Here is a 55,555-nt window from a genome sequence, read left to right as displayed (position 1 = left end):
ACAGAGCAGTTGGGAAGGCCTAGTCATCCCCACGAAAACGAGGGTCAGTTGCCTGGCGACAGTCTGTCTCTCGCGCCGCCGTGCATCGCCCGTGCCTGTGAGCGGGCCGATGGCTTCCTTCAAATCGAACATCCTTCGGCTCGGCGTCGATAGAACGAGCGTAGCGCTGTGCGTCTCGCCCTTCACACCGTGAATAGTCGAAAGGGCTATCTCAACTGAGCGATCGTCACTGACGTGGCGCACGATGTTCTGCCGTGAGCGGCCGACGACCGCGGCGGCAGCGCCGTCGGGCACCCAAGCGAGGAAGTCGGCGAACGCTTGAGGAGGCGGGGCAAGCATCAAGAGCCTGAGCGCGTTTTCAATCTCCTGGGCGGTCTGCGGCCAAGCGTCTGCATCGCCCGAATCCACGCTGAAACACAGGCGGTGAGCCACCAAGCGTAATGCCAATCCGGCAGCCGGATCGGCGGCGTCAAGCGCGGCCAAAAGGCCCCGCTTCGTCAGTCTTGGTGTCCCGTGGGCAATGTTGCCGCGATGAGCGAGTGCCAACAGGCCGTCCCAGATCGCATCGGCCGCCGGCGCACAATCACAGGCCTCGGTGAGCAACATCTGCGCGCGGCGCGCATAGTCCGCGAGGTTCGAGAAGCTGGCCTGCGAGCCGGCGTGCCCGGCGGCGAAGGGCGGCCAGTAGTCGCCAAGGTGGCGCGGCATGTTCTGGCCCGCCCCAGTCTTGCGACCGGCAACAGCCTTGGCGACAAAGCCTCGGGGAAACCCATCGGGGTATTCTTCGAACAGAAGGTCGCCAAATGCAGGGAGGACCTGGCCGATCGCGCCCTGCTCGAAGGCGAAGATGGTGTGACGCTTCTCGGGCTCGCGGACGGTTCCCTGGATTTCCTGTGGTGCGCGCACGGTGATGGTCGAAGCCGCTCGTGCAATGTGCGTCCCAAAGCGCCGGCTCTGCACCAAGTCGATATAGCCCGCTCGAGGGAACCCAGTGACGGCATCGGCATCGACAACATCGTGGAAGATGGCTTGGTTCTGGTCACCGAAGCGCTGGACGACCGTCTCATCTCCAAAGATCGATGTGACAAATGCATGCTGCAGGGTATCCGTGTCCTGCATCTCGTCGATGAAGACACAGGGGAACCGATTTCGCACGACGTCGATCAGTCCGGGCACATCGCGGATGGCCCGGCTGGCATAGGCGAACATATCTTGGAACCGGAAATATCCATCGTCGGCCATAGCGGACTTGAGCGCCCGGAACGCCCGCCCGGTCGGCGTGCCGGCCTGCGGAAGAGTGGCCTCACAGCCGACAGTCAGGTCAGGTCCTTCGAAACGGAGGGTCGTCAGCAGTGTGTCGGCTGTGGCCGGATGGTTCTGGAGGTAATTGTTGATGTGCCAAGCCTTCGGCCGAGCCCGGATCGCTGCTGCGAAGTGCCCGTCGTCGATAAAGCGGGGCTCACGACCGGAACCGCGTAGAAAAGGGAGGGCAAGGTACTGATGCGCGAACGCTTGGAATGTGCCGATGAAATGAGGGTGACCTAGCAGACGACGACCATGGGCGTCCTTGGCGAGCCGGGCTTCGACTTCCTGCCGCGCGACGTTGGTGTGAGATAGAACACACACACCTTGTGACCGCGAGGTCCACTTTCGCGCGAGGATCGCGAGCTTGGCCACGAGCAAGGTCGTCTTGCCGCTACCTGGAGCCGCCTGGATGTCCACGCTATCCTCGTGGCACAGGGCTCTGAGTTGGGCGTCGGACCCAAAATCGCAACCGAGAAGGCTTTCGACCTCAGCCACGTCGCTGCGCTCGATGGGAAACGGTAAGGGCATCAGATGACGTCCTCAATCCGCTCGATGGGCTCGGTGACGTACTCTATCGCCTCCACCAAGTATCTCGGCAGCCTCCGTGCTAGATTCTCCGGCTCCCAATCCTGCTTGGGAATCTCGGCGGCCAAGTAGTGTGCCGCCTCAACTTTCGACGCCCGTTTATCAAAGAGCGACCGATAGATGCGCGCGGCGATCTCGTCACTGGCTAGCTCCTGCGCCTGCCAGCCCGCAAACTCCGCATCCGCCGTCTGAATCTGGTGGGCGATTTCCTGATCAGTCAGGACATCGTTCTTGTCCTTGGCCCGCCTCGCCATGCGGATCGCACGGTGACTGAGCTGGCCAAGTCCGGCCGCCGCAATGTCATGCTCCAGTGTCCAGCGCGGCGACACAAACGTCCGCACGGAACCGCCGTCACGCGCCTTAAGGCCAGCGACCGCGGCTTCCAGTTCCTCCACAGTGAAATCGTTCTCGAACTTTCTTCGGGCGGCCTCCCCCGGCCCTGGGGGGGCGGGAGGCGGCACATAAGCCGCGCTAGCCGCAGTCGGGAAATCCCGGTCGGTCAAGCAGGCGACCCGGATCGGGGAGGTCGTTCCGTCGGTGCGCTGGAAGATGCGCGCGTACCGGAAAAGCCCTCGATGTCCGACGTTGACGATCGATACGCCGTACTTTGCGAGCGGCCGCCCCAAACCTTCGGCGAGCGCCGGAAGCAGGATGTTCTCAGCATCACCTTCGACGATGATGACAGACCTGGCGAAGAACAGGTTGGCCTTGGTGACGTCGAGAAAACGTCGCAGGAACGCATAGTCTGCCTTCTCAAGCGCCGTGCTTTTGTGGTCGAGGGGGAAGGCCTTGTGATCGGCGAGCAAAGTGATCGCCTCAATATCGGCCTTGGCCGCCAGGGCAGGGCTGTGGGTTGTCGCAATGACCTGAACCCGACCGGGGCCGGGCTTGGACCGCAGCTCCAGCAGCTCCATCAACCGCAACTGCATTTGTGGGTGGAGATGAGCCTCCGGCTCTTCGATCAAGAGCAGAGGCATGCCCTCGGCGGCTCCAAGCAATAGGAGCTCCGTCGCCATGAACAACACGTTGTTCAGGCCCAAGCCCCGCCGCGTCGGCAATTGCACCCCGGCCCTCGATCCCAACGCGAGCTCGAGCTTTTCGAGAACCTGTTGCAGATCCGTACGCCTCGCGACGGAAATGGCCGCCGCCAAGGGGTCCGCAGCCAGGGAGAGGCTAGCGAGGAACTCGCGATTGATCGTGTCGCGGACACTGGTGACGACCGGGTTAGCCTGAATCAACGCCTCGGCCTGAGCCATGATACCGACGAGCGTCGCTGGCGGGGGCCCCCCGTCTTGGTAGTCGCTGACGTGCTGGCCCGCGAACTCGGGATGTGACGCCAGGATTTGAGAAAGGCGTGATCCTCGGCCTGCCGTGAGCTCTGCCTCTGCGTCTCGTAGTGGCCGAAGATATGTCGTACGTAGAAACTCGCGTATGGTGCCTTCGATCGGCGGACCAGAGCCCAGGGCGCCGGCGCGGAAGCTGACGGCGATTCTCCCCTTCGCGGCCGTTCCGCCGTCTAACCTGCTCGCGGTCAGGGAGACCGACAGGTGCGGCGTCTCGCCGGGGCTGGTGGTCAGGTACTCAAGGAACGTTGCCTGCTCGGGCGTCGTCAGGCCACGTAGGATCGCCGAGATTGAGAGAGTTTCGGCGCGCTCGGCGCCCGACACGTGGAAGTCGTCGACCGTCAAACGATGGTAGTCCTGGCTCGTGGTCCAAAGTAGATGACGCAGGGCGTCCACGACCGTTGTTTTGCCGGCGTCATTCTCGCCAACCAGCAGATTGAAGCCGGGCGAGAAGACAAACTCGACCGCGTGCTCGTTTTCCCCGAACTGCCGGAAATTCTCGATCTTGAGGCTGGCCACGTACATCTGGCTGGCGACTCCTGAAACGGCCAATAGCTCAGCTTTAGCGTGTGTCGTGCGGGCACGCCATTGATGCGGTCACGCCCTGCCTGGGGTCGCGTGTTGACTACCCGCGCGCCGCGTTGATTTTGGCGATGGCGCCGGCCAACTCCGCCTCAAAGTCGTAAGCACGCTCCGACGGTGGCGCTAGGCCAGCGATAAAACGGGCCACCTCAAGAGCGGCGAAGTCGTGGAAGGGATTGAGCCCGATGACGTTGCCCAAGGTCAGGTCATCTGGCGTCGCCGCGGCAATGATCTTGGCGAAGCGGCCGAGCGCCGCGTTTTCGTCCCAGTGGGAAACAAAGAGCAGCGTCGCGGTAAAGGCCAATAGAGCCTCCGGCGTATCGCCGTAGATGCTTCCAAGTGACCGTCGCCTGGTCAGCGACAGGTTTCCATAGGCCGCCATAAGCCCGGCCAGCCTGGCGGTCATCTCGTACCTCGACCGCAGGGGCTCCATGGCGATAAGCCGCTGCCCTTGATTGGCCATCAGAATGCGTTTCGTCCGATCGCGCACCGCCGCGTCGAAACCGATGCGAGGGATCCGCTTTACGAAGTCACGGTAGTAAAAGGCGAGGTCGCGAAGCGCCGCCCGACGCGTGTCGAAGCCCGGGAAGATGAGATGGAAGGGCTGGAACTCCAGGGCTTCGTATATCTGCAGTCGGTTGATGGACCACAGCCAGTCGGCCACGGCCGGGGTACCCTTGACCTCGAATGCGTCAGCGTCGCGCTGGGCTAGAAACCACGACCGCATCTCGAAAATCGCCGGCTTGCTCAGCTCACCGATTGCAATGGCCTTGCAGACCAACTCCCGGATAACCTTGGTGTCCTTGTCGTTCGCGGAGAACTGAACGTCGACGCCTCTCTGAACACCGGGCACGTCATCCATTGCGAAGAAATCACAGCCCAGCTTGTGGGCCGTGTGGCCCGAGGCGTCGATAAACCGGAAGTGCGCCTGTCGCGTGTTACGCCCAGTACCGTTTGCATCGGACCGGACCAAGCTCGCCCCGCCGCATCGACACGACGGGCACAGCAAGTCGCTACGCATCCAGTCTCGCTCGGCTTGGCTCAGGCCGTAGTCTACCTGCTCCAAGGATGCGGTGACGCCCCGGCGCTTCAGCAATTGCTTGAAGTCCAGCTCCTGGGCAAAATGCTGCGAATAGGCTGTGTGCGACACTGGTCTTAGCCGCCGTGCGTGGCGCAGTACCCGCCACGATCCTTCGCGGCTTTCCACGGTCCGATCGCCATCTGGCCGCTGAGGCCTTTGACCCCCGCCTTGCAAGGCGCGCCCTTCATGGTCACGCCGCTGCAGCGAACAAAGCCCTCCGTTGAAAGCCACTCGACGAACTCTTCCCGCGTCAAGCCGACCCGAGCGGCCATCGCGCCGGTCGCGTCTTCCAAATAGGTTCGCGCCTGGTCTGGTTGCAGATCCACCCTCAGCCTGCCCCAACCGAGGCCTCGGTCGACCCAGTACGGTTCGCCATGGGCGATGTGCGAGCTGATCACATCGCGCTCCAGTTGGTCCGGAGCCGGCCATTCTGACATCGGCTCCGGTATATGCATGCCAGCGTCGGACCCGTGGCCTTTGGGCTGGTATGATTTCCGGCCTGCGCGAACCAGGAACCTCGACTGCGCCTTCTTGCCCGGAAGACCCGTCGCAGCCTCCGCCAGAGCAAGACTAAGGCCGTGGCCGAACTCGCGATACGCAAAGATCGCTGCCTGCCAGCGCTGATCCTCATCCTCGATCTCAATGAGCGCCAGAGCCGCCTGCCGCCGCTGATCCTGTGCAAGTTCAAGTGCGCGCTGTGCGTTTTCAAGAGCTGTGTTGGCGTTCACGAGACGCTGTAAGGCAGGGTGCATGGCTGGAACCGAATCTCTGGTGAGCATCCAGAATAATCCAATCCGGCGCCGAGACGGCGCTCGAATCAGGAAATATGACACCCACCTCGAACGCGTAGCGTCCCGCGCCGAGCTCGATCGATCTAGGCTGCTGCATTGGATCTCAGCGCAGGCGGCGCTCTCTTCCGCACGAGCGATGGAAGGCGGGCAAGGTCCGAAAGGCTCGTTCGCCGTGCTGGACGTAATTCAACTGCGTACGGTGGCGAGCCGCCTCGTTCGAGAGAAGGCATGCGGTTTTCCACAAGGGGAGAGATGGCGGACGCTCTCGGCATCGGTGGTCACCAAGTGGTCACCATACCGAAAACGGCAAAACCGCCTCTCGGCGGTGTCGCTATAAGTTATTGATTATTTTGAGAATATTGGAGCGGGCGAAGGGATTCGAACCCTCGACCCCAACCTTGGCAAGGTTGTGCTCTACCCCTGAGCTACACCCGCATCCTGCCCGGGCACGCCGGACGGCGCCTATATGGCCGAACGGGTCGGGCTTTGCAACAGCAATTTGAAGCCCCTTTCGCGGGGCTGTGGACGGCCCGCCGGGCGGTCCCGGGCGGGCCGGTTTGTGCGGGATCGCGCGGCCGCGGGAGGGGCGCGGGTCGCCACGGCGGCGCGGGTTCGCCGCAATGGGTCGGCGCGGATCGCCGCGACGGGCCCGGATCGGCGCGGCGGCGGGACCCGGTGCCCGATAAGGAGCGCCGCGGCGCCGATCACCGCGGCCCGGGCCCGGCGGCGCCGGCCCGGCGCCGGCATGGGAGCGAGGCCTGCGGGGGTGGAGCGGGCGTTGCGACATTAATGCCGCGGTGCGGCGGAACCGGCCGCGGCGCGGCAACCTTTGCCCCTCCTCGCCGGTTCTCGGGCTCGTCAAGCCTCGCCGCCCATGCTACCTCTCTGGTCATAGGGGACATCTCGGGGGCTGATCAAAACGCGGAACATCCGTTTCGCGGGGTTCAATGGTTTCGTGAGGGTAACCCATGAAGAAGCTTCTCCTCGCCGGCGCCGCCTCGCTGGCGCTCACGGGCGCCGCGGCTGCCGCCGATCTCACCTATGAGGCGCCTCCCGCCGTCGCGCCGGCTCCGGTGATCTCGTCGTCCGTCTTCAACTGGTCGGGCTTCTACGCCGGCGTGCACGGCGGCTGGGGCTGGACCACGGCCGATGTCGACAGCTTCGGCGACGTCGACGGCGACGGCTTCCTGGTCGGCGTGCAGGGCGGCTACAACTGGCAGATGGACCAGTTCGTGTTCGGTCTCGAGACCGACTTCTCCTATGCCGACATCAGCGGCAGCGAAGCCGGCTTCGACGGCGACCTGAACTGGCTCGGCACGACCACGGGCCGCATCGGCTACGCGATGGACAACGTGCTCGTCTATGCCAAGGGCGGTGTCGCCTATGGCGAGGGCGAGGCCGACAGCGGCGTCGCCGACGAGAGCAACTGGCATGTCGGCTGGACCGCCGGCGCCGGTCTCGAATACGGCTTCACGCAGAACGTCACCGGCCGGCTCGAATACAGCTATGTCGATCTCGGCAGCGAGAACTATCTCGGCACCGACGTCGACTTCACCACCCACATCGTCAAGGCCGGCCTGAACTTCAAGTTCTGAGCCGTCCCGCACGATCTCGAAAGGCCCGGCCTCGGCCGGGCCTTTCTCGTTCCGGGGGGGCTCTCCCGCCCGAAGGCCCTGCGCGAACGGGAGGCCCGCCCTCGACTTGCGCGCCGCCGCGCTTCGGTGCTTTCTGCCGGCGCCCGCCCGAGGAGACGCCATGGCATCGCCCCGCGAAACCCTTCTTTCGCTGCTCGCCGAACTCGGCATCGCGACCGTCACCGCCGAGCACGCTCCGCTCCACACCGTCGAGCAGTCGCGGGCGCTGCGCGGCACGATCGCCGGCGGCCATTCGAAGAACCTCTTTCTCAAGGACAAGAAGGGCCGGCTGTTTCTCGTCGTCTGCGACGAGGAGGCGGCGCTCGACCTCAAGCGGCTGCACGAGACGATCGGCGCCTCGGGCCGGCTCTCCTTCGGTTCGGCCGAGCTGCTCGAGGCGGTGCTCGGCGTGAAGCCCGGCTCGGTGACCCCCTTCGCCGCGGTGAACGACCGCGAGGGCCGGGTGACGGTGGTGCTCGATTCGGGTCTGCTCGAAAAGGGCCCGGTCAACTTCCACCCGCTCGAGAACACCGCGACGACGACGATCGCCGCCGGGGATCTCCTCGCCTTCCTGCGCTCGACCGGCCATACGCCGCTCGTCGTTCCGCTCTCCGGTGCGGCGGCGTTGTAACCGGCGCGCGGGCGCGCCATCTTCTGCGGCAACGCGCCGGGTTCCGTCCCCGGCCTTCCAATCGATGGGGAAAATCGAGATGAGCACTCCGGCCGAGTTCCTGTCCGCCGCGCCCGCGACACCGGGCGGCGAGGCCCTCGTGATCGACGTGACGACCGCCAGCTTCACCAGGGACGTGCTCGAGGAATCGCGCCGCCGGCCGGTGCTGGTCGATTTCTGGGCGACCTGGTGCGGCCCGTGCAAGCAACTCGGCCCGGTGATCGAGAAGGTGGTGAAGGAGAAGCGCGGCGCCGTGCTCCTCGCCAAGATGGACATCGACAAGCATCCGCAGGTCGCCGGCCAGCTCGGCATCCAGTCGATTCCCGCGGTGATCGCCTTCGTCGACGGACGTCCCGTCGACGGCTTCATGGGCGCGCTGCCCGAGAGCCAGGTGCGCGCCTTCATCGACCGGATCGGCGCTGCCGCCGGCCCGACCGACGAGGCGGCGGCGATCGAGGAGGCGCTCGCCGAGGGCGAGGCGCTGATCGCCGAGGGCGCCGCGGAGGACGCGGCCGAGCTCTATGGCGCGATCCTCGCCCGCGTGCCGGAAGAGATCCGTGCGATCGCCGGCCTCGCCCGTGCCCACCTCGTGCTCGGCCGGCTCGACGAGGCGCGCGAGACGCTCGCCCTCGTGCCGGCGGAGAAGGAGAACGACGCCGCGGTCGCCGCGGTGCGGGCGCAGCTCGCTCTCGCCGAGCAGACCGCCGGGCTCGGCGAGGAGGGCGAACTGCGCGCCCGCATCGCCCGCGACCCGAAGGACCATCAGGCCCGCTTCGATCTCGCCCTCCTCCTCAACGCGAACGGCGACCGCGAGGGCGCGACGGACGCGCTCCTTGACATCTTCGCGGCGGACCGCATGTGGGAGGATGAGAAGGCGCGCAAGCAGCTGCTGCAATTCTTCGAAGCGTGGGGCCCGATGGACGAGGCGACCCGCTCCGGCCGGCGGCGGCTTTCCTCCCTTCTGTTCGCCTGAGAACGGTCGACGCGGCAGAGGCATGAAGCGATGAGGGCGGGCAACCGCGACTATGGCGGCCCGGCGGACATTCCCGCCGTGGTGCCGGTGTTTCCGCTCCCCTCGGCGCTGCTCCTGCCGCGCGGACAATTGCCGCTCAACATCTTCGAGCCGCGTTATGTCGCGATGATCGACGCCGCCATGGCGGGCGAGCGGGTGATCGGCATGGTGCAGCCCCTGCCGGGACGCGGCCTTTCCGACGACCCCGCCGAGCCGGACCCGCCGCTCTGCCGCATCGGCTGCCTCGGGCGGATCACGAGCTATGCCGAGACCGGCGACGGCCGCTATATGATCACCCTCACCGGCGTCGCCCGCTTCGATGTCGTCGAGGAGCTCGCGCCCGAGCGCGGCTTCCGGCGCTGCCGCATTTCGGCGGCGCCCTTTGCCGCGGATTTCGTGCAGGCCGCCGGCGAACGGGCGGTCGACCGCAAGGCGCTGATCGCCTGTTTCCGCGCCTATCTGGAGGCGAATCACCTGGAAGCGGACTGGGAGAGCATCGGCCAGGCGTCGAACGAGACGCTCGTCAATGCGCTGTCGATGATGTGCCCGTTCGGCCCGGCGGAGAAGCAGGCCCTCCTCGAGGCGCCGGATCTCAAGACCCGCGCCGAGACGCTGATCGCCATCACCGAAGTGTCGCTGGTGCGCGGACCGCAGGGCGGCTCCGCGGCGCCGCTGCAATGAGGAGCGCCGCCATGGCCGAGATCGACCGCCCGGCGAGCCGGATCGACCCCAAACTGCTCGAGATGCTGGTCTGCCCGCTGACCAAGACGACGCTCGACTACGACCCCGAGCGGCAGGAACTGGTCAGCCGGGCGGCGCGGCTCGCCTATCCGATCCGCGACGGCATCCCGATCATGCTGCCGGAAGAGGCGCGGCCGATCGAGGAGCCCTGAGATCGGGGCGATCCGCGCCGGCGGGCGGCGCGCTCAGAGCGCCTCGCCGCGCAGCAGGCGCGGGCCGTCGGCGCCCTCGTGCGCGGCGCGGCCGATGAAGGCCCGCTTCAGCCGCGGCAGCCGGTCGACGAGGCCGAGGCCGACATCGCGGATCAGGCGCACGGGCGCGAGATCGTTCGAGAACAGCCGGTTCAGCCCGTCCGTCACCATCGCCATCTCGACCGTGTCGTAGCGGCGCCAGCGCTCGTAGCGGCGCAGCAGATCGACCGCGCCGATGTCGAGCCCCAGCCGATGCGCCTCGACCACCGTCTCGGCGAGCGCGGCGACGTCGCGGAAGCCGAGATTGAGCCCCTGGCCGGCGATCGGGTGGATGCCGTGCGCGGCGTCGCCGCAGAGGGCGAAGCGCGGCGCGACGAAGGCACGGGCGACGGTGAGGCCGAGCGGGAAGGCCCGCCGCGGCCCGACCGGCCGCACCGCACCGAGCCGGTGGCCGAAGCGGCGCTCGAGCTCGAGGGCGAAGGTGAAATCGTCGAGCGCGACGAGGCGCTCGGCATCGGCCGTCCGCTCGGTCCAGACGAGCGAGGAGCGGTTGCCCGGCAGCGGCAGGATGGCGAAGGGGCCGGCGGGGAGGAAGTGCTCCTCCGCCCGGCCGCCGTGCGGCCGCTCGTGCTCGACGGTCGTGACGATGCCGGATTGGCCGTAGGACCAGCCGACGGTGCGGATGCCGGCGAGATCGCGCAGCCGCGAGCGGGCGCCGTCGGCGGCGACGAGCAGCCGGGCGGCGACGCGGCCGCCGCCGGCGCGCCGCGCCGTCACCGATCCCGGCGCGACCGCGAAATCGGCGATCGCTTCGGGAACGAACACCACCCCGGCGGCCTCGGCCCGCCGGCGCAGCGCTCCGACCATCACACCGTTCGGCACCATGTGGGCGAAGGGCTCGCCGGGCACCGCGCGGTCGCCGAAGGTGAGGAAGACCGGCCGCACCGGATCGGCGAGCCGGCTGTCGGTCACCACCATTTCGAGGATCGGCTCGCTCGCCGCGGCGATCTCCTCCCACACGCCGAGCGCCGCGAGCATGCGGCGCGCCGCGGCGGCGATCGCCGAGGCGCGGGCATCGGCCGCGGCGACGGCGGCTGGCACCGGATCGGCGACCGCGACGGCGAGCGTCGGATCGGCACTGCGCAGCGCGAGCGCGAGCGACAGGCCGACATAGCCCCCGCCGGCGATCAGCACGTCGGTGCGCAGGGCGCCGGGCTCCTCGACAGGCGTCATGTCAGCATGCGTCATGGCGGGCCTCTTCGGGCGGAGCGACCGGCCGGATGAGGCCGATGCGGGACGGGCCGGCGCGGGAGCGCGACCGGCAGAGGGGAATCTCGGGCGGAAGCCGGTTGGAGGCAAGCCGCGTCCGCGTCGCAGCGGTCGCCGGTCCCGCCGAAATGCGATTCAACATGCCTATTTTCTGTTCATTGCCCGGCAGCGCGGCGCCTTGGAAAAAGGCAGCATACCGCTGCTGCCGGTTTGTTGGGCGGGGAATGTGTCCGCTCTGCGACGGCGGCCTTTGCGTGCAGCCGAAAGTGGCGCTGCGGCAGGCGACGCCAAATCGCACCTCGCCTGTCGGGGGGAGCGTACTTGGCACGGAGTTTGATTGGAGGGCGTCGGCCGGTCCCGATGCATGTCGGGAAGCCGGCGCAGAATTCGGCCGGTGCGCCCGGTCGCAGCGAGGAACGCCCCGGCCGGCCGGGCAGCGACAGAGACGGGACCGACGCATGAAAATCGTGATGGCCATCATCAAGCCCTTCAAGCTCGACGAGGTGCGCGACGCGCTGACGGCGATCGGGGTGCAGGGGCTGACCGTGACCGAGGTCAAGGGTTACGGGCGGCAGAAGGGACATACCGAGATCTATCGCGGCACCGAATACGCCGTCAGCTTCCTGCCCAAGCTGAAGATCGAGATCGCTGTGGCGAGCGAGGCGGTCGACCGGGTCGTCGAGGCGATCTCGGCCGCGGCGAAGACGGGGCAGATCGGCGACGGCAAGATCTTCGTCTACTCGATCGACCAGGCGGTGCGCATCCGCACGGGCGAGACCGATACCGACGCGCTCTGAGCGGGGCACGGACGAACGATGCGTGAGTGGTTTTTGAAAGGCGATGCAGCCGACAGCCGGGCGAGGGGGCATGTCGTCCCGGCCGGCGACCGGTCGAGCGGCCGGTCCGACAGGAGAGGTGAAATGAACCATCGAACTGCACGATATTCGCTGCTGGGGGCCGCGGGGGCCCTTCTGGCGCTGACCGGGGCGGTGCTCGCCCAGGACGCGGCGCCCGCCGCGGCTCCGGCGGCTCCGGCCTTCGTCGTCGACAAGGGCGACACGGCCTGGATGCTCACCTCGACCGTGCTCGTGCTCCTGATGACGGTGCCCGGCCTCGCCCTGTTCTATGGCGGCCTTGTGCGCGCCAAGAACATGCTGTCGGTGCTAATGCAGGTCTTCATGATCACCGCGGTGACCATGCTGATCTGGGTGTTCTACGGCTACAGCCTCGCCTTCACCTCGGGCAACGCCTTCATCGGCGGCCTCTCCAAGGCCTTCCTCGCCGGCGTCACCACCGATAGCATCGCCGATACGTTCAGCGCCGGCTTCAAGATTCCGGAATACGTCTTCATCTGCTTCCAGATGACGTTCGCCGCGATCACGCCCGCTCTGATCGTCGGCGCCTTCGCCGAGCGCATGAAGTTCTCGGCAGTGATGCTGTTCTCCATCCTCTGGGTGACCTTCGTCTACTACCCCATCGCGCACATGGTGTGGTTCTCCGAGGGGTACCTGTTCGCTATGGGCGCGCTCGACTTCGCCGGCGGCACGGTCGTCCATATCAATGCGGGTATCGCGGGCCTCGTGGGCGCTCTTCTGCTCGGCAAGCGTACCGGCCTCGGCAAGGATCTGATGCCGCCGCATTCGCTGACCAATACGATGATCGGCGCCTCGCTGCTGTGGGTCGGCTGGTTCGGCTTCAACGCCGGCTCCAATCTCGAGGCGAATGGCGGCACCGCGCTCGCCATGATCAACACCTTCACCGCCACGGCCGGCGCCATTGTCGGCTGGTCGCTGATCGAGTGGATCGCCAAGGGCAAGCCCTCGATGCTCGGCGCGGTTTCGGGCGCCGTCGCCGGGCTCGTCGCCGTCACCCCGGCGGCGGGTCTCGCCGGTCCGGTCGGCGCGATCGTGCTCGGCTTCGTCGCGGCGATCGTCTGCTTCTTCTTCGTCACCACGGTGAAGAACGCGCTCGGCTATGACGACAGCCTCGACGTCTTCGGCGTCCACGGCATCGGCGGCATCATCGGCGCCGTCGGCACCGGCATCGTCGTCAGCCCGGCGCTCGGCGGTGTCGGCCTCAGCGAATACGACATGGCCACCCAGGTCGTGACGCAGCTGAAGGCCGTCGCGGTGACCATCGTGTGGTGCGGCATCGGCTCGGTGATCCTCTACAAGATCGTCGATGTGATCGTCGGCCTGCGCGTCCGTCCCGAGGTCGAGGCCGAGGGTCTCGACATCGTCGAGCACGGCGAGCGCGCCTATCACAGCTGAGACCTCTCGCCGCGGCCCTTTCCCGGGCCGCGGCGCTTTCTTCCGTGAACGTCCTCCCGTGAGACTTCGAGCCCCGGTCCCCGACCGGGGCTCTTTTCGTCGCGCCGCCTTCCGCCCGCCCGGATCGCGATGGTTAAAGTCGGCTTAACCAGCCGCCTGCTAGCCTCGCTCCCGAACAGACTGAAGGACATTGCGCATGCCCGGGCCCACCCCCGTGCGGACCACCGTCTCGCCGTTCCAGCGGCTGAACGATCTCGTCGCCGGGATCGCGCCGGGCCGCCCGGCGATCGATCTCGGTCTCGGCGAGCCGCGCCACGCCGTGCCGCCCTTCGTCGGCCCGGCGATCGCCGCGGCGAGCGAGGGCTTCGGCCGCTATCCGGCGATCCGCGGCACCGACGCCTTCCGCCGCACGGTGGCGGCGTGGCTCGACCGCCGCTACGGCCTCGCCGTGCCGGTCGATCCGCAGACCATGGTCCTGCCCTTGAACGGCTCGCGCGAGGGGCTGTTCTTCGCCGCGCTCGGCGCGCGGGAGCGGACGCCGGCGAAGGAGCGGCCGGTCATCCTCCTGCCGAACCCGTTCTACCAGGCCTATGCCGCCGGCGCCGAGGCGGCCGGGGCCGAGCCCGTGCTCCTGCCCGCCGCGCCGGGCGGCGGCGCGATGCCCGATCTCGGCGCGGTGCCCGCCGCCGTGCTCGACCGGGCGATCGCGCTCTATATGGCCTCGCCGAGCAATCCGCAGGGCGAGGTGCTGTCGCTCGCCGACTGGACGGCGCTGATCGAGACGGCACGCCGGCACGATTTCATGATCTTCGCCGACGAGTGCTATTCCGAGATCTATCGCGCCGTGCCGCCGGCCGGCGTGCTCGAGGCGGCCGACCGGCTCGGCGCCGGCTTCGACCATGTCGTCACCTTTCATTCGCTGTCGAAGCGCTCCAACCTGCCGGGCCTGCGCTGCGGTTTCGCGGCGGGCGACCCGGCCTTCCTGCGGCTCTGGCTGCGGCTGCGCAATCAGGCGGCGCCGCAGGTACCGGAGCCGATCCAGGCGGTCGCCGTCGCCGCCTTCTCCGACGAGGCGCATGTCGAGGAGAACCGGGCGCTCTATAACGCTAAATACCGGCTCGCCGAGGAGATTCTCGGCGCGCGCTTCCCCGGCCTCACCCCGCCCGGCGGCTTTTTCCTGTGGCTCGAAATCGGCGACAGCGTCGCCTTCGCGCAGCGGCTGTGGCGCGAGGAGGGGGTGCGCAGCGTGCCCGGCGCCTTCCTCGCCGCGGCGGGGCCGGACGGGGTCAATCCCGGCGCGCCCTATCTGCGCCTCGCCATGGTGCAGGATCTCGATCTCACCCGCACGGCGCTCACCCGCCTCGCCGCCCTTCTGCCGCAACCCTGAGCCCTGAGCGAGCGACCCGACGATGCGTCAGACCCGATCGGTTCCGATGATGCCCGCGAGCGAGGGCGGCGAGGCGCTGAAGCGCCTGCTCCGCCGCCATCTCGGCCTCGTGGTCGGCCTCGCGCTCCTCGTGGTCTGCGCCGGTCTCGCCACCGCCCTCGCCACCTGGGCGGTCGATGACCCGAGCCTCTCCTATGCGGTCGACAAGGTGCCCTCCAATGCGCTCGGCCTGCCGGGTGCCATCGTCGCCGACCTGCTGATGCAGTTCTTCGGCCTCGCCTCGGCGGCGCTGATCGCCCCGGCGGCGATCTGGGCCTGGCGCGGCCTGTTCGCGAAGCCGAGCCGCTTCGGCCTGCTGCGCGCCGCGAGCTGGCTCGGCGCGACGGCCGCCGCGGCGCTCGCCCTCGCCGTCCTGCCGGTGACGGCGCACTGGCCGCTGCCGGCCGGTCTCGGCGGGGTGACCGGCGATCTCGCGCTCCGCCTGCCGGCGCTCCTCATCGGCGGCGAACCGGAAGGTCTCGTCGCGGGGCTGATCGCGGCGGTCGCGGCCCTCGTTTCGGTCGCCCTCCTCGCCCATGCCGGGGGCTTCTTCGGCCGCGTCGAGATCGAGCGCCGCGAGCCCGTGCTCGCCGACCGCAAGGCGGAGGCGGCGCCGAAGGTCGTCGCCCGCCGCACCGTCGCATCCGTCGAGGAGGAGGACGAGGACGACGAGGGCGAGGACGACGAGGCGCCCGGCCGGCTGACCCTCGCTCTCGGCTGGACGACGCATTTCCTCTATTCGATCGCTACCGCGCTGCGCCGGCTGTGGGCGGCGCACGAGCGGATCGCGACGCGGCTCGAACCCGCCGATCCGCTCGAGCCGATGGCCCGGCGCGCCCCCTCCGAAGGGCGGATCGAGCCGCGGCTGCGGCCGAAGGCCGCCGCGCCGATGCCGGCGGCGCCACCCGCGGCGGAGGACGACTTCGACGCGGAGGACGACGACTTCGCCGCGCGGGCCTTCGCCGACGACGATTTCGCCGAGGAGCCGCCGCCCGCGCCCGTCGCCGCGCCCCGCGTCGAGCCGCCGGCGCCGCGGCCGAAGCCGGGCAAGCGGGCGATCCGCGAGGCGCAGCCTTCGCTGCTCGGCCGCGACACGTTCGAACTGCCGCCGCTCGCCATGCTCGCCGAGCCGAAGGCGACCGACCCGCGCGCCCGCGTCAATCTCGAGGCGCTCGAGCAGAACGCCCGCGTGCTCGAGGGCGTGCTCGACGATTTCGGCGTGCGCGGCGAGATCGTCAATGTCAGGCCCGGCCCGGTGGTCACGCTCTACGAGCTCGAGCCGGCGCCCGGCATCAAGTCCTCCCGCGTGATCGGCCTCGCCGACGACATCGCGCGCTCGATGAGCGCGGTCGCCGCCCGCGTCGCGGTCATCCCCGGCAAGAACGCGATCGGCATCGAACTGCCGAACGCCAAGCGCGAAATGGTCTATCTGCGCGAGCTGCTCGCCTCGGAGGATTTCGAGAAGACGAAGACCCGCCTCGCCATGTGCCTCGGCAAGACGATCGGCGGCGAGCCGGTGATCGCCGATCTCGCGCGCATGCCGCATCTGCTGGTTGCCGGGACCACCGGCTCGGGCAAGTCGGTGGCGATCAACACGATGATCCTGTCGATCCTCTACCGGCTGAAGCCGGAGGAGTGCCGGCTGATCATGATCGATCCGAAGATGCTCGAACTCTCCGTCTATGACGGCATCCCGCATCTCCTCACCCCGGTCGTCACCGATCCGAAGAAGGCGGTCGTCGCGCTCAAATGGACGGTGCGCGAGATGGAGGACCGTTACCGCAAGATGTCGAAGGTCGGTGTGCGCAACATCGACGGCTTCAACACCCGTGTCACCCAGGCGGCGGAGCGCGGCGAGACCATCACCCGCACCATCCAGACCGGCTTCGACAAGGAGACCGGCGAGGCGATCTACGAGCAGGAGGATCTCGATCTCGAGCCGCTGCCCTATATCGTCGTCATCATCGACGAGATGGCCGATCTGATGATCGTCGCCGGCAAGGACATCGAAGGTGCGGTGCAGCGCCTCGCCCAGATGGCGCGCGCCGCCGGCATCCATGTCGTGATGGCGACGCAGCGCCCCTCGGTCGACGTCATCACCGGCACGATCAAGGCGAACTTCCCGACCCGCATCTCCTTCCAGGTGACCTCGAAGATCGACAGCCGCACCATTCTCGGCGAGCAGGGCGCCGAGCAGCTGCTCGGCCAGGGCGACATGCTCTATATGGCCGGCGGCGGCCGCATCCAGCGCGTGCACGGCCCCTTCGTCTCCGACGACGAGGTCGAGAAGGTGGTGGCGCATCTGAAGCTGCAGGGCCGGCCGAACTATCTCGATTCGGTGACCGAGGACGAGGGCGAGGACGGCGAGGGCGGCGGCGGATCGGGTGGCGGCGGCGGCGGAAGCGGCGTCGATGCGCTCGAGGAATCGAACGATCTCTACGACAAGGCGGTCGCCGTCGTGCTGCGCGACCGCAAGGCCTCGACGAGCTACATCCAGCGGCGGCTGGCGATCGGCTACAACCGCGCCGCCTCGCTGATCGAGCGGATGGAGAAGGAGGGCCTCGTCGGCCCGGCCAACCATGCCGGCAAGCGCGAGATCCTGGTCGGCGGCGAGGAGGAGGAGCGCTTCTGATCGACGCGCGCCGGGCGACGCGGCGGCGTGGTCAGCGCCGCCGGTCGGCGACGAAGCGGGCCGCCTGGCGCAGCGTGTCGGCCGCCGGGCCGAAGGGGGCGAGGGCGGCTTCCGCCTGCGCCACCAGTGCGACCAGCATGCGGCGCGAGCGCTCGACGCCGTGGAGCGCGACGAGCGTCGCCTTGCCGCGCGCCGCGTCCTTGCCGGTGCGCTTGCCGGTCTCGGCGGCGGTCGCGGTGGCGTCGAGCAGGTCGTCGGCGAGCTGGAAGGCGGCGCCGGTCGCGGCGCCATAATGGAGCAGCGCCCGCCGCGCCTCGGCCGGCGCGCCGCCGAGGATCGCCCCCGCCTCGACCGAGAAGCGCAGCAGAGCGCCGGTCTTCATCGCCTGCAGGGTGCGCACGCCGGCTTCCGCCGGCGGCACGCTCTCCGCCTCGAGATCGAGCATCTGGCCGCCGACCATGCCGCCCGGTCCGCTCGCCCGGGCGAGGCCGAGCACGAGTGCGGCGCGCACCGCCGGGTCGGCATCGGTCGCCGGATCGGCGAGCACGTCGAAGGCGAGGGTGAGCAGGGCGTCGCCGGCGAGAATGGCGGTCGCCTCGTCATAGGCCTTGTGCACGGTCGGCCGGCCGCGGCGCAGATCGTCGTCGTCCATCGCCGGCAGGTCGTCATGGACGAGGCTGTAGCAGTGCAGGAGCTCGATCGCCGCGGCGGCGCGCAGCACGCCCTCGTCCTCGCGGCCGAACAGCGCCGCCGCCTCGACGACGAGGAAGGGCCGCAGCCGCTTGCCGCCGCCGAGCACGGCATGGCGCATCGCCGCCATCAGCCGCAGCGGCCGTTCGAGCTCGCCGAAGGCCGGCAGGTCGTCGAGAAGGCCCTCGAGCACGGGCTCGATCGCGGCGGCGCGGGCAACGAGACGATCTGTGAAAGCGTCCAAGGGGCGGGCTCCTGCGACGGCGCATCACAGGCGATGACGGCTTCACGGCCCGCCGTCAAGAGCGCGTGCGTCTTCGCTGCGATTCCCGTTGCCCGCAGCGCGCCGCGCGGCTATCGGGGGCGCCATGATCGGATTGGCGAAGGCGAGAGACGGCGGCACGGGAGCGGGCGGGCGATGAGCCTCGTGCGCGCCCTCATCGGCGGCCGCACGCGGCCGCGCCGCCGGGGCGCGCTCGCGGTGCTGGTGCGGCTCGCCGCCGTCCTCGTTGCGCTGCCGGTCGTGCTCGTGCCGATCTATCTCGTCGCGCCGCCGGTCTCGACGCTGATGCTCTGGTCGGCGGTCACGCTGCAAGGCATGGAGCGTCACTGGGTGTCGATCGACGATGTCGCGCCGGTGCTCGTCAATTCCGTCATCATGTCGGAGGACGGCCGTTTCTGCGAGCATGGCGGCGTCGACTGGCAGGCGCTCAATGCGGTGATCGACAATCCGAACGGCCCGTCGCGCGGCGCGAGCACGATCCCGATGCAGACGGTGAAAAACCTCTTCCTCTGGTCCTCGCGCAGCTATGTCCGCAAGGCCTTCGAGATCCCGCTCGCCACCTATGCCGATTTCGTCTGGCCGAAGCGCCGCACGATGGAGATCTATCTCAACGTCGCGCAATGGGGGCCGGGCCTGTTCGGCATCGAGGCGGCGGCACAGCATTATTTCAACCGGCCCGCGGCCCGCCTTACCGCCCGCCAGGCGGCGCTCCTCGCCACGGCGCTGCCCAATCCGGAAGTGCGCAATCCGGCGAAGCCGAGCCGCGGCCATTCCCGCCTCGCCCGCCTCGTCGAGGGCCGGGCGCGGGCGGCCGGCGCCTATGTCGGCTGCCTCGCCGACGACGCGCCGTGAACGCCCGCGTCTTCCGCTTCGCACCGAGCCCGAACGGTCCGCTCCATCTCGGCCACGCTCTCTCGGCGCTCCTCAACGCCGAGCGGGCGCGACAGGCCGGCGGCCGGCTGCTGCTGCGCATCGAGGACATCGACACGATCCGCTGCCGGCCGGAATACGAGGCGGCGATCCGGGACGATCTCGCCTGGCTCGGCATCGCCCACGAGACGCCGCCGCGGCGCCAGTCGGAGCATTTCGACGACTACCGTGCCGCGCTCGACCGGCTGACGGCGATGGGTCTCGTCTATCCGGCCTTCCTGTCGCGGGCGCAGACCAAGGCGCACGCCGCCGATCCGGCCTTTCCGCGCGATCCCGACGGCGCGCCGCTCTATCCCGGCACCGACCGCGACCTCGATGCCGCGGACGCTGCGGACCGGATCGCCGCCGGCCGGCCCTATGCGCTGCGGCTGAAGATGGCGGAGGCGGTGCGCCGCGCCGGTCCGCTCGACTGGAGCGAGCGGGAGGAGGGCCGCGTTCCGGCCGATCCGGCGCGCTGGGGCGACGTCGTGCTCGCCCGCAAGGAGACGCCGACGAGCTACCATCTCTCGGTCGTCGTCGACGATGCCCTGCAGGGCGTCACCGATATCGTGCGCGGCCGCGACCTCTATCACGCGACGAGCGTGCACCGGCTGTTGCAGACCCTGCTCGGCCTGCCGCAGCCGGCCTATGAGCATCACCGGCTGATCCTCGGCGCGGACGGCCGCAAGCTCTCGAAATCGGAAGGCGCGCGGGCGCTCGGCGCGCTGCGGGCGGAGGGCGCGACGCCCGAGGATATCCGCCGGCTGGTCGGACTCTGAGGCCGGCCGCCGGTTCAGCCCGCGCCGAGCAGATAGAGCCAGGTGGTGATGGTGACGAGGCTGATCACCGTCGAGAGCGACACCGCGCTCGCCGCGCCGGCGACGCCGGCCTTGTAGTGGTTGGCGAGCAGATAGGCGTTCACCCCGCAGGGCATGGCGGCGAAGACCACCGCGACGCCCGCCCAGACCGGCGGCATCGGCAGGAGGCGGGTGAGGCCGAGCACGAGGAGGGGATGGAGAACGAGCTTCAGCGCGCTCACCGTGAGGGAGAGCTCGAGGTCGCCGGCGAAGCCGTGCCGCCACAGGGCGAGGCCCATCGAGACGAGCGCGCAGGGCACCGCCGAGGCGGCGACCATGTCGACGATCGAGCCGACTGCGCCGGTCGCCTCGATGCCGAAGAGCTTCGCCGCGGCGCCGGCATAGATGCCGAACAGGATCGGATTGCGGGCGAGCGCCTTCGCGAGCCGCACCAGCGAGGCGCGCGACACGCCGTGATCGGCCCCTTCCGCGAAGATCGTCGCCACCGTCGTCATCACCGGCAGGTGGATGGCGATGAGGAGGAAGAGCGGCACCGCGCCCGCCGGGCCGAAGGCCGACAGGATGATCGGCACGCCGACGAAGACGGTGTTGGCCTGGCCGGTGGCGAAGCCGTGCATCACCGATTCGAGATGGCCGCGCCCGAAGATCTTGCGGGCCACCAGGAAGCCGATGCCGAACACGGTGAAGGCGCCGGTGAAATAGGCGATCCAGTAGCCCCAGGGCTGGCCGCCCTCGGGCAATTGCGCCGTCGACAGCGTCTTGAAGATCAGCACCGGAATGGCGAGGCCGAAGACATATTCCGACAGGCCGTCGGTCGCCCGTTCGCCGAGATGGCGGGTCCAGCCGGCGACATAGCCGATGCCGATCAGGCCGAAGATCGGCACGACGATGAGGGCGATCTCGGCGAGCCGGCTCACGGCGCGGCGCTCGCGCGGGAAGGGAGGAGGGACAAGGGTTTCGACCGGGAACGCGCGCGGCGGGGAGGGAGGGCGGACGATAGGCGCGGCGGCGGGCGCGGTCAAACCCCGATCGCGCACGAAAGCGGCGGACCGCGCCGATCCGACGCGGGCCGACGGCTCTCGGCGGCCGCTGACCGGCGTGCCGCGCCCGCCCTATCTATTGGCGGCGGACGGCGCTAAGCCGGGTGAGCGCAGAGGGACGAGGACGCGATGAGTTTCTGGCAGATCATCATACCGGTCGCGATGGCGGCGGTCGTCGTCGTATTGCTGCTCGGACTGTTCAACATGCTGCGCGGCGGCTCGCCGGAACGCTCGCAGAGCCTGATGCGCTGGCGGGTGCTCCTCCAGGCGCTGGCGCTCGGCCTGATGCTGCTCTTCCTGCTCGTCGCTGCCGGAGGCCGCTGATGGTCGCGCTCAACCGCATCTATACCCGCACCGGCGACGACGGCTCGTCCGGCCTGACGACGGGCGAACGGCGCGGCAAGGACGATCTCCGCTTCGAGGCGATCGGCACCGTCGACGAGACGAATGCCGCACTCGGCCTCGCCCGGCTCGCCGCCGCCGATCCGGTAATCGACGCCATCCTCGGCCGGATCCAGAACGACCTGTTCGATCTCGGCGCCGATCTCGCCACCCCGGAGGAGAGCCTCGAGGCGGACCGGACGGCGCTGCGCATCGTCGAAGCGCAGGTCGAGCGGCTGGAGCGCGAGATCGACATGCTCAACGAGGGGCTCTCGCCGCTCCGCTCCTTCGTGCTGCCCGGCGGCTCGCCGGCAGCGGCGCATCTCCACCTCGCCCGCACCATCACCCGCCGCGCCGAGCGGCTGATGGTGGCGCTCGGCCGCCGCGAGACCGTCTCGGGACCGGCGCTGCGCTATGTCAACCGGCTCTCCGACCTGCTCTTCGTCGCCGCCCGGCACGCCAATCAGCGCGGCGCGGCGGATGTCCTCTGGGTGCCCGGCGGGAACCGCTGAATGTTCGTCCCCTTTCACGACCGCAATCCGCTGCGCCACATCCGCCACGCCTATGTGACGCGCGCGATCGTGGTCGTGAACGTGCTGATCTTTCTTTTCTACCAGCATGCCGGGGCGGAGGACGCGACGCTCGCCTCGGTGGTCTCCTTCGGCCTCATCCCCTCGACGCTGACGGGCGTTCACATCCGGCCCGACACCGCCTTCGGCCTCGCCGAGCCGCTCACCCTCGTCACCTATTCCTTCCTGCACGCCGATTTCTGGCATCTCGCCGGCAACATGCTGTTCCTCTGGGTGCTCGGCGACAATGTCGAGGACGCGACCGGCCATCTGCGCTTCGTGCTCTTCTATCTCCTCTGCGTCGTCGGCGGCGGGCTCGCCCATGTCTTCGCCCTGCCCGGCTCCGACGCGGCGCTGATCGGCGCATCGGGGGGTGTCGCCGGCGTGATCGCGGCCTATCTGCTCCTCCATCCGCGGGTGCGCATCTGGGTGCTGCTGCTCTTCCGCTTCCCCCTGCCGCTGCCGACCTTCGTCGTGCTCGGCTTCTGGGTGCTGTGGCAGATCTGGATGATCGCCTTCGGCCCGGCGGACGACGTCTCCTGGGTCACGCATATGGGCGGTCTCGCCACCGGCGCGCTCGCCATCCTGGTGCTGAAGCGGCGCGGCGTGCCGCTGTTTGCCCGCGACGACGCGCTGGTCGTTCCGCCCGCGGTCGTTGACTAGATTTTGAGCGGCCTTTAGGGTCGCGCCGAGTTGTCTGACAAATCGCGCCCAGCCGGAAGTCCGATGCCGATCAAGATTCTCGTCGCCGTGAAGCGTGTCGTCGACACCAACGTCAAGGTCCGGGTCAAACCGGACGGCTCGGGTGTCGATCTCGCCAACGTCAAGATGTCGATGAACCCGTTCTGCGAGATCGCGGTCGAAGAGGCGCTGCGCCTGCGCGAGGCGGGCAAGGCCTCCGAGGTGGTGGTGGTCTCGATCGGTCCCGCCCAGGCGGCCGAGACGATCCGCACCGGGCTCGCCATGGGCGCCGATCGCGGCGTGCACGTGAAGGCCGAGGGGCGGATCGAGCCGCTCGCGGTGGCGAAGCTCCTGAAGGCGGTGATCGACAGGGAGGCGCCCGGCCTCGTCATCCTCGGCAAGCAGGCGATCGACGACGATTTGAACCAGACCGGCCAGATGCTCGCCGCCCTGCTCGACTGGCCGCAGGGCACCTTCGCCTCGAAGGTGGCGCTCGGCGACGCCGATGTCGACGTCACCCGCGAGGTCGATGGCGGGCTCGAGACGGTGCGCCTCGGCCTGCCCGCGGTGGTGACGACCGATCTCCGCCTCAACGAGCCGCGCTACGCCTCGCTGCCCAACATCATGAAGGCGAAGAAGAAGCCGATCGAGGAGATCGACGCGCAGACGCTCGGCATCGATCTCGCGCCGCGCCACACCGTGCTGAAGACGGCCGAGCCGGCGGCCCGCAAGGGCGGCGTGACGCTCGGCTCGCCGGCCGAGCTGGTCGGCAAGCTCAAGGAGACGGGAGTCCTCGCATGACCACGCTGCTCGTCGCCGAACATGACGGCCGCACGCTGAACGAGGCGACCGCCCGCGCGCTCGCCGCCGCGGCGAAGCTCGGTGCGCCGGTCGACATCCTGGTCGCCGGCGAAGGCGTCGGCGCGGTCGCCGAGGCGGCCGCTGCGCTCGCCGGCGTCGCGCGGGTGCGGGTCGCCGACGCGCCGGCGCTCGCGCATCTGCGCGCCGAGCCGCTGTCCGCCCTCCTCGTCGGGCTCGCCGCCGCCTACGACGCGATCGTCGCGCCCGCGACCTCGACGATGAAGAACGCGCTGCCGCGCGTCGCCGCCCTCCTCGACGTGATGCAGGTGTCGGAGGCGACCGCCATTCTCGGCCCCGACACCTTCGAGCGGCCGACCTATGCCGGCAATGCGATCGAGACGGTGAAGACGCGCGATCCGAAGCTCGTCATGACGATCCGCGCCTCGGCCTTCGCCCCGGTCGGCGCGGGCGGCGCCGCGCCGGTCGAGCCGGTCGCCCCGCCTGCCGATGCCGGACGCTCGGCCTTCGTCTCGGCCGAACTCTCGGCCTCGGAGCGGCCCGAACTCGCCTCGGCCCGGATCGTCGTCTCGGGCGGGCGGGCGCTCGGCTCGGCGGAGAATTTCCGCGCCCTGATCGAGCCGCTCGCCGATGCGCTCGGCGCGGCGGTCGGCGCCTCGCGTGCCGCGGTCGATGCCGGCTATGCGCCGAACGATTTCCAGGTCGGCCAGACCGGCAAGGTGGTGGCGCCCGATCTCTATGTCGCGGTCGGCATTTCCGGCGCCATCCAGCATCTCGCCGGCATGAAGGATTCGAAGGTGATCGTCGCGATCAACAAGGATCCCGAGGCGCCGATCATGCAGGTGGCCGATTATGCGCTGGTCGGCGACCTGTTCGAGCTCGTGCCCGCGCTGAAGGCGGCACTCTAGCCGTCAGGGCGATGGCGAACTCATGGTGCAGTGCGATATGATCGAGGCCGGGCAGGAGCATCGAGGCAGGCCATGGCGACGGACATGACGAAGATCGGCGTGATCGGCGCCGGGCAGATGGGCAGCGGCATCGCCCATGTCGCGGCGCTCGCGGGCTATGACGTGCTGCTGCACGACGTTTCGGCCGAGCGGATCGACAAGGGCATCGCGACGGTCGCCGGCACGCTCGCCCGCCAGGTCCATTCCGGCAAGATCGCCGAGGAGGCCCGCGCCGCCGCCGCCGCGCGGATCGGCGGGGCACGTGCGGTCGAGGATCTCGCCGCCTGCGACCTCGTCATCGAGGCGGCGACCGAGAACGAGGCGGTCAAGCGCAAGATCTTCGCTTCCGTCTGCCCGGTGCTGCGGCCGGACGCCATGCTCGGCACCAACACCTCGTCGATCTCGATCACCCGGCTCGCCGCGGCGACCGACCGGCCGGAGCGTTTCATCGGCATCCATTTCATGAATCCCGTGCCGGTGATGCAGCTCGTCGAGCTGATCCGCGGCATCGCGACCGAGGACGAGACCTTCGAGGCGGCGAAGGGCTTCGTCGCGAAGCTCGGCAAGACCATCGCGGTGTCGGAGGATTTCCCCGGCTTCATGGTCAACCGCATCCTGCTGCCGATGATCAACGAGGCGATCTACACGCTCTATGAGGGCGTCGGCTCGGTCGAGGGGATCGACACCGCGATGCGGCTCGGCGCCAACCATCCGATGGGGCCGCTGCAGCTCGCCGATTTCATCGGCCTCGACACCTGCCTGTCGATCATGCAGGTGCTCTATGAGGGCCTCGCCGACAGCAAATACCGGCCCTGCCCGCTGCTGGTGAAATATGTCGAGGCCGGCTGGCTCGGCCGCAAGACCGGCCGCGGCTTCTACGATTATCGCGGCGAGCGGCCGGTGCCGACCCGCTGACCCTCGGCGAGGGCGGGATGACCGGCCCGCCCGCCCCGGACCATACCGCCTTCATCCGCGCCCATACGGCGGTGCTTGCCGTGCCGCACGCGCCGGAGATCCGCCTCCATCTCGCCGACGAGGCGACGGCGCTGTGGCGGATGACGGAGGAGGAGCTCGCCGAGGCCGGCCTGCCGCCACCCTTCTGGGCCTTCGCCTGGGCCGGCGGACAGGGCCTCGCCCGCCACATCCTCGACCATCCGGATCTCGTGCGCGGCCGGCGCGTCTTCGATTTCGCTTCCGGCTCCGGCCTCGTCGCGATCGCCGCGGCGATGGCGGGCGCGGTGGCGGTGACGGCGAACGAGATCGACCCGTTCGGCCCGGCGGCGATCGCCCTCAACGCGGCGGAAAACGGCGTCGTGCTGTCGGTCCTCGCCGAGGACCGTGTCGGCGATCCGCTCGCGGGCTTCGACACGGTGCTCGCCGGCGACGTCTTCTACGACCGGGCCATGACCGAGCGGGCCTGGCCCTGGCTGAAGGCGCTCGCCGCCTCGGGCCGCACCGTGCTGGTCGGCGATCCCGGCCGCACCTACCGGCCGGCCGAAGGGCTCGATCTACTCGCCACCTATTCCGTCCCGGTCACGCGGGCGCTCGAGGACGGCGAGATCAAGCGGACGACGGTGCTCGCCGTCCGCGGCTGAGCGCGGCGCCAGGGCCGAACACCGGCCCGGCGGAGCGGCCTCAGAAGAGGCCCGCCGACTGCATATAGGGCCAGACCTCCTTCACGCCGCGATAGATCATGTCGAGCGCGACATAGAGGATGATCAGAAGGCCGACATAGGCGATCCAGCGCTGCCTGTTGAGCAGCCGGGCGATGAAGCTCGCCGCGATGCCCATCAGCGCGATCGAGAAGATGAGGCCGACGATGAGCACCCAGAGATGCTCGCGCGCCGCGCCGGCGACGGCGAGCACATTGTCGAGCGACATCGACACGTCGGCGACGACGATCTGCCAGGCGGCCTGGGCGAAGCTCTTGCGCGGCGCGCCGGCGGCGATCGCCTTGTCGCCGGTGACGTCCCGCTCCGTCAGCGCCTCTTCCGCCTCGAGTTCGGCGTGGTGCGGGGTGCGCAGTTCGCGCCACATCTTCCAGCAGACCCAGAGCAGCAGGATGCCGCCGGCGAGCAAAAGGCCGACGATGGCGAGCAGCTGCGTGGTGAGCGCGGCGAAGATGATGCGCAGCACCGTCGCCGCGGCGATGCCGATCAGGATCGCCTTCGCCCGCTGCTCCTTCGGCAGGCCGGCGGCGGCGAGGCCGATGACGATCGCATTGTCGCCGGCGAGAACGAGGTCGATCATAATCACCTGGCCGAGGGCCAGGAGCGATTGCGCCGAAAGGAATTCGAACAAGGGGCTCTCCTCGAGAGGAATGAGCCGCCCGCCTGCCGCTGATTACGGAAGTGCTCCGGGAGGGAGCCGAGGGGCCGCTCTCAATGTCTCCAGTCCGACATCGCGGCTCCGATCACGGAGACGCCAGAGGGGCCCGGCCTGGCAGCAGCGGTCTAGCGAAGCGCCCGCGCCGAATCAAGCGGCTGCAGCGCCGCGGCCCGGCCGTTAACCGTCCGGTAACCCTGCGGCGCTCTTCTCGTTCCCGAGGATCGTCCATGTCCGAGCCCGCCAGCCCGACCAAACGCCCCACTGCCCGTCCGGCGATGCGCCCCGACCCCCGTCCTGCGGCGAGCGGCTCCGTCGCCGCGCCGCCGGTGCGGCGCGCGGTCGCGTCGGCCGCACCGCTCGTCATCGCCGCGGCCGATACGATCGCCGCGCGCGACGCCTGGGAGGAGCATCTCGCCGGCGTGCGGCGGCTGTCGCCCAAGACGCTCGAGGCCTATGGCCGCGATCTCGACCAGTTCCTGTCTTTCCTTACCCTCCATCTCGGTGCGCCGCCGGCGATCGCCGATCTCGCGGCGCTGCGCACCGCCGATCTGCGCGGCTTCATGGCGAGCCGGCGGACCGCGGGGGCGGGCGCCCGCACGCTCGCCCGCGGGCTCGCCGGCATCCGCTCCTTCGTCCGCTTCCTCGAGAAGGAGGGGATGGCGAACGGCGCGGCGCTGCGCGCCATCCGTGCGCCGCGCCAGCCGAAATCGCTCCCCAAGCCGCTCGCGCCGGTGGCGGCGCGCCGCGTCGTCGACGCCGACGAATCGCTCGCCGCCGAGCCCTGGATCGCCGCCCGCGACGCCGCCGTTCTGGCGCTGCTCTACGGCTCGGGCCTGCGCATCTCCGAGGCGCTCGGCCTGCGTCGCGCCGAGGCGCCGGCGGCGGGCCTGTCGACGCTGCGCGTCACGGGCAAGGGCGGCAAGACCCGGCTGGTGCCCGTCCTGCCGGCGGTCGCCGAGGCGGTCGCCGCCTATCTCGCGCTCTGCCCCTATATGCTCAAGCCGGACGGCCCGCTCTTCCTCGGCGCCCGCGGCGGACCGTTGAAAGCGCGGCTCGTCCAGCTCGCCATGGCTCGGATGCGCGGCGCGCTCGGCCTGCCCGACACGGCGACGCCGCATGCGCTGCGCCATTCCTTCGCCACCCATCTCCTGTCCGCGGGCGGCGATCTGCGCGCCATCCAGGAACTGCTCGGCCATGCGAGCCTGTCGACGACCCAGATCTATACGGGCGTCGACGCCGAACGGCTGCTCGCCGTCTATGAGGCGGCGCATCCGCGCGCGCGGCGAGACGATAAGGCGGCCGAAGCATTTCCGCTTGGCCCGCCGCGGCGCAGCCGATAGGATCGTCAGTATACCGCACTTTTTTCGGCCCCCCGCGGCCGCGCAGAATCATGGCCGTCGAGATCGATTCCCCGCCCGTTTCCGTCACCGCCGCCGCCGAGGCCCGCCGCAATCAGCTGATCGGCTATGGCCTCGCCGCGCTCGGCGCGGTGCTGTTCTCCTCGAAGGCGATCTCCGCCAAGCTGATCTTCGAGCACGGCATCGACGTCGAGACGCTGATGGCGCTGCGCATGCTCCTGTCGCTGCCGATCTACCTCCTCATCGGCGCGATCTCGGTCCGCGAGCGGATCGCGACCGGGCGCGGCCTGCCCTCGGCCGGACTTCTCTGGAAGGCCTGTCTGATCGGCCTCGTCGGCTACTGGCTGTCGAGCTATCTCGATTTCTGGGGCCTGCAGACGATCAGCGCCCAGTTCGAGCGGCTGATCCTCTTCACCTATCCGGTGTTCGTCGTCATCTTCGGCGCGCTGTTCTTCGGCAACCGGTTCGAGAAGCGCGCCTTCCTCGCTTTCGGCGTCGCCTATTTCGGCCTCGCCATCATCTTCCTCGAGACGACGGCGCGGCTCGGCTCCGGCATCATCTTCGGCGCGGCCCTCGTCTTCGCCGCCGCGATGTCGTTCGCCTTCTACCAGCTCGTCGCGAAGACGCTGATCGGGGCGATCGGGCCGCGGCTCTTCACCTGCGTCGCCATGACGAGCGCCTCGGTGACGACGCTCGCCTTCTTCGCCGCCACCCGGCCGCTCTCCAATCTGATGGTCGACGGCACGGTCTTCCTGCACGCGCTCTATCTGGCGATCGGCGCCACCGTCGCGCCGAGCTTCCTGATGACGGCGGCGCTCAACCGCATCTCGGCGCAGTCGAACGCCACGATCGGGATCATCTCGCCGGTGATCACGCTCCTCTTCGCCGTCTCCTTCCTCGGCGAGCCGATCGGCTGGACCGACATCGTCGGAACGCTCCTCGTCATCGGCGGCATCGGCTGGTTCACGCTCGGCGGGAAGAAGGCCTAGCGGCGTCCGGGCCGAAGCGGCGGGCGGCATCGAGCGTCAGGCCGAGGCCGACCGAGCCGAACGTATCGCCCTCGACGGCCTTCGCCTTCGGCAGCGCGGCGAGGATCGCGGCGCGCACATGGGCGAGTTTCGTCGAGCCGCCGGTCAGGAACACCGCATCGATCCGCTCCGCGGCGAGGCCGGCGAGCGTCAGGCAGTGGCCGACCCGCGCGGCGATCCGCTCGGCGAGCGTCGCGGTGCCCTCGACGAGGCCCGGCCGGTCGAGCCGGGCGGCAAGGCCGGGCTCGACCCAGTCGAGGCCGATCGCCGTGTCGGGCATGTCGGACAGCGCGATCTTCGCCTCCTCGACGCCGATCGCCAGCCGGTGGCCGCCGCGCTCGTCGACGAGCCGGATCAGCCGGTCGATGCGCTCGGGCTCCGCCGCCTCGCGGCGCACCTCGCGGATCTCGCGCACCCGCTTGGTCTCGTAGAGCCGGTTGATCGTCGACCAGGTGGCGAGGTCGTGGAAATAGGCGGACGGCACCGGCAGGCCGGCCCGCTTCATCGCGCTGCCATAGCCGAACAGCGGCATCGCCGCGGCGAGATTGAGCTGGCGGTCGAAATCCGTGCCGCCGATCCGCACGCCGTCATTGGCGAGGATGTCGTCCGAGCGGTCCGCCCGGCCGATGCGCGCCGGCCCGATACGGACGATCGAGAAGTCCGACGTGCCGCCGCCGATATCGGCGATCAGCGCCAGCTCCTCGCGGTCGATCTGGGTCTCGTAGTCGAGCGCCGCGGCGATCGGCTCGTACTGGAAGACGATCTCGGCGAAGCCGGCCTCGCGGCCGATCTCGGCGAGCACCGCCTCGGCCCGCCGGTCGCCCTCGGGATCGCCGTCGACGAAATGCACCGGCCGGCCGTGCACGACGCGATCGAACGGCCGGCCGAGTTCCTCCTCGGCGCGCCGCTTCACAGCGCCGATGAAGCGGCCGATGACGGCGCGGAAGGGGATCCGTTCGCGGCCGACCTGCGTCGTCTCCTCGATCAGGCTGTTGCCGAGCGCCGATTTGATCGAGCGCATCAGCCGGCCGTCGGCGCCCTCGACATAGGCGCGCACCGCGGCACGGCCGATCGCGACGCCGCCGTCGCGGTGGAAGAACAGCGCGCTCGGCAGGGTGAGCGCGCCGTCCTCGAGCGGCACCAGCCGGGCGCCATCCGGCCCGGCGACGCCCAGCGTCGTGTTGGAGGTGCCGAAGTCGAGGCCACAGGCGGTCATGAGGTCGCTCCGGATGAGAGGGGCGGCCTCGTTACACGCTTCGCTGCGGTGCATCAAGCCGGGGCGGCGCATCGCTCCCCGGCCCGATCGTCACAGGTGGATCGGCTTCTGATAGGCGGCGAGCGCCGCTTCCTTGACCGATTCCGACATGGTCGGATGGGCGTGCGTCGAGCGGCCGAGATCCTCGGCCGAGCCCATGAACTCCATCAGCACGACGATCTCGTGGATCATCTCGCCGGCGCCCTTGCCGACGATGTGGCCGCCGAGAATGCGGTCGGTCTGTGCATCCGACAGGATCTTGACGAAGCCGTCGGTGGCGAGCATGGCGCGGGCGCGGCCATTCGCCGAGAACGGGAACTTGCCGACCTTGTAGTCGATGCCGGCCGCCTTCAGCTCTTCCTCGGTGCGGCCGACGCTCGCCACTTCCGGGCTCGTATAGACGACGCCCGGGATCGCGCCATAGTTCACGTGGCCCGCCTTGCCGGCGAGGATCTCGGCGACCGCGACGCCCTCGTCCTCGGCCTTGTGGGCGAGCATCGGCCCGGCGATCACGTCGCCGATCGCATAGATGCCCGGCACATTGGTCTGGTAGTGCGCGTCGACCTTGACGCGGCGCCGTTCGTCGAGCGCGACGCCCGCCGCCTCGAGGCCGAGGCCCTCGGTATAGGGCCGCCGGCCGATCGCCACCAGCACCACGTCGGCCTCGAGCGTCTCGGCCTCCGCCTCGCCGGCCTTGGCCGGCTCGACCGTCACCTTGAGCGTCGGTTCGGAGGAATCGACCGCCGCCACCTTGGCGCCGAGCCGGAAGACGAAGCCCTGCTTCTCGAGCAGGCGCTGGAACTGCTTCGCCACCTCGCCGTCCATGCCGGGCAGGATGCGGTCGAGGAACTCGACGACGGTCACCTCGGCGCCGAGCCGGCGCCACACCGAGCCGAGCTCGAGGCCGATCACGCCGGCACCGACGACGACGAGCTTCTTCGGCACGCGCGGCAGAGCGAGCGCGCCGGTCGAGGTGACGATCCGCTTCTCGTCGATCGCGACACCCGGCAGCGGGGTGGAATCCGAGCCGGTCGCGATGACGATCGCCTTCGTCTCCAGCGTCTCGCGGCTGCCGTCCTCCTTGGTCACGACGACCTTGCCCGGCGCCTCGATCGAGCCGGTGCCGCGATGGCCGTCGATCTTGTTCTTGCGGAACAGGAAGGCGACGCCGTCGACATTCGACTTCACCGTCGCGTCCTTGTGGGCGAGCATCGCCGGCAGGTCGAGCGCGGGCAGCGGCAGCTTGATGCCCAGGCGGCCGAGATGATGCGCCTCCTCGAACATCTCCGAGGCGTGCAGCAGCGCCTTCGAGGGGATGCAGCCGATATTGAGGCAGGTGCCGCCATAGGTCGGCGCCTTCTCGACGACGGCGACCTTGAGGCCGAGCTGGGCCGCCTTCACCGCGCAGACATAGCCGCCCGGACCGGAGCCGATGACGATGAGATCGTAGGACATGGCTTCAGAAACTCGGTTTCGCGAGGGGTTATTCGGCAGCGTGTTGCGTGTGGCGTTCGGCGAGAAGAGCGGTGGCGCGCGTCTCGATCGCCATCCGCGCCGCATCGGCGCAGAAATCGATCTCGCTGCCGACCGCGTCGAGAGTCCAGCCGAAGGACCGCCCGCGGGACCCGACCGAGACGGAGGCGAAATAGGACGCATCGCGCATGGGCGCGAGCAGCGGAGCGTCGGCGGCGTCGAGGCGGAGATCGTATTCCCCCGCCAGCCCGTCGTCGAACTCGATCCACACCACGCCCTGGCGGGACGGCGCGACGCGAACGATCCGTGCGGGGTTCACTTCCTCTCGATCGACCATGGTCGGCCTGCCCGTATCTCCTGCCAGCAGAAGGCGATCTCGCTGCGCCGCTCGGCCAGCCAATTCCGGACCGCCGTCAGCTTTGCCTGCGGCAGGTGACCGCCCAGCAGATCACCCGTCGCAATCGAGATCTTCGCTTCATAGTCCGCGAACGCCGTCGATGTGCGGCGGCGGACGGTCATTGATATAGACGACGATGCGGACCCCGTCGACGAGTCCGATCGTCGGCACCACCCGGGCTCAGAGATCGAGCACCAGGCGCTGCGGATCCTCGAGGGATTCCTTGACGCGGACGAGGAAGGTCACCGCCTCCTTGCCGTCGACGATGCGGTGATCGTAGGACAGCGCGAGATACATCATCGGCCGCACCTCGATCTTGCCGCCGACGACCATCGGCCGCTCCTGGATCTTGTGCATGCCGAGAATGCCGGACTGCGGCGCATTGAGGATCGGCGTCGACATCAGCGAGCCGTAGATGCCGCCATTGGTGATCGTGAAGGTGCCGCCCTGCATTTCCTCGATCTTCAGCTGCCCGTCGCGGGCGCGCTTGCCGAGGCCGGCAATGGTCTTCTCGATCCCGGCGAGCGACAGCCGGTCGGCATCGCGCACCACCGGTACGACGAGGCCCTTGTCGGTGCCGACGGCGATGCCGATGTGGTAATAGTTCTTGTAGACGAGGTCGGTGCCGTCGATCTCGGCATTGACCGCCGGGATCTCCTTCAGTGCCTGGATCACCGCCTTCGTGAAGAAGCTCATGAAGCCGAGCTTCACGCCGTGCTTCTTCTCGAACAGGTCCTTGTACTGATTGCGCAGCGCCATCACCGCGCCCATGTCGACCTCGTTGAACGTGGTCAGCATGGCGGCGGTGTTCTGCGCGTCCTTGAGACGGCGGGCGATCGTCTGGCGCAGCTTGGTCATCCGCACCCGCTCTTCCCGCGACGCATCGTCGGGCGCCGCGGGCGCGCGCGGCGCCGCAGGGGCGGGGGCGGCCGGAGCCACGGGCGCGACCGCCGCGACGGCGGCGGCCGGGGCAGCGGCCGGCGCCGGAGCGGCGGCCTGTGCACCGCCCGCGGCGACGGCGGCGAGCATGTCGCCCTTCGTCACCCGGCCGTCCTTGCCCGAGCCGGCGACGGCGGCCGGATCGATGCGGTTCTCGGCGGCGATGCGGTCGACCGCCGGGCCGTTGCCGCGCGGCTCGATCGCCTCGGGTCCGCCGATCACCTTGCCTTCCGCGCCGGCCGTTGCGGGCGCGCTCGTCGAGGCGCCGGCGCCGGAGGCCTGCGCCACCGACAGCTCGGGCTTCGCCGCCGTGTTGACATCGGCCTTCGCCGCGCCGGCACCGGCGGCGGCGATCGTGCCGAGCAGCGCGCCGACGCCGACCGTCTCGCCGTCCTTGGCGGCGATCGCCTCGATCGTGCCGGCGGCGGGCGCCGGAACCTCGATCGTGACCTTGTCGGTTTCGAGCTCGACCAGCGGCTCGTCGACCGCCACGGCCTCGCCGACCTTCTTGAACCAGCGGCCGATCGTGGCCTCGGTGACGGATTCGCCGAGCGTGGGGACGCGGATCTCGGTGGCCATCTTCTCGTCTCGTCTCGCTTTTCGGATCGGGCGCCGCCTTACGGGGCGAACGCCTCTTCGAGGAAGGCGTTCAGCTGCGCCAGGTGCTTCGACATCAGGCCGGTCGCCGTCGCCGCCGCGGCCGGGCGGCCGACATAGCGGGCGCGCGGATGGCGGGCGCCCAGCTGGGTCAGGACCCATTCGAGGTTCGGCTCGACGAAGAACCAGGAGCCCATGTTCTTCGGCTCCTCCTGGCACCACACGAACTCCGCCCGCTTGAAGCGGCCGAGCTCGTTGACGAGCGCCTTGTAGGGGAAGGGATAGAGCTGCTCGACACGCAGCAGATAGACATCGTCGACGCCGCGCTTCTCGCGCTCCTCGAAGAGGTCGTAATAGACCTTGCCCGTGCACAGCACGACGCGGCGGATCTTGTCGTCCTTGACGAGCTTGACGCCGTCGCCGGTATTGCCCTGCGCATCGTCCCACAAGAGCCGGTGGAAGGACGAGCCGGCCGCCATCTCGTCGAGCTTCGAGACCGCCCGCTTGTGGCGCAGCAGCGACTTCGGCGTCATCAGGATCAGCGGCTTGCGGAAATCGCGCTTCAGCTGCCGGCGCAGGATGTGGAAATAGTTCGCCGGGGTCGAGCAGTAGGCGACCTGCATGTTGTCTTCGGCGCAGAGCTGCAGGAAGCGCTCGAGCCGTGCGGAGGAATGCTCCGGCCCCTGGCCTTCATAGCCGTGCGGCAGCAGGCAGACGAGGCCGGACATGCGCAGCCACTTCTTCTCGCCCGAGGACAGGAACTGGTCGAACACCACCTGCGCGCCATTCGCGAAATCGCCGAACTGCGCCTCCCAGAGCGTCAGCGCGTTCGGCTCGGCGAGCGAATAGCCGTATTCGAAGCCGAGCACGGCCTCTTCCGAGAGCATCGAATTGATGACCTCGTAGCGGGCCTGGCCCTCGCGCAGATTGTTGAGCGGGATCAGCCGATCCTCGCTCTCCTGATCGTAGAGAACCGAATGGCGCTGCGAGAAGGTGCCGCGCTCGACGTCCTGGCCGGACAGGCGGACGGGATGGCCCTCGAGCGCGAGCGCACCGAACGCGAGCGCCTCGGCGGTCGCCCAGTCGATGCCCTCGCCGGTCTCGATCGCCTTGCGGCGCGCGTCGAGGAAGCGCTGGATCGTGCGGTGGACGCGGAAGCCCTGCGGCACCTCGGTCAGCTTGGCGCCGATCTCCTTCAGCGTTTCGCCGGCGACGCCGGTCGAGCCGCGGCGCTGCTCGTCGTCCGTCTCGGCCACCTTGAGGCCCGACCAGGCGCCGTCGAGCCAGTCGGCCTTGTTCGGCTTGTAGTGCTGGCCGGCCTCGAACTCCTCGTCGAGCTTCGCCCGCCAGGCGGCGCGCTGCTCGGCGATCTCGGCGGCCGTGACGAGCCCCTCGCGGACCAGCTTCTCGGCATAGATGTCGAGCGTCGAGGGGTGATTGCGGATCGCCCTGTACATCGCCGGCTGGGTGAAGCCCGGCTCGTCGCCCTCGTTATGGCCGAAGCGGCGATAGCAGAACATGTCGATCACGACCGGCTTGAAGAACTTCTGCCGGAACTCGGTCGCGATCTTGGCGGCGAAGACGACCGCCTCGGGATCGTCGCCGTTCACGTGGAAGATCGGCGCCTCGATCATCTTCGCCACATCGGAGGGATAGGGCGAGGAGCGGGACAGGCGCGGATTGGTCGTGAAGCCGATCTGGTTGTTGATGATGAAGTGGATCGAGCCGGCGGTGCGGTGGCCGCGCAGGCCCGACAGGCCGAAGCACTCCGCCACCACGCCCTGGCCGGCGAAGGCCGCATCGCCGTGCAGGAGGAGCGGCAGCACGCAGGCGCGTTCCTCCATCGGGATCAGGTCGCGATGCGCCTTGTCGCCGATCAGGTCCTGCTTCGCCCGCGCCTTGCCGAGCACCACCGGATCGACGATCTCGAGATGGGACGGGTTGGCGGTCAGCGACAGATGCACCTTGTTGCCGTCGAAGGAGCGGTCCGACGAGGCGCCGAGATGATACTTGACGTCGCCCGAGCCCTCGACGTCGTCGGGAGCATAGGAGCCGCCCTTGAACTCGTGGAAGAGCGCCCGGTGCGGCTTCGACAGCACCTGGGTGAGCACGTTCAGCCGGCCGCGATGGGCCATGCCGAGCACGATCTCGCGCACGCCGAGATTGCCGCCGCGCTTGATGATCTGCTCGAGGGCCGGAATGAGCGCCTCGCCGCCGTCGAGGCCGAAGCGCTTGGTGCCGGTGAACTTGACGTCGAGGAACTTCTCGAAGCCTTCCGACTCGATCAGCTTGTTGAGGATCGCCTTCTTGCCTTCCGGCGTGAAGGTGATGCCCTTGTCCGGACCCTCGATGCGCTCCTGGATCCAGGCCTTCTCGGCCGGATCGGAGATGTGCATGAACTCGACGCCGAGCGTCGAGCAATAGGTCCGCTTCAGGATCTCGAGCATTTGCGGGATGGTCGCAAATTCGAGCCCGAGCACGTTGTCGATGAAGATCTTGCGGCCGTAATCGGCTTCCGAGAAGCCGTAGGTGGACGGATGCAGTTCCTCGTGGTCGCCGACGGTGGCGATGCCGAGCGGATCGAGATTGGCGTGCAGATGGCCGCGCATGCGATAGGCGCGGATCATCATGATGGCACGGACCGAATCGCGCGTGGCGCGCTGGATCTCGGCCTCGGTGATCTCGACGCCCTTCGTCTGCGCCTTCTGCTTCACCTTGTCGGTGACGATCTTCTCGACCTGGCCCCAATTACCGTCGAGCGCCGAGACGAGTTCGCCATTGGCGGGGATCGGCCAGTCTTTCCGCTGCCAGGTGGCGCCGCGGGCTTCCGCCGCCACCTCTTCCTTGCCGTCCTTCAGCGCGCCGAAGAAGTCGCGCCACTCGGCATCGACCGAGGACGGATCCTTCTCATAGGCGGCGTAGAGATCTTCGATATAGGCGGCATTGCCGCCATAGAGGAAGGAAGTGAGCGCCAAAGCCTCGTTGGCCTGCTCGCGTGCCATTTGTGGTGTCGGGAGCTCGGCTCCCGGTCTCCCGGTTCCGCGCGGCCACCCGCCGCGCCCTTCTGCGCCCCGACATTCGACGACGAGCGGAATGTCGGTCCTCGACCCTAGCCCTTCAAGACCTCGACGAGAGTCTTTCCGAGCCGGGCGGGCGAGGGCGAAACACGAATTCCCGCCGATTCCATGGCGGCGATCTTGTCCTCGGCGCCGCCCTTGCCGCCGGAGATGATCGCACCGGCATGGCCCATGCGCCGGCCCGGAGGCGCGGTGCGGCCGGCGATGAAGCCGACCATCGGCTTCGCGCGGCCGCGCTTCGCCTCGTCCTTGATGAACTGCGCCGCGTCTTCCTCGGCCGAGCCGCCGATCTCGCCGATCATCACGATCGCCTCGGTCTCGCCGTCGGCGAGGAACATTTCGAGGATGTCGATGAATTCGGTGCCCTTGACCGGATCGCCGCCGATGCCGACCGCGCTCGTCTGGCCGAGGCCTTCCTGCGTCGTCTGGAACACCGCCTCATAGGTGAGCGTGCCCGAGCGCGACACGATGCCGACCTTGCCGCGGCGGAAGATGTTGCCCGGCATGATGCCGATCTTCGATTCGCCGGCGGTCACGATGCCGGGGCAGTTCGGCCCGATCAGGCGCGACTTCGAGCCGGCGAGCGAGCGCTTCACCTTCACCATGTCGAGGACGGGAATGCCCTCGGTGATGCAGACGATGAGCGGGATCTCGGCGTCGATCGCCTCGCAGATCGCGTCCGCCGCGCCCGGCGGCGGCACGTAGATCACCGAGGCGTCGGCCCCGGTCGCCTCGCGCGCCTCGGCGACGGTGTCGAACACCGGCAGGCCGAGATGGGTCTGGCCGCCCTTGCCGGGCGAGGTGCCGCCGACGACCTTGGTGCCGTAGGCGAGCGCCTGCTCGGAATGGAACGTGCCGTTCTTGCCCGTGAAGCCCTGGGTGATGACCTTGGTGGCGGCGTCGATCAGGATGGACATCAGGCGGCCTCGCGGTCAGTGGATCTTGAACGGATTGACGACTCGGACCGAGCCATAGGTCTGCCCGTCGTTGAGGTCTTCGGTGAACAGGGTCTTCGCGCCGATCTCCTCGGCCGCCCCGATCACCGCGGCGTCCCAGGAGGAGACCTTGTGGCGGATGCTGAGGCCGACGGCAGTGCGCACGAGATCGTGCGTCACCGGGACGACCGGAAATTCGGAGAGCCGCTCGATCCAGGCGAGCGCCTCATCGGCGGTGAGCGGCACGGCCGGCTTGCGGGTGACGTTGGTGTAGAACTCGGCGAGCACCTGGCCCGACGTGCCGAAATTCGCCGCCGCGATGCAGGCGAACGCCGCACGGCGCCGGCTCTCGTCGTCGCCACCGGCAGCGGCATAGATGAGCACATTGGTGTCGAGGAAGGCTTCAACGGCCATAGCTGTCCTCGCGCCGCCAGACATAGCCCGGCCCGAGGGCGGCGGGCGAGGTCTCGCTCAGCCGCTTCAGCTCGGCGACGACGTCCTTCAGGCGGTCCTCGGTGCGGGCGATCCCGTCGAGGTGCTCGCGAACGATCGCGTCGACGCTCGTTTCCCGGCGCGCCGCGTAGCGACGCACCTTGGCGAGCGTCTCCTCGTCGATCGCGAGCGTGATGTCCGCCATGCCCTCTCTCCCGTCACACCGATATGCGCAACCGAGCCGTCTCTCTCAAGCGCCCCTGACGGCGCCGACGATCTTCTGCGCGGCGTCGTCGAGATCGTCCGCCGGGATGACGTTGAGCCCGCTCTCGCGCAGGATCTGCTTGCCGAGCTCGACATTCGTGCCTTCGAGCCGGACGACGAGCGGCACCTGAAGGCCGACCGCCTTCACCGCGGCGAGCACGCCGCGGGCGATCACGTCGCACTTCATGATGCCGCCGAAGATGTTGACGAGAATGCCCTTCACGTTCGGATCGGCGGTGATGATCTTGAACGCCGCGGTGACCTTCTCCTCGCTCGCGCCGCCGCCGACATCGAGGAAATTGGCCGGGCTCTCGCCATAGAGCTTGATGATGTCGAGCGTCGCCATGGCGAGGCCGGCGCCGTTCACCATGCAGCCGATCGTGCCCTCGAGCGCGATATAGGCGAGATCGTATTTCGAGGCCTCGATCTCCTTCGCATCCTCCTCCGTCTCGTCGCGCAGCGCGACGATGTCGGGGTGGCGGTAGAGCGCGTTCGAATCGAACGACACCTTGGCGTCGAGGACCTTGAGGTCGCCGGTCTTGGTGAGGATCAGCGGGTTGACCTCGAGCATCGCCATGTCCTTGGCGACGAAGGCGGCATAGAGCTTGGCGACGACGTCGTTCGCCTGCTTGGCCGCGGCACCCGAAAGGCCGAGCGCCTTCGCGACGGTGAGGCCGTGATGCGGCATGATGCCGGTCGCCGGATCGACGGAGAAGGTCTTGATCTTCTCCGGCGTCGAATGGGCGACCTCCTCGATGTCCATGCCGCCCTCGGTCGAGACGACGAAGGCGACGCGCGAGGTCTCGCGGTCGACGAGGAGGGAGAGGTAGAACTCCTTCTCGATGTCGGAGCCGTCCTCGATATAGAGCCGGTTGACCTGCTTGCCGGCCGGGCCGGTCTGCACGGTGACGAGCGTGTTGCCGAGCATCTGCTCGGCAAAGGCCTTCACCTCGTCGATCGAGCGGGCGAGGCGCACGCCGCCCTTCTCGCCGGCGGCGGCTTCCTTGAACTTGCCCTTGCCGCGGCCGCCGGCATGGATCTGGCTCTTCACCACCCAGAGCGGGCCGCCGAGTTCGTTCGCCGCCGCCTCGGCCTCGCCGGCCGAGAAGATCGCGACACCGCGCGACACCGGGGCGCCGAACGCCTTCAGCACCGCCTTCGCCTGATATTCATGAATGTTCATCGGCTCGGCTCCCGTCCGGTCGGAATGGCGATCGTCAGTCGGCGAGCGCCGGGGCGATCTTGGTGCAGGCCTCGACGAGGCCCTCGACGGCGGCGACGGACTTGTCGAACATCGCCCGCTCGGCCTTGTCGAGATCGATCTCGATGATCCGCTCGACGCCGGCCGCGCCGATCACCACCGGCACGCCGACATAGCGGCCCTTGATCCCGTACTGGCCGTCGAGATAGGCGGCGCAGGGCAGCACCCGGCGCTTGTCGCGCAGATAGCTCTCCGCCATCGCGATCGCCGAAGCCGCCGGAGCGTAGAAGGCCGAGCCGGTCTTCAGGAGGTTGACGATCTCGGCGCCGCCGTCGCGGGTGCGCTGGACGATCTCCTCGAGCCGCGCCGCCTCGATCCAGCCCATCTTGACGAGATCGGTGAGCGGAATGCCGGCGACCGTCGAATAGCGGGTCAGCGGCACCATGGTGTCGCCATGGCCGCCGAGCACGAAGGCGGTGACGTCCTCGACCGAGACCTTGAACTCCTCGGCGAGGAAGTAGCGGAAGCGGGCGGAGTCGAGCACGCCGGCCATGCCGACGACCTTCGAGGCGGGCAGGCCGGAGAATTTCTGCAGCGCCCAGACCATCGCGTCGAGCGGATTGGTGATGCAGATGACGAAGGCGTTCGGCGCGTATTTCGCGATGCCGGCGCCGACCTGCTCCATCACCTTCAGATTGATGCCGAGCAGGTCGTCGCGGCTCATGCCGGGCTTGCGCGGCACGCCGGCGGTGACGATCACCACATCGGCGCCCTCGATCGAGGCGTAGGAGGAGGTGCCGGCGATCGCGGCGTCGAAGCCCTCGACCGGGGCGGCCTCGGCGATGTCGAGCGCCTTGCCCTGCGGGACACCGTCGACAATGTCAAAAAGAACAATGTCGCCCAGTTCCTTCAGACCCGCGAGAAGGGCGAGCGTGCCGCCGATCTGGCCGGCGCCGATCAGAGCGATCTTGCTGCGCGCCATCAGGAAATCCCCCGAAGTTGGTTTACGTGAACGTAAAGACCCGGCACGGGCCAGCTGAGGTGCGGTTCCCCTACTCCCATTGCCGGCCTCGCGCAAGCCGGAAGCGGCAGGATCGTATACAGACCTTCGTCCGGTGTCCGCAGTTTACGTAAACGTCATGTCTCGGCGATGAAGGCGCGGTGCGACCGGGCGAGATAGTCTTCGGAGCGCATCTCGACGAGCCGCGAGGCGGTCCGCGCGAACTCGAAAGCCTCGGTTCCGGCCTCGGCGCGATAGAGCCCGTCGGGCTCCGCAGCGGCCGAGCAGACCAGCTTGACGTGGCCGTCATAGAGCGCGTCGATGAGCGTGATGAAGCGCTTCGCCTCGTTCCGCTTCGCCTCGTCCATCACCGGGATGCGGTCGATCACGACCGTGTGGAAGGCGTGCGCGACGGCGAGATAGTCGCCGGGCCCGAGCGGCCGGGCGCAGAGCTCCTCGAAGCGGAAGCGGGCGACGCCCTTCTCCGCCTGGGGCACCGTGACCTCGCGGCCCTGCACGGCGAGCGTCGTCGGATTGCCGCGCGACACGCCGGTGAGCCGGGTCCAGGCGGCGTCCATCGCCGCGTCGGCGGCGGCCCCGAGCGGCGTCACATAGACCGGCGCGGTCGACAGCTTCTCGAGCCGGAAATCGGTCCGCGCGGCGAGCCGCACCACCTCGACATGCGCCTTGAGCAGCGCCACGAAGGGCAGGAAATGGCCGCGATTGATGCCGTCGCGATAGAGATCGTCGGGCGCGACATTGGACGTCGCGACGACCACGACGCCGCGCTCGAACAGCCGGGTGAACAGCCGGCCGAGGATCATCGCGTCGGCGATATCGGTGACGGCGAACTCGTCGAAGCAGAGCAGCCGTGTCTCGTCGGCGATCGCGTCGGCGACCGGCACGATCGGATCGTCGCCCTTGCGGGTGCCGTCCTGGATCGCCTGCCGCATCCGGTGGACGCGGGCATGGGTGTCGGCCATGAAGTCGTGAAAATGCGCCCGCCGCCGCTCGGCGATCGGGGCGAGACCGAAGAACAGGTCCATCAGCATGGTCTTGCCGCGGCCGACATCGCCATGGATGTAGAGGCCGCGCACCGGTTCCGCCGCCTTGCGGCCGAACATCCAGCCGAGCGCGCTGCCCTTGCGGGCGAGCCGGCTCTCGGCGAGGCGGGCGGCGAGGGCGTCGAGCCGCGCGACGAGGGCGCGCTGGGCGGGGTCGTCCTCGATCTCGCCGCGCGCGACGAGGCCGCGATAGGCGTCGGCGACGCCCCCGGCCGAACTCGGGCGTGCGTTCATCGCCGTGTCGTCGTCCTCGAAGGTCCGCCCGACCGCGATCAGCGGAAGAAGGTGATCGGCTGGCCGCCCTGTTCGGTCTGGCCGTCGAAGCGGTTGCCGCCGGCGCTGTGCAGCCGCGCCACCGGCGTGCCGCCCTCGCCCGACAGGACCACCTGGTTGCCGGCGAGGCTCCAGGCGGAGATCGATTTGAGCACGCCGTCCTGGCAGCCCCGGGTCGAAGCGCGATAGCCACCGGTCCAGCTCGTCAGCGTCATGAACAGCTGGCAGCTCTGGCCCGAGGAGGAGACCGTCCAGCCGCCGAGCAGGTCGGTGCGGCCGATCTCGGCGCCCGAGGGCGTCGCCGGCGCCGCAGCGGCGGCGGGCGGCAGGGCGGCGACATCGGGTGTTGCGGATGTCGTGCCGTCGAGCGGCGGCGGGGCGAGCGGATCGGCACTCGCCTGGGCGCCCGGAGGCGGCGGCAGGGGCGCCGCCTCGACCGGAGCGCTCTGCGTCGGGGCCATCGTGTCGGACTGCGCCTGGACGGGCCGCTTCGGCCGCTCATTGTCGAAGGAGCCGAGGCCGATGGCGCCGATCGAGCCGCATCCGGACAGGGCGAGCGCGAGGACGACGGGCGCGTGACGGCCGAGGCGCATGGAGGTCTCCTTGATCCGGACAGGCCCGAACCTCGGGATATCCCGGAAATCGAGCCGCTTTGAGGCAGGTGAAACCTTAACGGTTCCGGCCATACGGCATCTTCCCGCCGCCGACAAGCGGGAAAGCCGGCTCATTCCGGCCGGCGACGCGGCGCCCGACGGGCCGCCGCGCCGGGACGGACAGAACACCTCCGTAGAAGTGCGGAGGCAAGGGAGGCTGCGGAGGCAAGGCGGGCTGAGCGAAACGCCGCATGGTGCGCCGCCGCGGGCCGCCCCCGGTGTGGAGGCGTCCGCGCGGCGATCGCCGGCCCCTTCAGGCGCGCCCGCCGACCTCGAGCGCAAGCCCGAGCTCGGCCGCCTTCTGGCGCACCGCGGCGACCGGGCGCTGCAGGTTCTGGCTGATCAGCTCGGCCGGTACTTTCGCCACGGCCAGTTCGCGCAGCCGGTCGATCGCCTCGATCGTCCAGGGCCGCTCTGCGATGATGGTGTCCGTCATGATCGTTCCTCCAGTCGTCGAGCCCCCGCTCGCCGATTGAGGAAAGTCAACGGACGTCCTGATTGTCGGGTTCCATCTGATCGGCCTGAATCCAGCGCCGAAAGAAGTCGTCGGTCGAGCGCACGGCGTCTGCCAAGGGTCGCGGCGCTCCGCCGGACCATCGCTCGCGCCCACGCTCGAAAGCTCCATCAATGAAGCGCGCGATGGCCGTTGGCACCGGTCCGGTGCCAAGTTCGCGGGTCACGGCCTTGCGCGCCACAAGTTCCTCCGCTTCATCTCGGATGAGGACAGCCGACCCGGTCTCTCTGAGCAGCGTCGGAAAATGCATGGGCGCGACGGCGACACCGGGTCTTTCCGAGAGCCAGCACAGCGCGACGGCCGGCCGGAGGGCGTAGAAGACCCGCTTCAGCGGCATTGTCCCGTCTTTGCTTGGTCGCCAGATCGATTCGCCGAGGTGGAGATAGTGGCGAGCGGTCGCAGCCTGCGTGACGACCGATCGGGCGAGCTCCAGGGCCTCGGCACGAAAGCCGGGCTGGCCGCCATAGACGAAGGGTGCCATCAGCCACTCCACGGCGACAGCATTGCCTTTCAGCAGCAGCTTGAGAAATTTCGCGAGGTCCCATCCGTTGACGTCGAGCACCGCATCGAGCGGGGTCTCGATGACATCGCGCAGCGGATCGAGGCGCAGATAGTCCTTGAGCTCGCGTCGGTAGATGAAGCGGCAGTCGTAATCGCTATCGGGGGACGGAAACCCCCAGGCGCGACTGCCGCTTTCTATGGCGAGCAGGATGTCGACATTCTCCGCGTTCTCGATCCCGGCGAGCCGCTGATCGATACGCGCGACGACAGCAGGATCGAAAGAGGCATTGAGGGTCCGCATCGAACTCGCCCTCCACAGGGTCTCAGACGCGGCGCTCGACCATCATCTTCTTGATCTCGGCGATCGCCTTCGCCGGATTGAGACCCTTCGGGCAGGTCTGGGCGCAGTTCATGATGGTGTGGCAGCGATAGAGCCGGAACGGGTCCTCGAGATCGTCGAGCCGCTCGCCGGTCGCCTCGTCGCGGCTGTCGATCAGCCAGCGATAGGCCTGCAGCAGCACCGCCGGGCCGAGATAGCGGTCGCCGTTCCACCAATAGCTCGGGCAGGAGGTCGAGCAGCAGGCGCAGAGGATGCACTCATAGAGCCCGTCGAGCTTCTCGCGGTCGGCATGGCTCTGCCGCCACTCCTTCTCCGGCTCGGGCGTCGTCGTCTTCAGCCAGGGCTCGATCGAGCGGTGCTGCGCGTAGAAATTGGTGAGGTCGGGCACGAGGTCTTTGATCACCGGCATGTGCGGCAGCGGATAGATCTTCACCGGCCCGTCGACATCCTCGATGCCCTTCGTGCAGGCGAGCGTGTTCGAGCCGTCGATGTTCATCGCACAGGAGCCGCAAATGCCCTCGCGGCAGGAGCGGCGGAAGGTCAGCGTCGGATCGACCTCGTTCTTGATCTTGATGAGGGCGTCGAGCACCATCGGTCCGCAATCGTCCAGATCGACGAAATAGCTGTCGACGTGCGGATTGGCGCCGTCGTCCGGATTCCAGCGATAGATGCGGAATTCGCGCACATTGTTGGCGCCGGCCGGCCGCGCCCAGCTCTTGCCTTCGGTGATCGTCGAGTTCTTGGGGAGGGTCAGCTGGACCATGGTCATTCACCCTTTGCCGTCGCGGCGGCTAGTCCCCTCACGGGACCGAGGCCTGCGGCCACGCATTTTTCGCGGAACCGGTCGTCCGCAGTGACGAGCGTCGCGCCTTCCGACTGCGCCAACGCGAGGTAGAGGCAGTCATAGACTGCATGTCGAAGGTCGAAGGAGAGTCGCGCGGCACGGCCGAGGAGAGGCGTCACCGGCGGAAGGCGGTCGAACGACGCCGCGGCGGCATCGATGCCGAGCATGGCCTGTTCCTCGCCGATCTCCCCCCGTACCACCTTTCGGGCCAGCACGCTGGCGATCTCGACCAACGCGAAATCGGGCGCGATCAGGACTTCCTCGGAGGCGAGGAGGGCGAGCGCCTCGCTATGCCCCGGCTCGTCCACGAACCATTTCACCGCGACCGAGGCATCGACCACGCAGTTCACCGCCCGCGGTCCTCCCCGAGGAGCGTGACGGCGTCGGTCTGCACGACGCCGGACGGCGTCATAGCGGCGATGCGCACCGCCCGGGGGCCACGATTGATCCGGCGGAGCGCCTGTTCGAGGGCGGCGTGCAGCTCTTTCTCGACCAAGGCACGACTATCGGCCGGGAGCCGGTCGACCTCCTCGACCAACGCCTCGCTGACCCCCTCGATGGTCACGCTTCCCACCGCTCGCCTCCTCTTTGAAACGCTCAGTAAACCCGCGCCTTCGGCTCGATGTATTCGATGTCGTTCGACATGGTGTAGGTGTGCACCGGCCGGTCGTCGAGCCGCACCGACTTGGTGGCGTCGTCGACGAAGGCGAGGCTGTGCTTCATCCAGTTGACGTCGTCGCGGTCCGGAAAATCCTCGCGGGCATGGGCGCCGCGCGATTCCGTGCGGTTGAGCGCGGAATCCATGGTCGCGACCGCCTGCAGGATCAGGTTGTCGAACTCGAGCGTCTCGATCAGGTCGGAGTTCCACACGAGCGAGCGGTCGGTGACGCGCACATCGTCCGCGCCGCGCCACACTTCGTGGATCTTCGAATGCCCTTCTTCGAGCACCTCGCCGGTGCGGAACACGGCGCAGTTCGACTGCATCACCCGCTGCATCTCGCCGCGCAGCTTCGCCGTCGGCGAGCCGCCCGCGGCGTGCCGCAGCCGGTCGAGCCGGGCGATCGCGTCCTCGCCGGCGGTCTTCGCCAGCTCGCGCTGGTTCGCGCCCGCTTCCGTCGTCTCGGCGCAGCGCAGCGCCGCGGCGCGGCCGAACACGACGAGGTCGGTCAGCGAGTTTGAGCCGAGCCGGTTGGCGCCGTGCACCGAGACGCAGGCCGCCTCGCCGACCGCCATCAGGCCCGGCACCACCTTGTCGGGATCGCCGCCGGCCTTGGTCAGCACCTCGCCGTGATAGTTCGTCGGGATGCCGCCCATATTGTAATGGACGGTCGGCAGAACCGGGATCGGCTGCTTCGTCACGTCGACGCCGGCGAAGATCTTGGCGCTCTCCGAAATGCCGGGCAGCCGCTCGTGCAGCAGCGCCGGGTCGAGATGGTCGAGGTGGAGGAAGATGTGGTCCTTCGCCTTGCCGACGCCGCGGCCCTCGCGGATTTCCATCGTCATGGCGCGCGAGACGACGTCGCGCGAGGCGAGGTCCTTCGCCGAGGGCGCATAGCGCTCCATGAAGCGCTCACCCTCGGAATTGGTGAGGTAGCCGCCCTCGCCGCGGGCGCCCTCGGTGATCAGGCAGCCGGCGCCATAGATGCCGGTCGGATGGAACTGCACGAATTCCATGTCCTGCAGCGGCAGTCCGGCGCGCAGCACCATGCCGCCGCCGTCCCCCGTGCAGGTGTGCGCCGAGGTCGCCGAGAAATAGGCGCGGCCATAGCCGCCGGTGGCGAGAATCGTCTTCTGCGCCCGGAAGCGATGCAGCGTGCCGTCTTCCATCGAGAGGGCGACGATGCCGCGGCAGGCGCCGTCCTCCATGATCAGGTCGATCGCGAAATACTCGATGAAGAACTCGCAGGCATAGCGCAGCGACTGGCCATAGAGCGTGTGCAGGATGGCGTGGCCGGTGCGGTCGGCGGCGGCGCAGGTGCGCTGCGCCCGGCCCTTGCCGTAATTCGTCGTCATGCCGCCGAACGGACGCTGGTAGATCTTGCCTTCCTCGGTGCGCGAGAAGGGCACGCCGAAATGCTCGAGCTCGTAGACCGCGGCCGGCGCGTTGCGCACCAGATATTCGATCGCATCCTGGTCGCCGAGCCAGTCCGACCCCTTGACGGTGTCGTACATGTGAAAGCGCCAGTCGTCCTCGCCCATATTGCCGAGCGCCGCGGAGATGCCGCCCTGCGCCGCGACGGTGTGCGAGCGGGTCGGGAACACCTTGGAGACGCAGGCGGTCTTCAGGCCGGCCTGGGCGGTGCCGAGCGCGGCGCGCAGACCCGATCCGCCGGCGCCGACGACCACGACGTCGAAGGTGTGGTCGGTGAAGGAATAGGCGCGGCCATTGATGCCGGGGGCGCCGGCGCTGGTCTCTGCGGCCATGTCAGACTCCGAAGGAAATCTTCAGCAGCGCGAACAGCGTCGACGCGCCGACGAGAACGGCGAAGAAGGTGTTGGCGACGACGGCGAGCACCTTCGGCCCGCCATGCACGTAATCCTCGATGATCTCCTTCATGCCGATCCGCATATGGATCACGCCGGAGACGATGAGAATGCCGATCGGCAGTGCGACGAGCGGATGGCGGAGCGCGGCGATCACCTCGGCGTGCGGCCGGCCGGCGAGCGCGATCACGATGCCGAGGGTGATGACCACGAACACGGCGTTGAACACGCCGGTCAGGCGCTGCAGCCAGAAGGTATCGGTGCCGGATTTCGCCGAGCCGAGGCCACGGACGCGGCCGAGCGCGGTCTTCATCGAGGGTTGATGCGCCATCGCGGTCACCGGAAGAGGAGCACGGCGGCCCACAGAAGGACCGTCAGGACGATCGAGCCGAGAAGGTTCAGCCGGGCGAGATTGTCGCGCGCCGGCTTCGAGAAGCCCGCGCCGACATCCCAGACGAAATGGCGCAGTCCGCCGAGCAGGTGGTGGATCAGCACCCAGCTGTAACCGAACAGGACGAGGAGCCCGAACCACGACCCGTAGATCGCATTGACGATCTCGAAGGCGCGCGGCCCGCTCGCCGCGGCGATCAGCCAGGCGGCGAGCAGCAGCGTTCCGAAATAGAGCGCGCCGCCGGTGAAGCGGTGCAGGATCGACATCAGCATGGTCACCGGCCAGCGGTAAACCTGGAGATGCGGCGACAGCGGTCGGCTCGCCTTCGCCCCGGCATCGGCCATGAGGACTCCCCTGATTCTTACGTAAACGTCAACTGCGTCAGAACTTTAGACCGGTTCTAGCGGTATCGGCGGGCGCGGTCAAAACCGTCTTTCGACAAAAGCGACCGCGCGCCGCCCAACCGCCTCCATAAACGGACGTTCCGGCGGTTCGGATTTGTCTTTATCCCCCTTCGGCCACCTTGTCGCGGCGAGAAAGGATCGCCCCCCGTAGTTCTGACGAGGAGACGCGGCGGGGCGGATGCCTTGTGGCCGAGCCGGCCGTTGCCGCGCCGCCGTGCCTGCGCTGCCGCTACCGGGGCGAACATGCCCCGCTTCGCCCCGCCGCACGATTATGGATGCCGGCACGGAGGCCGGCATGACGGGTGGAGGGGGCTGGTCGGCGGGCGAGAGGAGGCGCGGGCGGAGGCGGCTCGGCACGCTCGACAGCGAAAAGGTCATTGCCCCGAAAGCACCCGTCACCCCGGCCTCCGTGCCGGGGTCCATACGCGTGCCGCCCGCCCGAGCCGCACCGCCAACCCGCACCCCGTCATCCCGGGCGAGGCGCAGCCGGGACCCGGGACCCGTCGAGCCGCGCAAGTCTCGGAGAGCGCGAGGGAGATGCGGCCCGATGGGGCGCGGCTGTCGCCGGGTCACGGGGGGAGGACCGTCCCGGAACACCGAGCCGCACGATTATGGATGCCGGCACGGAGGCCGGCATGACGGGTGGAGGGGGCTGGTCGGCGGGCGAGAGGAGGCGCGGGCGGAGGCGGCTCGGCACGCTCGACATGGGAGAGCCGGCAGTCCCCGAGCGGCCGCACTGCCGGGGTGGCGGGCCTCAGGGACCGGATGGGCGCCAGTTGACCCCGAAGAGCAGACGATGCGTGTCGAGATCGAGGCGCCCGTCGTAACTCCCGCCGGTCGAGGTCCCGTCGATCGAGATCGCCTCGAAATCGGTGAAGCGGTATTCCGCCTTCACCGAGAGATTGGGCAGCACGATCGCCTCGATCCCGCCGCCAATGGTCCAGCCGTCGAGGCCGGCATCGCCGCGGCCGCTCGTCGCGCCGTCGAAGCGGGTGCGCCAGTCGACATCGGCATAGCCATAGCCGCCGAGAACGTAGACGAGCGCGCGGGGGTCGACGAGGAGGCCCGCACGCGCGACGAGGTCGAAGCCCCAGTTCTGCTCCGCGGACTGGGTGAGCGGGGTGTCGGGCGACGGAACGGCGGAGAGCGCCGATCCGTCGGCGTCGATCTGCGCGCCATAGGCGTCGGCGAGCACGCCGAGCACCAGGCCGGAGCGGAAGGCGACATCGCCGCCGAGCGACACGCCCGAGATCGCGCCGTCGCCAGAGGCGTCGATGCCGAGCGGCGCACCCGCGATCGCGCCGCTCGTGCCGACGAGCGAAGCCGCGGCATCGGACCAGCCATAGCCGCCGAAACCGCCGATCGAGACGCCGGTCCAGTCCGGCAGGAAGCCGCCTTCGGCCGCAGCCGGCTCCGGCACCCCGATCACGATCTCGGCCGCCGCGGCCGACTGCGAAACCATGCCGAGCGCCACAGCGGCGACGAGCAGACGATTCATGACGTGAGGCCCCCTCAACATGACGAATCCTACCCGTTCTTTCCGCGTACGTCAGTTGTATTCGTTCCATTTTGGAGCGAAAAATGCGCGCTATGCGGGAGGTGCTCGGCCCCCCCTTGCTGGCGCGCCCGTGCGCGCCTAGCCTTCGCCGGCCCGCGCCGCCTCTCGAGGCCCCTCGCGCGATCGAACGCCATTCCGAGGATTCCCATGCCCCGTCAGCTCGTTTCGACCGGCTCGCCCTTCGAGCGCGTCGCCGGTTATTCCCGCGCCGTGGTCGACGGGCCGTGGTGCTTCGTTTCGGGCACAACCGGCTATGACTATGCCAAAATGGAAATGCCCGAGGATGTCGCGGCGCAGACCCGCAATGCGCTGGCGACGATCGAGAAGGCGCTCGCGGAGGCCGGCTTCGCCCTCGCCGACGTCGTGCGCGTCCATTATTACGTCACCGAGGCCGCCCATGCCGACATCGTCTTCCCGATCGTCGGCACCGCCTTCGGCGAGATCCGGCCGGCCGCGACGATGCTCGTCTGCGGCATGATCAAGCCCGAGATGAAGATCGAGATCGAAGTCACCGCGCTGAAGCGGCAGTGAAGCGCGGCCTCAGAAGATCAGATATATATCTTTTCGACTATTCACCCCAATACGACGGAGAACCTCTATCTTTTGATCGACAGAAACCAATTCGTAAGGCGCGGGGACTTTTTCTTTAACGCTATCCACATAATCGAGCTTTTCTGCTTCAGATAAGGAATTCCAAGATGGAAGCTTGGCATATCCTTCTGGAGTAAGAGCAATGACCGCTATACCGATTTGGTACTTCTCCGCATATGCATAAAGTTCGACGTCCTCGTCCGCTAAATCCTCGGCGTCACTGGAAAATATGTAATATACCCTATTAGAGAATCTCTTGTGCGAAACGGCCTCAAATATATAGTGTCGCCAGTTGTCCTTTGAAATTTTAACTTCGCAACTGACAATATCAATATCAAAGAACCCTAGATCATCTATTACTCTAACGCCAAATACGTCGGGGTTACCCCATTTTCCTCCGGCCTTTTTATTGTAGATATCGTCTTTAGAACAATTTATTCCTTTCTTTGTTTTGAGCCACGCTGCTACAACAGGATAGAGATCGCGCTCCTTTTGCTTCGGAGGCTCAACCTCGGCCTCTTCGGTTTCCTGCTCTAAGGTCCGCAAATCCTGATCTGCTTGCTCCGTCGAGACGAGATAGTAGCCCTTCCACGGACCTCCGCTCCGGATACGAGAATTTCCCTTTTTGCTTGAATCCAATATCGTCCAATAGATGTGGGAGTCGGAGGGCTCGGGTCCGATCGAGGCTCGGATCGCCGGAATAAGTTCCTTCAACCTCATCCCGTTGCCAAGGGTGGCACCGTGCGCCTCCAGAATGCGTGTGGCTACGTCTATGATATCAGCTGTCCTATCCACTTGAGCCCCCATCGAGAAATGTCGTAATCGACCCAGCGCAATCTGTTCCGGCACGCTCGCGTATCCAATCACGCGACAACTTATAAGCGAAGTGAAAAATGGCGACGCACAAGCTCCTTCTGCTGCCCGGTGACGGCATCGGCCCGGAAATCATGACCGAGGTGAAGAAGGTCATCGGCTGGATCGAGAAGCGCGGCGTCGCCGCCTTTACGATCGAGGAGGATCTGGTCGGCGGCTGCGCCTATGACGCGCACGGCCGGGCGATTTCGGAAGGCGCGATGAAGAAGGCGCTCGCCGCCGATGCGGTGATCTTCGGCGCCGTCGGCGGGCCGAAATGGGACGGCGTGCCCTATGATGTGCGCCCCGAGGCCGGCCTGCTGCGGCTGCGCAAGGATCTCGGCCTGTTCGCCAATCTGCGGCCGGCGATCTGCTATCCGGCGCTCGCCGACTCCTCCTCGCTGAAGCGCGAGGTCGTCGAGGGGCTCGACATCCTGATCGTGCGCGAGCTCACCGGCGGCGTCTATTTCGGCGAGCCGAAGGAGATCGTGACGCTCGAGAACGGCGAGAAGCGCGCCGTCGACACCCAGCTCTACACCACATCGGAGATCGAACGGATCGCCCGCGTCGCTTTCGACCTCGCCCGCACCCGCGGCAACAAGGTCGCCTCGGCCGAGAAGCGCAACGTCATGAAGTCCGGCGTGCTGTGGAACCAGGTGGTGACCCGCATCGGGCGCGAGGATTATCCCGACGTGGCGCTCGAGCACGTGCTCGCCGACAATTGCGCCATGCAGCTCGTCCGCTGGCCGAAGCAGTTCGACGTGGTGGTCTGCGACAATCTCTTCGGCGACATCCTCTCCGATGTCGCGGCGATGCTGACCGGCTCGCTCGGCATGCTGCCCTCCGCCTCGCTCGGCGCGCCCGATCCCGCGACCGGCCAGCGTCGCGCGCTCTATGAACCGGTGCACGGCACGGCGCCCGACATCGCCGGCAAGGGTGTCGCCAATCCGATCGCGATGATCGCCTCGTTCGGCATGGCGCTGCGCTATTCCTTCGGCCTCGGCGGGGAGGCGGACCTTCTCGACCGGGCGATCGCCGCCGTTCTCGACGAGGGCCTGCGCACCCCCGACATCTATACCGAGGGCACGGTGAAGGTCGGCACGGTGGCGATGGGCGACGCGATCCTCGCCGCGCTCGACCGTCTGGCGGCCTGACCACGGTCGCGCGGCGTCCGCCGGCGGTTCAGCCGCCGGCGAAGGTATCGAACAGCAGCTTGATATTGAGCGCGACGAGCACGGCGGCGACCGCCCAGGCGGCGATCGCAACCGGCTTCGAGACGACGAAGCCGCCCATTTTCGACCGGTCGGTGACGAAGCGGACCAGCGGGATCACCGCGAAGGGCAGCTGCATCGACAGGACGACCTGGCTGAGCACGAGCAGCTTCGCCGTGCCGCTCTCGCCATAGAGCCAGGCGACCACCACGACGGGGATGATGGCGAGGCCGCGGGTGATCAGCCGGCGGGCGACCGGCGGCAGCCGCAGGCGCAGAAAGCCCTCCATCACGATCTGGCCGGCGAGCGTCGCGGTGATGGTCGAATTGATGCCGGAGGCGAGCAGGGCGATGCCGAACAGCGTCGAGGCGATGCCGAGCCCGATGAGCGGCGAGAGCAGCAGATAGGCCTGTTCGATCTCCTCGACATCGGTCCGGCCGGCGGCATGGAAGGTCGCCGCGGCGACGATCAGGATGGCGGCATTGACGAAGAGCGCGAGCATCAGCGCGATCGTGCTGTCGATCGTCGCGAAGCGGATCGCGGCGCGGCGGCCCTCGTCGTTGCGCTCATAGGCGCGGGTCTGCACGATCGAGGAGTGCAGGTAGAGATTGTGCGGCATCACCGTCGCGCCGATGATGCCCATGGCGATGTAGAGCATGTCGGGATTGGTGAGGATCTCGGGCGAGGGCACGAAGCCGGCGAGGATCGCCGCCACCGGCGGGGCCGCGGCGACGATCTGCACCCCGAAGCAGACCGCGATCACGGTCAGCAGCGCGATCACGAAGGCCTCCAGATAGCGGAAGCCGCGATGGATCAGCAGCAGGAGCAGGAAGGCGTCGAGCGCGGTGATCAGGACGCCGGCGAGGAGCGGGATGCCGAACAGCAGGTTGAGCGCGATCGCCGTGCCGATCACTTCGGCGAGGTCGCAGGCGATGATGGCGAGTTCGCAGGCGACATAGAGCGCCAGATTGACCGCCGGGCCGTAATGGGCACGGCAGGCCTGGGCGAGGTCGCGGCCGGTGGCGATACCGAGCCGGGCGGCGAGCGCCTGCAGGAGGATCGCCATCAGATTCGAGACGAGAATGACGGCGAGCAGCGTGTAGCCGAATTTCGAGCCGCCGGCGATGTCGGTCGCCCAGTTGCCGGGATCCATATAGCCGACCGAGATCATGTAGCCGGGGCCGACAAAGGCGAGCATCCGGCGCAGCCACGAGCCGTGCCGCGGCACGGCGATGGTGGCGTTCGCCTCGGGCAGGCTCGGCCGCCCCTCCGGCAGCCGCCAGCCGGCGCCGGTCGCCTCCGCCCGTTCCTTTTCGGTTCCGTCGAGGAGGCGCATCGGGAGTACCGCCGCATTGTCCGCCCGATGAGCAGGCATCGGACCGGAGGCCGCATCTGATAATGCGAATTATTCGCAATCTAGGCCGGCGGCTCGCCGAGTCAAGCCCGCTGCGCGTGCGGCGGGACGATCGGATGCGGGCTCCGATTGACATTGCGGCCGCTTTTCGCCAGAGAAGCGGGGCTTTCGTTCGGGCCGCCGGGACATGACCGCGCATCTCTTCGCCGTTTCGCTTCTGATCGACCTCGTGGCGCGTGCCGCGGGGACGACGGCGCGTCGCGTCGACACGACGCCGAAAGCCAAAACCACGACCGCCTGACCGCGCCTCCCTGCCCCGAATCCTCCCGCGGCACGGGGGATCGGAACCCCCCGCCCGAGCGGCGCGGGCGGATCGCGGGAGGACAGAAGGAGCGGAGCTTTTCCAATGGGTTACAAGATCGCCGTTGTGGGCGCCACGGGCAATGTGGGGCGCGAGATGCTCGCCATCCTCGACGAGCGCGGCTTCCCCGCGGACGAGGTGGTGGCGCTCGCCTCGCGCCGCAGCCAGGGCACGGAAGTGTCGTTCGGCGACCGGACGCTGAAGGTGAAGGCGCTCGAGAGCTATGATTTTTCCGATACCGACATCTGCCTGATGTCGGCCGGCGGCACGGTATCGAAGGAATGGTCGCCGAAGATCGGCGCCGCCGGCGCGGTGGTGATCGATAATTCGTCGGCCTGGCGCTATGATTCCGACGTGCCGCTGATCGTGCCGGAAGTGAACGCCGACGCGATCAAGGGCTTCTCCCGCCGCAACATCATCGCCAATCCGAACTGCTCGACCGCCCAGCTCGTCGTCGCGCTGAAGCCGCTGCACGATGTTGCGACGATCAGGCGCGTCGTCGTCGCCACCTATCAGTCGGTGTCGGGCGCCGGCAAGGACGGCATGGACGAGTTGTTCAACCAGACCCGCGCGGTCTTCGTCAACGATCCGGTCGAGAGCCACAAGTTCACCAAGCGGATCGCCTTCAACGTCATCCCCCATATCGACGTCTTCATGGAGGACGGTTCGACGAAGGAGGAGTGGAAGGTGATGGCGGAGACGAAGAAGATCCTCGATCCGAAGATCAAGGTCGCCTGCACGGCGGTGCGCGTGCCGGTCTTCGTGTCGCATTCGGAAGCGGTCAACATCGAATTCGAGAAGCCGATCACGGCGGACGAGGCGCGCGAGATTCTCCGCGAGGCGCCGGGCTGTCTCGTCGTCGACAAGCGCGAGGACGGCGGCTACGTGACGCCCTATGAGGCGACCGGCGAGGACGCCACCTACATCTCGCGCATCCGCGAGGACGCGACCGTCGAGAACGGCCTCGCCATGTGGGTGGTGTCGGACAATCTGCGCAAGGGCGCGGCGCTCAACGCGGTGCAGATCGCCGAAGTGCTCGTCAACCGCAAGCTGATCCAGCCGCGCAAGCAGGCCGCATAGGCCCGGCGCTCCTCCTCGGCGCAGCCCCCGGCCGGCCTTGGCGTCGCAGGGAGCGCAAGCGACCGAGACCCGTAGGCCGGAAGGGTGAGGGTGGCTCTTCTCGCCTGCCGAAGGAAGGCCCTCACCC

At 68.4% G+C, this 55,555-nt stretch carries 55 protein-coding genes and 1 tRNA gene (1 of these 56 running past the window's edge); 23 read left to right on the top strand and 33 right to left on the bottom strand.

The window, feature by feature from the left end; genetic code table 11:
- The 5 genes from GGQ63_RS13435 to GGQ63_RS13415 all read right to left on the bottom strand — a co-directional run.
- Positions 1 to 1,833, bottom strand: partial view of a UvrD-helicase domain-containing protein gene (locus GGQ63_RS13435; protein ID WP_210308504.1) — the 5' portion only. Its footprint begins 90 nt before the window's first position; only the first 1,833 of its 1,923 coding nucleotides appear in the window; it begins with the start codon at positions 1,831 to 1,833; its stop codon lies beyond the left edge, outside the window.
- Positions 1,833 to 3,758 (bottom strand): ATP-dependent nuclease, encoded by a 1,926-nt coding sequence (locus tag GGQ63_RS13430; RefSeq protein ID WP_183856673.1) that lies wholly within the window; start codon positions 3,756 to 3,758, stop codon positions 1,833 to 1,835. The genes GGQ63_RS13435 and GGQ63_RS13430 overlap by 1 nt, the downstream gene beginning before the upstream one ends.
- Before the next feature lie 100 nt (positions 3,759 to 3,858).
- Positions 3,859 to 4,965: a hypothetical protein gene (locus tag GGQ63_RS13425; RefSeq protein WP_183856671.1), complete on the bottom strand. Its 1,107-nt coding sequence runs from the start codon at positions 4,963 to 4,965 to the stop codon at positions 3,859 to 3,861.
- Positions 4,966 to 4,970: 5 nt separating this feature from the next.
- Entirely contained in the window at positions 4,971 to 5,675 is a 705-nt protein-coding gene (locus GGQ63_RS13420; protein ID WP_183856669.1) for a hypothetical protein, read from the bottom strand.
- A 372-nt stretch (positions 5,676 to 6,047) separates the two neighbouring features.
- Positions 6,048 to 6,122, bottom strand: a tRNA-Gly gene (locus GGQ63_RS13415).
- A gap of 533 nt (positions 6,123 to 6,655) precedes the next feature.
- Here GGQ63_RS13415 and GGQ63_RS13410 point away from each other — a divergent pair.
- The 5 genes from GGQ63_RS13410 to GGQ63_RS13390 all read left to right on the top strand — a co-directional run bounded on the left by GGQ63_RS13410 (position 6,656) and on the right by GGQ63_RS13390 (position 9,896).
- Positions 6,656 to 7,282, top strand: coding sequence for an outer membrane protein (locus GGQ63_RS13410; RefSeq protein ID WP_183856667.1), 627 nt, complete (start codon positions 6,656 to 6,658; stop codon positions 7,280 to 7,282).
- Positions 7,283 to 7,442: 160 nt separating this feature from the next.
- Positions 7,443 to 7,952, top strand: a complete 510-nt coding sequence (locus GGQ63_RS13405; RefSeq protein WP_183856665.1) for a prolyl-tRNA synthetase associated domain-containing protein — start codon at positions 7,443 to 7,445, stop codon at positions 7,950 to 7,952.
- Positions 7,953 to 8,031: 79 nt separating this feature from the next.
- A complete protein-coding gene (trxA, locus tag GGQ63_RS13400) occupies positions 8,032 to 8,964 on the top strand; it encodes a thioredoxin (protein ID WP_183856662.1) in 933 nt (310 codons plus the stop codon).
- 30 nt (positions 8,965 to 8,994) lie between these two features.
- A complete protein-coding gene (locus tag GGQ63_RS13395) occupies positions 8,995 to 9,684 on the top strand; it encodes an LON peptidase substrate-binding domain-containing protein (RefSeq protein WP_183856659.1) in 690 nt (229 codons plus the stop codon).
- A gap of 11 nt (positions 9,685 to 9,695) precedes the next feature.
- Positions 9,696 to 9,896 carry a Trm112 family protein gene (locus GGQ63_RS13390; protein WP_183856657.1) on the top strand — a complete coding sequence of 67 codons (201 nt, stop codon included), beginning with the start codon at positions 9,696 to 9,698 and terminating at the stop codon, positions 9,894 to 9,896.
- Between the two features lie 33 nt (positions 9,897 to 9,929).
- Here GGQ63_RS13390 and GGQ63_RS13385 read toward each other — a convergent pair whose 3' ends face one another.
- On the bottom strand, positions 9,930 to 11,183 hold the full coding sequence (locus tag GGQ63_RS13385) for a ubiquinone biosynthesis hydroxylase (RefSeq protein WP_425502077.1): 1,254 nt from the start codon (positions 11,181 to 11,183) through the stop codon (positions 9,930 to 9,932).
- A gap of 479 nt (positions 11,184 to 11,662) precedes the next feature.
- On the opposite strand from GGQ63_RS13385, the gene GGQ63_RS13380 reads away from it, so the two are divergent.
- The 4 genes from GGQ63_RS13380 (at position 11,663) to GGQ63_RS13365 (ending at position 17,532) form a co-directional block, all read left to right on the top strand.
- Positions 11,663 to 12,001: a P-II family nitrogen regulator gene (locus GGQ63_RS13380; protein WP_183856655.1), complete on the top strand. Its 339-nt coding sequence runs from the start codon at positions 11,663 to 11,665 to the stop codon at positions 11,999 to 12,001.
- A 123-nt stretch (positions 12,002 to 12,124) separates the two neighbouring features.
- Entirely contained in the window at positions 12,125 to 13,474 is a 1,350-nt protein-coding gene (locus GGQ63_RS13375) for an ammonium transporter (RefSeq protein ID WP_183856653.1), read from the top strand.
- A gap of 196 nt (positions 13,475 to 13,670) precedes the next feature.
- The gene (locus GGQ63_RS13370) at positions 13,671 to 14,861 is read left to right on the top strand and encodes an aminotransferase class I/II-fold pyridoxal phosphate-dependent enzyme (RefSeq protein ID WP_183856651.1); all 1,191 of its coding nucleotides are present in this window, start codon (positions 13,671 to 13,673) and stop codon (positions 14,859 to 14,861) included.
- 22 nt (positions 14,862 to 14,883) lie between these two features.
- The gene (locus GGQ63_RS13365; protein WP_183856649.1) at positions 14,884 to 17,532 is read left to right on the top strand and encodes an FtsK/SpoIIIE family DNA translocase; all 2,649 of its coding nucleotides are present in this window, start codon (positions 14,884 to 14,886) and stop codon (positions 17,530 to 17,532) included.
- 31 nt (positions 17,533 to 17,563) lie between these two features.
- Here GGQ63_RS13365 and GGQ63_RS13360 read toward each other — a convergent pair whose 3' ends face one another.
- Positions 17,564 to 18,466: a polyprenyl synthetase family protein gene (locus GGQ63_RS13360; protein WP_183856647.1), complete on the bottom strand. Its 903-nt coding sequence runs from the start codon at positions 18,464 to 18,466 to the stop codon at positions 17,564 to 17,566.
- A 174-nt stretch (positions 18,467 to 18,640) separates the two neighbouring features.
- Here GGQ63_RS13360 and mtgA point away from each other — a divergent pair, with 174 nt between their 5' ends.
- Positions 18,641 to 19,357: a monofunctional biosynthetic peptidoglycan transglycosylase gene (mtgA, locus tag GGQ63_RS13355; protein ID WP_183856645.1), complete on the top strand. Its 717-nt coding sequence runs from the start codon at positions 18,641 to 18,643 to the stop codon at positions 19,355 to 19,357.
- On the top strand, positions 19,354 to 20,193 hold the full coding sequence (gluQRS, locus tag GGQ63_RS13350; protein WP_183856643.1) for a tRNA glutamyl-Q(34) synthetase GluQRS: 840 nt from the start codon (positions 19,354 to 19,356) through the stop codon (positions 20,191 to 20,193). Before mtgA ends, gluQRS begins: the two co-directional genes overlap by 4 nt.
- 14 nt (positions 20,194 to 20,207) lie before the next feature.
- On the opposite strand, the gene GGQ63_RS13345 is transcribed toward gluQRS, so the two are convergent.
- Positions 20,208 to 21,149, bottom strand: a complete 942-nt coding sequence (locus tag GGQ63_RS13345; protein WP_183856640.1) for an AEC family transporter — start codon at positions 21,147 to 21,149, stop codon at positions 20,208 to 20,210.
- A 252-nt stretch (positions 21,150 to 21,401) separates the two neighbouring features.
- Here GGQ63_RS13345 and GGQ63_RS13340 point away from each other — a divergent pair, with 252 nt between their 5' ends.
- From GGQ63_RS13340 to GGQ63_RS13310, 7 genes are all read left to right on the top strand, one after another.
- Positions 21,402 to 21,596: a twin transmembrane helix small protein gene (locus tag GGQ63_RS13340; RefSeq protein ID WP_183856638.1), complete on the top strand. Its 195-nt coding sequence runs from the start codon at positions 21,402 to 21,404 to the stop codon at positions 21,594 to 21,596.
- On the top strand, positions 21,596 to 22,165 hold the full coding sequence (locus GGQ63_RS13335) for a cob(I)yrinic acid a,c-diamide adenosyltransferase (RefSeq protein ID WP_183856636.1): 570 nt from the start codon (positions 21,596 to 21,598) through the stop codon (positions 22,163 to 22,165). The genes GGQ63_RS13340 and GGQ63_RS13335 overlap by 1 nt, the downstream gene beginning before the upstream one ends.
- Positions 22,166 to 22,885 (top strand): rhomboid family intramembrane serine protease, encoded by a 720-nt coding sequence (locus GGQ63_RS13330; protein ID WP_183856634.1) that lies wholly within the window; start codon positions 22,166 to 22,168, stop codon positions 22,883 to 22,885.
- Positions 22,886 to 22,954: 69 nt separating this feature from the next.
- The gene (locus tag GGQ63_RS13325; RefSeq protein ID WP_183856966.1) at positions 22,955 to 23,704 is read left to right on the top strand and encodes an electron transfer flavoprotein subunit beta/FixA family protein; all 750 of its coding nucleotides are present in this window, start codon (positions 22,955 to 22,957) and stop codon (positions 23,702 to 23,704) included.
- A complete protein-coding gene (locus GGQ63_RS13320) occupies positions 23,701 to 24,630 on the top strand; it encodes an electron transfer flavoprotein subunit alpha/FixB family protein (protein WP_183856632.1) in 930 nt (309 codons plus the stop codon). Before GGQ63_RS13325 ends, GGQ63_RS13320 begins: the two co-directional genes overlap by 4 nt.
- Before the next feature lie 72 nt (positions 24,631 to 24,702).
- Entirely contained in the window at positions 24,703 to 25,584 is an 882-nt protein-coding gene (locus tag GGQ63_RS13315; protein WP_183856630.1) for a 3-hydroxybutyryl-CoA dehydrogenase, read from the top strand.
- 17 nt (positions 25,585 to 25,601) lie between these two features.
- Positions 25,602 to 26,264, top strand: a complete 663-nt coding sequence (locus tag GGQ63_RS13310) for a class I SAM-dependent methyltransferase (protein WP_183856628.1) — start codon at positions 25,602 to 25,604, stop codon at positions 26,262 to 26,264.
- Between the two features lie 40 nt (positions 26,265 to 26,304).
- Here GGQ63_RS13310 and GGQ63_RS13305 read toward each other — a convergent pair whose 3' ends face one another.
- A complete protein-coding gene (locus GGQ63_RS13305; protein ID WP_183856625.1) occupies positions 26,305 to 26,970 on the bottom strand; it encodes a TerC family protein in 666 nt (221 codons plus the stop codon).
- A gap of 254 nt (positions 26,971 to 27,224) precedes the next feature.
- On the opposite strand from GGQ63_RS13305, the gene GGQ63_RS13300 reads away from it, so the two are divergent.
- Both GGQ63_RS13300 and GGQ63_RS13295 read left to right on the top strand, forming a co-directional pair.
- Positions 27,225 to 28,337: a tyrosine recombinase XerC gene (locus GGQ63_RS13300; protein ID WP_246429776.1), complete on the top strand. Its 1,113-nt coding sequence runs from the start codon at positions 27,225 to 27,227 to the stop codon at positions 28,335 to 28,337.
- A gap of 50 nt (positions 28,338 to 28,387) precedes the next feature.
- Positions 28,388 to 29,344: a DMT family transporter gene (locus GGQ63_RS13295; protein ID WP_183856623.1), complete on the top strand. Its 957-nt coding sequence runs from the start codon at positions 28,388 to 28,390 to the stop codon at positions 29,342 to 29,344.
- Here GGQ63_RS13295 and GGQ63_RS13290 read toward each other — a convergent pair.
- The 22 genes from GGQ63_RS13290 to GGQ63_RS13185 form a co-directional block, all read right to left on the bottom strand.
- Entirely contained in the window at positions 29,319 to 30,599 is a 1,281-nt protein-coding gene (locus GGQ63_RS13290) for an Hsp70 family protein (RefSeq protein WP_183856621.1), read from the bottom strand. The two genes, GGQ63_RS13295 and GGQ63_RS13290, sit on opposite strands and share 26 nt — an antisense overlap.
- Positions 30,600 to 30,689: 90 nt before the next feature.
- Entirely contained in the window at positions 30,690 to 32,093 is a 1,404-nt protein-coding gene (lpdA, locus tag GGQ63_RS13285; protein ID WP_183856619.1) for a dihydrolipoyl dehydrogenase, read from the bottom strand.
- Positions 32,094 to 32,121: 28 nt separating this feature from the next.
- The gene (locus GGQ63_RS13280; protein ID WP_183856617.1) at positions 32,122 to 32,430 is read right to left on the bottom strand and encodes a molybdopterin-guanine dinucleotide biosynthesis protein; all 309 of its coding nucleotides are present in this window, start codon (positions 32,428 to 32,430) and stop codon (positions 32,122 to 32,124) included.
- Entirely contained in the window at positions 32,427 to 32,630 is a 204-nt protein-coding gene (locus GGQ63_RS13275; RefSeq protein WP_183856614.1) for a DUF4160 domain-containing protein, read from the bottom strand. Before GGQ63_RS13275 ends, GGQ63_RS13280 begins: the two co-directional genes overlap by 4 nt.
- Positions 32,631 to 32,688: 58 nt before the next feature.
- Positions 32,689 to 34,026: a 2-oxoglutarate dehydrogenase complex dihydrolipoyllysine-residue succinyltransferase gene (gene odhB, locus GGQ63_RS13270; RefSeq protein ID WP_183856612.1), complete on the bottom strand. Its 1,338-nt coding sequence runs from the start codon at positions 34,024 to 34,026 to the stop codon at positions 32,689 to 32,691.
- A 38-nt stretch (positions 34,027 to 34,064) separates the two neighbouring features.
- A complete protein-coding gene (locus tag GGQ63_RS13265) occupies positions 34,065 to 37,046 on the bottom strand; it encodes a 2-oxoglutarate dehydrogenase E1 component (RefSeq protein ID WP_183856610.1) in 2,982 nt (993 codons plus the stop codon).
- A gap of 107 nt (positions 37,047 to 37,153) precedes the next feature.
- Positions 37,154 to 38,038, bottom strand: a complete 885-nt coding sequence (gene sucD / locus GGQ63_RS13260) for a succinate--CoA ligase subunit alpha (RefSeq protein WP_183856608.1) — start codon at positions 38,036 to 38,038, stop codon at positions 37,154 to 37,156.
- 15 nt (positions 38,039 to 38,053) lie between these two features.
- A complete protein-coding gene (locus GGQ63_RS13255; RefSeq protein WP_183856606.1) occupies positions 38,054 to 38,470 on the bottom strand; it encodes a PIN domain-containing protein in 417 nt (138 codons plus the stop codon).
- Positions 38,460 to 38,693 (bottom strand): DUF6364 family protein, encoded by a 234-nt coding sequence (locus tag GGQ63_RS13250; RefSeq protein WP_183856603.1) that lies wholly within the window; start codon positions 38,691 to 38,693, stop codon positions 38,460 to 38,462. Before GGQ63_RS13250 ends, GGQ63_RS13255 begins: the two co-directional genes overlap by 11 nt.
- 45 nt (positions 38,694 to 38,738) lie before the next feature.
- Positions 38,739 to 39,935, bottom strand: a complete 1,197-nt coding sequence (sucC, locus tag GGQ63_RS13245) for an ADP-forming succinate--CoA ligase subunit beta (protein WP_183856601.1) — start codon at positions 39,933 to 39,935, stop codon at positions 38,739 to 38,741.
- A gap of 34 nt (positions 39,936 to 39,969) precedes the next feature.
- Positions 39,970 to 40,935: a malate dehydrogenase gene (mdh, locus tag GGQ63_RS13240; protein WP_183856599.1), complete on the bottom strand. Its 966-nt coding sequence runs from the start codon at positions 40,933 to 40,935 to the stop codon at positions 39,970 to 39,972.
- Between the two features lie 155 nt (positions 40,936 to 41,090).
- The gene (zapE, locus tag GGQ63_RS13235) at positions 41,091 to 42,251 is read right to left on the bottom strand and encodes a cell division protein ZapE (RefSeq protein WP_183856597.1); all 1,161 of its coding nucleotides are present in this window, start codon (positions 42,249 to 42,251) and stop codon (positions 41,091 to 41,093) included.
- A 38-nt stretch (positions 42,252 to 42,289) separates the two neighbouring features.
- Positions 42,290 to 42,883: a protease inhibitor Inh/omp19 family protein gene (locus GGQ63_RS13230; RefSeq protein WP_210308501.1), complete on the bottom strand. Its 594-nt coding sequence runs from the start codon at positions 42,881 to 42,883 to the stop codon at positions 42,290 to 42,292.
- 313 nt (positions 42,884 to 43,196) lie between these two features.
- Complete coding sequence (locus GGQ63_RS13225; RefSeq protein ID WP_183856595.1) at positions 43,197 to 43,379, bottom strand: hypothetical protein; 183 nt, start codon at positions 43,377 to 43,379, stop codon at positions 43,197 to 43,199.
- 46 nt (positions 43,380 to 43,425) lie between these two features.
- The gene (locus GGQ63_RS13220) at positions 43,426 to 44,259 is read right to left on the bottom strand and encodes a nucleotidyltransferase domain-containing protein (protein WP_183856593.1); all 834 of its coding nucleotides are present in this window, start codon (positions 44,257 to 44,259) and stop codon (positions 43,426 to 43,428) included.
- 22 nt (positions 44,260 to 44,281) lie between these two features.
- A complete protein-coding gene (locus GGQ63_RS13215) occupies positions 44,282 to 45,061 on the bottom strand; it encodes a succinate dehydrogenase iron-sulfur subunit (RefSeq protein WP_183856960.1) in 780 nt (259 codons plus the stop codon).
- Between the two features lie 2 nt (positions 45,062 to 45,063).
- A complete protein-coding gene (locus GGQ63_RS13210; protein WP_183856591.1) occupies positions 45,064 to 45,492 on the bottom strand; it encodes a PIN domain-containing protein in 429 nt (142 codons plus the stop codon).
- Positions 45,489 to 45,716 carry a hypothetical protein gene (locus GGQ63_RS13205; protein ID WP_183856589.1) on the bottom strand — a complete coding sequence of 76 codons (228 nt, stop codon included), beginning with the start codon at positions 45,714 to 45,716 and terminating at the stop codon, positions 45,489 to 45,491. The genes GGQ63_RS13210 and GGQ63_RS13205 overlap by 4 nt, the downstream gene beginning before the upstream one ends.
- Before the next feature lie 23 nt (positions 45,717 to 45,739).
- Positions 45,740 to 47,566 carry a succinate dehydrogenase flavoprotein subunit gene (sdhA, locus tag GGQ63_RS13200; protein ID WP_183856586.1) on the bottom strand — a complete coding sequence of 609 codons (1,827 nt, stop codon included), beginning with the start codon at positions 47,564 to 47,566 and terminating at the stop codon, positions 45,740 to 45,742.
- A 1-nt stretch (position 47,567) separates the two neighbouring features.
- Positions 47,568 to 47,957: a succinate dehydrogenase, hydrophobic membrane anchor protein gene (sdhD, locus tag GGQ63_RS13195; RefSeq protein ID WP_246429775.1), complete on the bottom strand. Its 390-nt coding sequence runs from the start codon at positions 47,955 to 47,957 to the stop codon at positions 47,568 to 47,570.
- Positions 47,958 to 47,962: 5 nt separating this feature from the next.
- Positions 47,963 to 48,361, bottom strand: coding sequence for a succinate dehydrogenase, cytochrome b556 subunit (gene sdhC, locus GGQ63_RS13190; protein ID WP_183856584.1), 399 nt, complete (start codon positions 48,359 to 48,361; stop codon positions 47,963 to 47,965).
- Positions 48,362 to 49,175: 814 nt separating this feature from the next.
- The gene (locus GGQ63_RS13185; RefSeq protein ID WP_183856582.1) at positions 49,176 to 49,919 is read right to left on the bottom strand and encodes an outer membrane protein; all 744 of its coding nucleotides are present in this window, start codon (positions 49,917 to 49,919) and stop codon (positions 49,176 to 49,178) included.
- A 207-nt stretch (positions 49,920 to 50,126) separates the two neighbouring features.
- On the opposite strand from GGQ63_RS13185, the gene GGQ63_RS13180 reads away from it, so the two are divergent.
- Positions 50,127 to 50,510 (top strand): RidA family protein, encoded by a 384-nt coding sequence (locus tag GGQ63_RS13180; protein WP_183856580.1) that lies wholly within the window; start codon positions 50,127 to 50,129, stop codon positions 50,508 to 50,510.
- Between the two features lie 9 nt (positions 50,511 to 50,519).
- Here the strand turns inward: GGQ63_RS13180 and GGQ63_RS13175 are convergent, their stop codons facing one another.
- The gene (locus GGQ63_RS13175; RefSeq protein ID WP_183856578.1) at positions 50,520 to 51,419 is read right to left on the bottom strand and encodes a hypothetical protein; all 900 of its coding nucleotides are present in this window, start codon (positions 51,417 to 51,419) and stop codon (positions 50,520 to 50,522) included.
- Between the two features lie 44 nt (positions 51,420 to 51,463).
- Between GGQ63_RS13175 and leuB the strand changes: the two genes are divergently transcribed.
- Entirely contained in the window at positions 51,464 to 52,576 is a 1,113-nt protein-coding gene (leuB, locus tag GGQ63_RS13170) for a 3-isopropylmalate dehydrogenase (RefSeq protein ID WP_183856576.1), read from the top strand.
- A 28-nt stretch (positions 52,577 to 52,604) separates the two neighbouring features.
- Here the strand turns inward: leuB and GGQ63_RS13165 are convergent, their stop codons facing one another.
- Complete coding sequence (locus tag GGQ63_RS13165; protein ID WP_183856574.1) at positions 52,605 to 53,969, bottom strand: Nramp family divalent metal transporter; 1,365 nt, start codon at positions 53,967 to 53,969, stop codon at positions 52,605 to 52,607.
- 424 nt (positions 53,970 to 54,393) lie between these two features.
- Between GGQ63_RS13165 and GGQ63_RS13160 the strand changes: the two genes are divergently transcribed.
- Entirely contained in the window at positions 54,394 to 55,428 is a 1,035-nt protein-coding gene (locus GGQ63_RS13160) for an aspartate-semialdehyde dehydrogenase (RefSeq protein ID WP_183856572.1), read from the top strand.
- Positions 55,429 to 55,555 lie beyond the last annotated feature (127 nt).

Origin of the sequence: Prosthecomicrobium pneumaticum (assembly GCF_014199915.1) — a bacterium.
GTDB lineage: Bacteria > Pseudomonadota > Alphaproteobacteria > Rhizobiales > Kaistiaceae > Prosthecomicrobium > Prosthecomicrobium pneumaticum.
Note: the sequence above shows the minus strand (reverse complement) of the source record. Positions and strands in the feature narration are given on the sequence as shown.

Coding starts and splice junctions, on each gene's coding strand:
- GGQ63_RS13310 (WP_183856628.1), top strand. CDS start 25,602: ATGACCGGCCCGCCCGCCCCGGACCATACCGCCTTCATCCGCGCCCAT.
- GGQ63_RS13335 (WP_183856636.1), top strand. CDS start 21,596: ATGGTCGCGCTCAACCGCATCTATACCCGCACCGGCGACGACGGCTCG.
- GGQ63_RS13330 (WP_183856634.1), top strand. CDS start 22,166: ATGTTCGTCCCCTTTCACGACCGCAATCCGCTGCGCCACATCCGCCAC.
- GGQ63_RS13160 (WP_183856572.1), top strand. CDS start 54,394: ATGGGTTACAAGATCGCCGTTGTGGGCGCCACGGGCAATGTGGGGCGC.
- GGQ63_RS13290 (WP_183856621.1), bottom strand. CDS start 30,599: ATGACCGCCTGTGGCCTCGACTTCGGCACCTCCAACACGACGCTGGGC.
- GGQ63_RS13165 (WP_183856574.1), bottom strand. CDS start 53,969: ATGCGCCTCCTCGACGGAACCGAAAAGGAACGGGCGGAGGCGACCGGC.
- sucC (WP_183856601.1), bottom strand. CDS start 39,935: ATGAACATTCATGAATATCAGGCGAAGGCGGTGCTGAAGGCGTTCGGC.
- GGQ63_RS13410 (WP_183856667.1), top strand. CDS start 6,656: ATGAAGAAGCTTCTCCTCGCCGGCGCCGCCTCGCTGGCGCTCACGGGC.
- GGQ63_RS13185 (WP_183856582.1), bottom strand. CDS start 49,919: ATGAATCGTCTGCTCGTCGCCGCTGTGGCGCTCGGCATGGTTTCGCAG.
- GGQ63_RS13295 (WP_183856623.1), top strand. CDS start 28,388: ATGGCCGTCGAGATCGATTCCCCGCCCGTTTCCGTCACCGCCGCCGCC.
- GGQ63_RS13370 (WP_183856651.1), top strand. CDS start 13,671: ATGCCCGGGCCCACCCCCGTGCGGACCACCGTCTCGCCGTTCCAGCGG.
- GGQ63_RS13320 (WP_183856632.1), top strand. CDS start 23,701: ATGACCACGCTGCTCGTCGCCGAACATGACGGCCGCACGCTGAACGAG.
- sucD (WP_183856608.1), bottom strand. CDS start 38,038: ATGTCCATCCTGATCGACGCCGCCACCAAGGTCATCACCCAGGGCTTC.
- zapE (WP_183856597.1), bottom strand. CDS start 42,251: ATGAACGCACGCCCGAGTTCGGCCGGGGGCGTCGCCGACGCCTATCGC.
- GGQ63_RS13250 (WP_183856603.1), bottom strand. CDS start 38,693: ATGGCGGACATCACGCTCGCGATCGACGAGGAGACGCTCGCCAAGGTG.
- leuB (WP_183856576.1), top strand. CDS start 51,464: ATGGCGACGCACAAGCTCCTTCTGCTGCCCGGTGACGGCATCGGCCCG.
- GGQ63_RS13225 (WP_183856595.1), bottom strand. CDS start 43,379: ATGACGGACACCATCATCGCAGAGCGGCCCTGGACGATCGAGGCGATC.
- GGQ63_RS13420 (WP_183856669.1), bottom strand. CDS start 5,675: ATGCTCACCAGAGATTCGGTTCCAGCCATGCACCCTGCCTTACAGCGT.
- GGQ63_RS13365 (WP_183856649.1), top strand. CDS start 14,884: ATGCGTCAGACCCGATCGGTTCCGATGATGCCCGCGAGCGAGGGCGGC.
- sdhC (WP_183856584.1), bottom strand. CDS start 48,361: ATGGCCGATGCCGGGGCGAAGGCGAGCCGACCGCTGTCGCCGCATCTC.
- sdhA (WP_183856586.1), bottom strand. CDS start 47,566: ATGGCCGCAGAGACCAGCGCCGGCGCCCCCGGCATCAATGGCCGCGCC.
- lpdA (WP_183856619.1), bottom strand. CDS start 32,093: ATGTCCTACGATCTCATCGTCATCGGCTCCGGTCCGGGCGGCTATGTC.
- GGQ63_RS13230 (WP_210308501.1), bottom strand. CDS start 42,883: ATGCGCCTCGGCCGTCACGCGCCCGTCGTCCTCGCGCTCGCCCTGTCC.
- GGQ63_RS13265 (WP_183856610.1), bottom strand. CDS start 37,046: ATGGCACGCGAGCAGGCCAACGAGGCTTTGGCGCTCACTTCCTTCCTC.
- mdh (WP_183856599.1), bottom strand. CDS start 40,935: ATGGCGCGCAGCAAGATCGCTCTGATCGGCGCCGGCCAGATCGGCGGC.
- odhB (WP_183856612.1), bottom strand. CDS start 34,026: ATGGCCACCGAGATCCGCGTCCCCACGCTCGGCGAATCCGTCACCGAG.
- GGQ63_RS13405 (WP_183856665.1), top strand. CDS start 7,443: ATGGCATCGCCCCGCGAAACCCTTCTTTCGCTGCTCGCCGAACTCGGC.
- GGQ63_RS13180 (WP_183856580.1), top strand. CDS start 50,127: ATGCCCCGTCAGCTCGTTTCGACCGGCTCGCCCTTCGAGCGCGTCGCC.
- GGQ63_RS13375 (WP_183856653.1), top strand. CDS start 12,125: ATGAACCATCGAACTGCACGATATTCGCTGCTGGGGGCCGCGGGGGCC.
- GGQ63_RS13395 (WP_183856659.1), top strand. CDS start 8,995: ATGAGGGCGGGCAACCGCGACTATGGCGGCCCGGCGGACATTCCCGCC.
- GGQ63_RS13275 (WP_183856614.1), bottom strand. CDS start 32,630: ATGACCGTCCGCCGCCGCACATCGACGGCGTTCGCGGACTATGAAGCG.
- GGQ63_RS13385 (WP_425502077.1), bottom strand. CDS start 11,183: ATGACGCATGCTGACATGACGCCTGTCGAGGAGCCCGGCGCCCTGCGC.
- GGQ63_RS13390 (WP_183856657.1), top strand. CDS start 9,696: ATGGCCGAGATCGACCGCCCGGCGAGCCGGATCGACCCCAAACTGCTC.
- GGQ63_RS13380 (WP_183856655.1), top strand. CDS start 11,663: ATGAAAATCGTGATGGCCATCATCAAGCCCTTCAAGCTCGACGAGGTG.
- mtgA (WP_183856645.1), top strand. CDS start 18,641: ATGAGCCTCGTGCGCGCCCTCATCGGCGGCCGCACGCGGCCGCGCCGC.
- GGQ63_RS13300 (WP_246429776.1), top strand. CDS start 27,225: ATGTCCGAGCCCGCCAGCCCGACCAAACGCCCCACTGCCCGTCCGGCG.
- GGQ63_RS13215 (WP_183856960.1), bottom strand. CDS start 45,061: ATGGTCCAGCTGACCCTCCCCAAGAACTCGACGATCACCGAAGGCAAG.
- GGQ63_RS13220 (WP_183856593.1), bottom strand. CDS start 44,259: ATGCGGACCCTCAATGCCTCTTTCGATCCTGCTGTCGTCGCGCGTATC.
- trxA (WP_183856662.1), top strand. CDS start 8,032: ATGAGCACTCCGGCCGAGTTCCTGTCCGCCGCGCCCGCGACACCGGGC.
- GGQ63_RS13340 (WP_183856638.1), top strand. CDS start 21,402: ATGAGTTTCTGGCAGATCATCATACCGGTCGCGATGGCGGCGGTCGTC.
- sdhD (WP_246429775.1), bottom strand. CDS start 47,957: ATGGCGCATCAACCCTCGATGAAGACCGCGCTCGGCCGCGTCCGTGGC.
- GGQ63_RS13430 (WP_183856673.1), bottom strand. CDS start 3,758: ATGTACGTGGCCAGCCTCAAGATCGAGAATTTCCGGCAGTTCGGGGAA.
- GGQ63_RS13315 (WP_183856630.1), top strand. CDS start 24,703: ATGGCGACGGACATGACGAAGATCGGCGTGATCGGCGCCGGGCAGATG.
- GGQ63_RS13255 (WP_183856606.1), bottom strand. CDS start 38,470: ATGGCCGTTGAAGCCTTCCTCGACACCAATGTGCTCATCTATGCCGCT.